Genomic DNA, 55,527 nt, shown 5'->3' on the forward strand with positions numbered 1-55,527 from the left:
GTACATATAAGCAGACAACATGAGAAATATTAAAGCCATATCAGCAGTAACTGCGACACTCTTAATCATTGCCATCATTTATTGGCAGCGGGGGGAATACCACAGCAACTCTACAACACCACAATCAAAGTGGCCGCCACCCAACCATCAAGTACAAATGCGCAACCCGACTGCGACCGATCACAGCGAATGGGCTCTCCGATTGAAATCCAGGGACAGCGCCAATGACCTCGAATCAATTACTACGACTTTCAAGGAGGCGAAGGAATGCTTATTGTACCATACCGCACTCAATGAAATTATCTCTGATTTAAACGATAACCGCCTCGATGACCTTTCAAACGAAACACTAGAAAGCCTAAAACATATCGACGCCACATCCGAAAAATACCTCTTACTTTTCCGGAGAACTCAGTCGCTATGCGCTGACTCTGATCAAAAAACTGTAGCGACCGTGTACACGAATTCCGTAATAAAAGCCGCATTAATGGGATCAAAAGATGCAGAAACATGCTTTGTAATCAGTAATCCAAATCCAACGCGTAACAACATATCGGCCAAAGAAGAAGAAATTTTAAATGAAAGATACTTGAGGTACGCTCCGACTTTCGCACGGAATGCACTAGAACGAGGCGACCCTTATGTCGCAGTAAAATCACTATACCAATACATCGCATCTCCTTCCACGCACCACTCAGGAATGGACACGCTACCATTGGCAGATCCGTATTTGACCTGGCGTGCAGCTCGGCTCGCATCTTTCCGCGTCACTCCGGAACAGCGCACGCGCATAGAGGGCGATCTGACCACGTTCGAGAAAAAGCATCTCCTTCAACAATCCGACATCAAACAAGCAGATGAATGGGCTAAAAACACATTTTATCGATATTTTTCAAAAACCCCTCCCATTGATATTGACTCGCACGCACCATGCTACACATCGCCCGATTTAGCACCTTGATATATAAGCCGTATCCGGAGACTGCTTTGCGTGATGTCCCAATATTCGCTGTTGAGGGTTTACTCACGCCAAAAATAAAAATAGATACCCGTATTCCCAAGTCATTCACTCAAGGGAACAATACCTTGATGATTACCCTGTTTTATTGATCCTCGCCCAATCCAAACCCATCGGCATCACATAGCGCCGGGAACCTGGCGCGGTGCTCCAGCAGCGGGGCAGCTTGCAGCAGCATGGTGGACACCACTTCGGCATCGACTGCTTCGCTGAGTGGGTGGCCGAGAAAATCAATCACCGCGCTATCACCGGAGTAATGCAGGCCGTTGCCGTCGGTGCCTACGCGATTGACGCCCACCACATAGCTCAAATTCTCGATGGCGCGGGCGCGCAGCAATGTTTTCCACGGGTAGGCGCGCACCGCCGGCCAGTTGGCGACATACAGGGCAAGATCGTAATCGGCCTGCCCCGCCTGCCCGGCATCGAACCGATTACGCGAAAACACCGGGAAGCGCAGGTCATAACAGACCTGCAATAAAATCCGCCAGCCTTTCCACGCCACCACCACCCGCGTACTGCCTGCGGCGTAGCGTTCGTGTTCCTTGGCGAAGGAAAACAAATGCCGCTTGTCGTAATGCGTCAATTGGCCATCGGGGGTGGCAAACAACATGCGATTGAACACACCTTCCGGGGTACGCACCTGCACGCTGCCGGTGATGGCGGCTTGCAGCTTGACCGCTTGCTCGCGCAGCCACGCCACGGTGGGCCCGTGCATGTCTTCGGCGTTGCCAATGGCCTCGTTGGAAAACCCGCTGGTGAAGGTTTCCGGCAACACCACCAAATCCGTGGTGCCGTGCAGCGGCGCAATCAAATGGCCGTAGTACTCGCGGTTACCGGCGGGGTCATGCCAGCGGGTATCGCCCTGCACGATGGAGACGCGGAGGTTTTGCATGCGGTGTCCTGAAGTGTCACGCCTTGGGCGGATCGGGGATGAATTTCAACACTTTGCCATTGATGCAATAACGCTTGCCGGTGGGCGGGGGGCCATCATCGAACACATGGCCCAAATGGATCCCGGAACTGGTGCTGCGCACTTCGACACGGTGCATGCCGTGGCTGTTGTCGTCGATGAATTCCAATGCGCCGGCCTTCGGTTCGAAGAAACTGGGCCAGCCGCAGCCGCTATCAAATTTGGCATCGCTGCGAAACAGCGCCACGCCGCTGATCGGATCCACATAGGTGCCCGCGCGGTGCTCGTCCAGATACGGGCCGGTGCCGGGTAGCTCGGTGCCACTGTCGAAGGCGATTTGTTGTTGCTCTTTTGTAAGCAGATGAAAGCCCAACCACTGCCAGAATTTTTTGGCATCACCGGCATAGCCGGTGAAGCGCGAGACTTCGTGCCCGTGTTCGAACAGCACAATCGTCGGCGTGGCCACCAGTGATTTTGCCAATGCCCAGCCGCTGGGTGCTTGCTGCGAGCGCGTCTTCACAAAGGCGACCGGCGCAGACCAATGCGCCAGCACATCGGCCTGAAAGCGTTCGCAATAGGCGCAGTCTTCGGCCTCATACACCACCAACTGCCGCGCAGCATTCAGGGTGCTGGCATCCAATGCGGGCGTGGCTTGCGGGTTGACACCTTTGCCAAAGGCAACCCCTGTGCCGCCTAGCCCGCAATAGCCTTGCGGGTTTTTCAGCAGATAGTCCTGATGGTTTTCCTCGGCGCGGTTGTAGTTGCGTACCGGCAGGATTTCGGTGGTGATGGTGCCAAAACCGGCCTTGCCGAGATTGGCCTGATAGATGTCGCGGCTTTGTTCGGCCAACGCCTTTTGCGCCGCATTGGTGAAGTAGATCGCACTGCGGTAATTGCTGCCCAGATCATTGCCCTGCCCGCCCACCTGGGTGGGGTCGTGGTTTTCCCAGAACGTGGCCAGCAGCGTCATCAAATCCAGCTGCTTGGGGTCATAACGCACCCGCACCACTTCGGCATGGTTGCGGGCGTGGCTGCGGCCACCGCGAATCAGTTGTTCTTCCCGCAGCACATCTTCATAACCGACTTCAGGCGCATCGCCACCGGCATAACCCACTTCCACCTCGGCCACGCCGGGCACCGCACGCAGGCGTTTTTCCGCGCCCCAAAAACAGCCCATCCCGAAATAAATATCCTGCAATTGACGGCTACTCACGGGCATGGCTCCAGTTGGGGGGACGGGCATCGGACGGGCGCTCACCACCCGCCAACCCAAGAACACCGCAGCAGCGGTCAGCAGCAGTGCCAATAGCAGGGCGATGGACTTGTCGGTGGACATGGCTGCCTCCGGTGGCGGGATTACAACTTGGACAAGCGTTCGACCGCAGCGTACACCGTGGCTTCGTTTTTCGCAAAACACAGCCGCAATAACCGTTGGCCGGCAGGCGGATTGGCATAGAACGGCGATAGCGGAATCCCCGTCACACCGTGCGCTTGCGTCAGCCAGCGCGCAAATTCCAAATCGGGCAGGTCGCTCACCGCCGAATAATCCACCAACTGGAAATACCCGCCCGGGACCGGCAGCAGCTTCAATCTTGTCGTGGCCAGCTGCGCACGGAAGCGGTCGCGCTTGTCTTGATAGAACGCGCCCAGCGTTTCGTAATGCTCGGGCTCGGCCTCGATCATTTCGGCAAACGCATGCTGGGCCGGATTGAACGAACAAAACACGTTGTACTGATGCACTTTGCGGAACTCGGCCGACAGCGCAGGCGGCGCAATCGCATAGCCCAACTTCCAGCCAGTGCAGTGGTAGGTCTTGCCGAAGCTCGAGATCACGAAAGCGCGTTGCCGCAATTGCGGGTACAGCAGCGCCGATTCATGCCGCGCACCATCAAACACGATGTGTTCGTACACCTCGTCACTGAGCAAAATAATTTCGGTGCCATCCAATAGCGCGATCAGGGCTTGCATGTCGGCCGCGCTGAACATCGCCCCGGATGGGTTGTGCGGGCTGTTGATCATCAACATGCGGGTGCGCGGGGTGATCGCCGCACGCACTGCGTCCCAATCGGGGGCAAAGGTCTGCGGATTCAACGCCACATGCACGGCGGTGGCCCCAGCCAACTCGATCGCCGGCTCGTAGCAGTCGTAGCACGGATCCAGCACGATGACCTCTTCACCGGCGCGCACTACCGCATGGATGGCGTTGAAGATCGCTTCGGTGGCACCGCTGGTGACGGTGATTTCGGCATCCACATCCGGCATCCAGTCGTAGCAGCGCGCGGTCTTGCTGGCAATTGCCTGCCGCAGCGCAGGGATGCCGGTCATCATCGAATACTGGTTATGCCCCGCCTGCATCGCACGGGTCAGTGCCTCCACCAAGCGCGCCGGTACCGGGAAGTCCGGAAAGCCCTGACCCAGATTGACCGCACCATGCTGCGCCGCCAACTGCGACATCACGGTAAAAATGGTGGTGCCCACCTTGGGCAGTTTGGTCTCAACGCGCATCGCCAGCTCTGAACGGTGTGGGGATGGAAAGTGTACGCAATCGCGCAGGCCAGCTTGGTGACGGCGGCGCCTTTCAGTGGCCGTAGCCGGTTAAAATCGCCCATTCATGCCAACTATCCCCTCGCCATCATTACCTCTGCTTGCCGTGCGCGCGCTTGCGTTCTCGCGTGATGACGTTTTGGTGTTCGGGCCATTGGCGTTTTCCGTCGATGCCAATGAAGCCTTGCTGGTGCAAGGCGGCAATGGTGCCGGCAAGACCACGCTGCTGCGCGTCCTGGCGGGTTTGCTGCGCGCTGATGCAGGGGTGATCGAGATCGAAGGCGTGGCGGCCGACGCAGCCTCGCGTGCCCGGCACATCGCCTATTTGGGGCATCTGCCGGGGCTGAAGGCGGATCTGTCTGCACTGCATAATCTGCATTATCTGTGCGGCCTGCATGGCCATCGCCGCACGCAAACCGCGGAAGCGGCATTGGGAATCACCGGTTTGGCCGGGTATGAAGATGCCGCGGTGCGCACGTTATCAGCGGGCCAGAAAAAACGCCTGGGCCTTGCGCGGCTGTGGCTTTCCCCCGCGCCGTTATGGTTGCTGGATGAGCCCTATGCCAATCTGGATCTGGACGGCATCCATTTGGTCAACCAAATGGTGCAGGCGCATTTGCGCGCAGGTGGTGCCGCGCTGATCACCACCCACGGCGCGTATGCCGCGCCGCCGGTACGCACCCGCCTGCTGGAACTGGGCAAGCACGCCGCATGATGCTGCAAGCCGCCCGCGCCCTGATGGCCCGCGACCTGCACTTGCTGTGGGCGCGGCGTGGCGATGCCCTGCAACCGGCGCTGTTTGCGCTGTTGACGGTGGTGTTGTTTGCCTTGGGCTTGGGGGGGGATGCCAAATCGCTGGCGCCGGTGGCCTCGGCGGTGTTGTGGTTGGCGGTTCTGCTGGCCGGGCTGCTGGCGCTGGATCATTTATTTCGCAGCGACGCCGAAGACGGCTCGCTGGAGCAATGGATGCTGGCCCCGGTGCCGCTGTGGTGGTTGATATTGGTGCGCACCGTGATGCACTGGCTGACCACCGCATTGCCGGTGATTGTGGCGGTGCCCTTGCTGGGTGAGTTATTGCATCTGCCGCATACGCAACTACCGGTACTGCTGGCGTCCTTGCTGCTGGGTACACCCATTCTCAGCCTGCTGGGAGCGGTAGTGGCTGCCCTTACCGTGGGCATGCGGCGTGCCGGCATCCTGGTGGCGCTGCTGGCACTGCCGCTGTATGTGCCGGTCCTGGTATTCGGTGCCGGCGCGGTGGCCGCGCATGCGCAAGGCATGGATGCCAGTGGCGCGCTGCTATTGCTGGGTGCCGGGCTGGTGCTGTCGCTGGTGTTGGCCCCCGTCACCGCCGCAGCGGCGCTACGGATTGCACATCAATGACACGCCATGATCGGACACTGCATGGCGGTAAAGCGCTGCAGGACGCCCCCATTCACACTTGAGACAAGTCAAGGCCAGCTTCACATTCACAGGCAGACAATACGTGTACTGGCCGCAGGGCCAGCCCCCTAACTATGGAGTTCTACCCATGAAGTCCCGTCATCTTTTGCTGGCCGGTGCTGTTGCGTTGGCCCTGGCCGCCTGCGGCAAGTCCGAAGCCCCCACCGACACCACTGCCCCCGCAGCGGCCCCGGCTGCTGCCGAAGCCCCTGCTGCGGCCCCGGCGGAAGCCCCACCTGCGCCTGCAGCAGCACCGGCGGCAGCCAGCAGCAAGCCGGCCGTGGTGGCCGATTGCGCAACCACCGTCGAAGCCAACGACATGATGCAATACAACGCCGATTCGATCACCGTGCCGGCCAGCTGCACCCAGTTCACCATCAACCTCAAGCACACCGGCAAGCTGGCCGCCAATGTGATGGGGCATAACGTGGTGATTGCGAAGGAAGCCGACATGGCCGGCATCGCCGCCGATGGCGCAGCCGACCCGGCCACCCATGTCAAGGCCGGCGATACCCGTGCGATTGCACATTCCAAGGTCATTGGCGGTGGCGAATCCACCTCGGTCAGCTTCGATGTGGCCAAGATCAAGGACGGCGGCCCGTTCAAGTTCTTCTGCAGCTTCCCCGGCCATCTGGCGCTGATGCAGGGCAGCATCCAAGTGCAGTAAGCGGTTTCCGTGGTGAATGGGGATACCAGCCCCAAGGCGGGCTGGTATCCTTGGCAGGATTGCCCGCAGCCGCCGTTGCGCCGCCACTGTCTCAGGCCACGATGTCCCCATTGATCCGCTGGTTCCACCAACTCGGCTCGCCGCCGTACTTTGATCGCTTTGCCGCCCGCTGGACGCCGTGGGCCTATCTGCTGGGCGTGCTGACCATGGCGGTGGGCTTGTATGGCGCCCTCTTGCAGGTGCCTGCCGACTACCAGCAAGGCGATAGCTTCCGCATTCTCTACATTCATGTACCCGCCGCGTGGATGAGCATGGCGGCCTTTGCGCTGATGGCACTGTATTCGGCCATCGCACTGATTTGGCGGATCAAGCTGTGTGAAATTTTGGCGATGGCATGTGCGCCCACCGGTGCGGCCTTCACTCTCATTACCTTGGCGACGGGTTCGATCTGGGGCCGGCCGATGTGGGGCACGTGGTGGGATTGGGATCCGCGGCTGACCACCGAACTGATCCTGCTGTTTTTGTATCTGGGCGTGATCGGCCTGTATGCCGCCATCGACGACCGCCGCAACGCCGCGCGTGCGGCAGGCTTGCTGGCCATCGTTGGGGTTGCGCTGTTGCCGGTGATCCGCTGGTCGGTGGTGTGGTGGAACTCGCTGCATCAAGGCCAAACCATCAGCCTGTTCGGCAAATCGCAGATGGACCCCAGCATGATGTGGCCACTGATCTGGATGATCATCGGCACCAAATTGTGGTTTGTGGGCTCACTGCTGGCCCGCGCCCGTGCCGACAATCTGCGCCGCGAAACCGGCAAGGATTGGGTCGCCAAATTGGCCGCAGGGGGCGCGCGATGAGCTATCGCGAGTACGTCATCGGTGCTTACGCGGTGTTCGCCAGCGTGCTGCTGTGGGACATCCTCATCCCCAAATTGCAAATCCACGCCGCCCTGCGCGCCGCCAAGCTGCGCAATGCACGCAAACCCTCCTCTCCTACTCGCAACCCGGACCTTCCGCTGTCGCGGGACTGACCCACACACCATGCATCCCACTCGTAAACGCCGCTTGATCCTGATTCTTGCCTTGCTTGCTGCCGCAGGTATTGCCACGGCGTTGATCGCCATGGCCCTGCAACGCAATGTGGCCTACCTCTATACGCCGCATGAAATCCTGAACGGCAGCGCCGGCCCCCATGTCAGCAATGGCGATGCGCGTTTCCGCCTGGGCGGGATGGTGGCCAAGGGCTCGTTCAAGCGTGCCGTCGGTTCGATGGAGGCGCATTTCGAGGTGGACGATGGCGATGCGCGCCTGCCGGTGGTCTATACCGGCATCCTGCCCGATCTGTTCCGCGAGAATCAGTCGGTGGTCGCCACCGGCCGCATGCGGGGCAAGGTGTTCGTGGCCGAAGAAGTACTGGCCAAGCACGATGAAACCTATATGCCCAAGGAAGTCGCCGACAAGATGGCGCAGGCGCACAAGAAACATCAGGTGCAGGATGCGCAACCCGCCCCCGCGGCAGGCACACCGTAATGCTGCCTGAGCTTGGCCAGATCACCCTGATCCTGGCGTTCCTGGTTGCGGCACTGCAGGCGCTGCTGCCGCTACTGGGTGCGCAGCGCGGTATCGCGCCGCTGATGGCCATTGCGCGGCCTGCGGCCTACATGCAATTGCTGCTGGTGGGCTTGGCGTTTGCCATCTTGACCCATGCGTTTGTGGTGGGTGATTTCTCGGTGCAATACGTGGCCGAGAACTCCAACTCACTGCTGCCCATGCTGTACCGCTACACCGCAGTCTGGGGCGCGCATGAAGGCTCGCTGCTGCTGTGGGCCTTGGTTCTGGCGCTGTGGACCGCCGCCGTGGCGCGCTTTTCCAGCGCATTGCCGCAGCCCGTGGTGGCGCGTGTGCTGGGCGTGATGGGGATTGTGGCTGCAGGCTTTTTGGCGTTCCTGATTTTCACCAGCAACCCGTTTGCGCGCTTGCTGCCCGCCGCCGGCGAAGGCCGCGACCTCAACCCGCTGCTGCAAGACCCCGGCCTGATCATGCACCCGCCGATGCTGTATGCCGGCTACGTCGGCTTTGCGGTGCCGTTTGCGTTTGCCATTGCCGCACTGCTGGAACGCCGCATCGACGCACAATGGCTGCGTTGGACGCGGCCGTGGACGAATGCGGCCTGGGCCTTTCTCACCTTGGGCATCGCCATTGGTTCGTGGTGGGCGTATTACGAATTGGGCTGGGGCGGTTGGTGGTTCTGGGATCCGGTCGAAAACGCCAGCTTCATGCCATGGCTGGCCGGTGCCGCGCTGCTGCATTCGCAAGCGGTCACCGAAAAACGCGGCAGCTTTGGCGGCTGGACATTGCTGCTGGCAATCACCGCGTTTTCACTGTCGCTGCTGGGCACCTTCCTGGTGCGCTCGGGCGTACTGACCTCGGTACATGCCTTTGCTGCCGACCCCGGGCGCGGCCTGTTCGTGCTGATCTTCCTTGGCATCGTGATTGGCGGCTCGCTGCTGCTGTACGCATTGCGCGCACCCGATACCGAATCCAATGCCAAACCATTCGCCGCCGGCTCGCGGGAAACCCTGCTGCTGCTCAACAATCTGTTGCTGGCCTGCGCCTGCGCGATGGTGCTGCTGGGTACGCTGTATCCGCTACTGGCCGACGCACTGGAGCTGGGCAAGATTTCGGTCGGCCCGCCCTACTTCGCCATCATGTTCATCGTGCTGATGGCCCCGCTGGTGGCGCTGGTCCCGCTGGGCCCCTTGACCCGCTGGCAACGTGAACAGATGAGCTCGCCGCTGCGCCTGCTGGCACCCTGGGCGGCATTGGCCGTGCTGTTGGGGGTGGTGGCGTTCTTTCTGGCCCCGCAAGGGCAATGGAAAGTGGCCGCTGGTGTGCTGGGTGCGGTATGGGTGGCGCTGGGCACGCTACGGTTTGTGTGGTCGCGCCTGCGCGCACCGGGCGGGCGCATGACCCGCGAAATGCTGGGCATGAGCGTGGCCCATCTGGGTATCGCGGTGTTCCTGATCGGCGCGTTATTGGTCGAAGGCCTGAACCTGCAACGCGAGCTGGCAGTCAAAGCCGGTGACACTGTCACACTCGGCGCATACAGCTTCCGCTTCGATGGTATTCGCAGCGTGCAAGGCCCCAATTACGTGTCCGATTACGGCACCGTGCAAGTGCTGCACAACGGCCGTTTCGATGTGGAGCTGCATCCCGAAAAACGCCGCTACCGCGCCGGTGGCCAAGTGATGACCGAGTCGGGCATCGCCCGTGGCGTGTTTGCTGATGCCTATGTGGCCCTCGGTGAATCGCTGGGCAACAACACCTGGGCACTGCGGGTGCATGTCAAGCCATTCGTGCGCTGGATCTGGGCCGGCGCGCTGCTGATGGCGCTCGGCGCTGGCATCACTGCCACCGACAAGCGCTTCCGCACGATTCGCAAGGAGCGCGCATGAAACCCGCCCGTTGGCTGCCGTTGGCGGCGTTCGCCGTGCTTGCCGCGCTGTTGGCGGCAGGCGTGTGGATGAGCCGCAAACCCGACCGCGATGCCCTGCCCTCGACGCTGATCGGCAAACCCGCGCCGGAGTTCGCGCTGCCGGTGCTGCACGACCTCAACTACACGGTGAAATTGTCCGACCTGCGCGGCCAGCCGTTCCTGCTGAACGTGTGGGGCAGTTGGTGCGTGGAATGCCGCGTCGAGCACCCGGTATTGACCCGCTTTGCCGAAACCAAACGTCTGCGCGTGGTGGGCTACAACTGGAAAGACGAACCCGCCGATGCGCTGCGCTGGCTGGAACAATTCGGCAACCCGTACATGGTGGTGCTGTCTGATGTGGAAGGCCGCACCGCACTGAATTGGGGCGTGTATGGCGCGCCGGAAACCTTCTTGGTGGATGGCCACGGCATCGTGCGTTGGAAGCATGTGGGGCCATTGACCGATGCCATCATCCAGACTCAATTGCTGCCGCTGCTGGGCAAGATCGAGGCCGCGCAATGATGCGGATTCTGCTCACCGCATTGCTCTGGCTGGCCACGCTGGCGGTCGCGCTGCCGGTGTTCGCCCAAGCCGGCCAACAAACCGACGCCGCGCCCTTGGTGTTTCGCAATAGTGGCGAAGAAACCCGCTTTCATCAGCTGACCCTGCAACTGCGCTGCGTGATGTGCCAAAACCAATCGCTGGCCGACTCCAACGCGCTGATCGCCCTGCAACTGCGTCACGAAGTCTTGGACTTGATGCGGCAAGGCAAGAGTGATGCGCAGATCAAGGACTACCTGGTGCAACGCTACGGCGAATTCGTGCTGTACAACCCCAGATTCGAAGGCAGCACCTGGCTGTTGTGGGTGGGCCCGGCACTGCTGCTGCTGGTGGGCGCAGGCGCGATCACCGCCATCGTGCGCAAACGCAAACCCGCTACCGGCAACGTGGCCAACGACGATGGGCAGGAATGGTGATGGCCGCACTCATCGTTATTGCCATCGTCCTGGGCCTGATCGTGCTGGCCACCGTGCTGCGCCCGCTGTGGGCCAGCGCACGCGGCGTGGCACTGGGCATTGCGGGCATCAGCCTGCTCTCGGCCGGTTTGCTGTATCAATTGCTCGGCACCCCGCAGGCACTGGATGCCGCCGCCCGGCAAGCCCCGCAAACGCTGGAAGCGGCCATCGAACAACTCAAGACCGCACTGGCGCGCGACCCCAAGCAAGCCGAAGGTTGGGTGTTGCTGGCGCAGGCGTATCAGCGCACCGGCGATACCGGCGGCGCACGCGATGCGTTTGCCAAGGCCGCCGCCTTGTCCGCCGACGATGCCGACCTGCAAACCGATGCCGCGCAAGCCCGCGCCATGGCCGATGCCGCACACAACTTCGATGCACAGGCGTTGGCACTTTTGCACCGCGCCTTGCAGATCAATCCCAAGCATCAGCGCGCGCGTTGGTTCCTCGGCGTGGCGCAGCGCCAGGCCGGCCAGAATGCGCAAGCTGCGGCCACCTGGGCGCCATTGTTGGCGCAAGTGGATGCCAGCACCGCCGCCAGCTTGCGCAAGGAAATCAACGTCGCCCGCAACTTGGCCGGGCAACCGCCACTGCCCGATGCACCACCGGCAGCGGCGGCATCCGTCCTGCTAACCGTGAAGGTGTCACTGGATCCCTCGCTGGCAGCGCGGGTGCGTTTGCAGCCGGATGCAAAAGTATTTGTCATCGCCCGCCAAGTGGGCGGCCCGCCGATGCCGGTCGCCGCACAAAAACACGCCGTCTCCGAACTCCCGTTCAGCGCCAGCCTCAGCGACGCCGACAGCCCCATGCCCACCTTGAAGCTTTCGCAAATGACCGAAGTGGAACTGGTGGCGCGGCTATCGGCCACTGGCGAGGCCATGCCGCAAGCCGGTGACCTGCAAAGCAAACCACTGCGCGTGCACTTGCCGGCCAAGGACGCGGTGGACTTGGTGATCGGCACCCCCTGACTACACGCATAACGGTATGCCGTTTCGGCATCACCGGCAGGACAAGCAAGGAGGAAGATGGGCCATCGCTCAATTTCCTTGTTATCGCCATGGCCGAATTCATCCCGCCCGGCACCCGCTGGGTTGATCTGCCCTCGCCGTTTCCGATCAAGCGCGGCGGCGCGCTACACGGCGCGCGCATGGCGTATGAAACTTGGGGCACGCTGAATGCCGCGCACGATAACGCCATCCTGGTGTTGACCGGGATGTCGCCGGATGCGCACGCGGCGTCCAATACTGGCAACCCCGCACCTGGCTGGTGGGAATGGATGATCGGCCCCGGCAAGCCCATCGACACCCAGCGCTGGTTTGTGCTGTGCGTCAACGCACTGGGCAGTTGCAAAGGCAGCACCGGGCCGGCCAGCATCAACCCCAACACTGGCGCGTCCTATCGCCTCGATTTCCCGGAGCTGTCCATCGAAGACGGTGCCGACGCCGCACTGGCGGTTGTGCGCGAGCTGGGCATCGAGCAACTGGCCTGCGTGCTGGGCAATTCGATGGGCGGCATGACCGCGCTGTCGTTGTTGGCGCGCCACCCCGGCATCGCCCGCAGCCATATCAATATCTGCGGCGCGGCGCGTGCGCTGCCGTTTTCGATTGCGATTCGCTCGTTGCAACGCGAAGCCATTCGCCTCGATCCGCACTGGAACGGCGGCGACTACAGTGAGGACCACTATCCCGAAAACGGGATGCGCATGGCGCGCAAACTGGGCGTGGTGACTTATCGTTCGGCACTGGAATGGGACGGCCGCTTTGGCCGCGTGCGGCTGGACGCCGAGCAGCGCGAGGACGATGAGCCGTTTGGCCTGGAGTTTGAAGTCGAAAGTTATCTGGAAGCCCACGCCCGCCGCTTTGTACGCAAGTACGACCCCAATTGCTATTTGTACTTGAGCCGTTCGATGGATTGGTTTGATCTGGGCGAAGCGCACGGCGGCGACACCTTGCACGGGCTATCCTCGATTGAGGGCGTGCACTCGGCACTGGTGATCGGGGTCAAGACCGACATCCTGTTCCCGATCCAGCAACAAGAAGAAATCGCCGCCGGTTTGCGCAATGCCGGCTGCGAAACCCGCTTTCTGCCCATGCCCTCGCCACAAGGCCATGACGCCTTTCTGGTCGACGCCGCCCGCTTTGGCCCGGCAGTCACCAGCTTCCTGCGCACCCTGCCTGCGACACAAATTTTCACGAACAGGGTGGCATAAACGTAACTCTCCGCTATACTTGCACGCTCCACGCCGAAGTGGCGGAATCGGTAGACGCAGCGGACTCAAAATCCGCCGCCCTTAAAAGCGTGTGGGTTCGAGTCCCACCTTCGGCACCAAAGTTTTGCAATAAAGCCCGCCACGTGCGGGCTTTATTTTTACGCGTCATTGTTGCGTCATCCCAGCGACACCGTGTGGTCACGACCGAGCCCGAGGCTGATCACGTTCAATTGGTGCCTACGCCGCGCATATGCATTACGCATTCGTCACCGAAACCTACCCCCCGGAAATCAACGGCGTTGCACTGACGGTGCAGGGGCTCGAACATGGCCTACGCGAACGCGGGCATAACGTTTCTTTGGTGCGGCCACGTCAACAGGCAGAACACAGTCCGTCGGAACATTGCACGCTGGTGCGTGGCGCCAACCTGCCCCGCTACCCCGGCCTCAAGTTTGGCCTCCCTGCCACGCATCTATTGCGCAACCGCTGGCGGCAATGTCGGCCGGATGCCATCTATGTGGCTACCGAAGGTCCACTGGGGTGGTCGGCTTTGCGTGCCGCTAGGCAATTGCAAATCCCAGCCATCAGCGGGTTCCATACCCGTTTCGACGATTATGTACGCAGCTACGGTGCACCCTGGCTACAGGGCACAGCATTGCGATGGATGCGGCATTTCCACAACAGCGCGCAGGCCACCTTGGTGCCTACGCGTGAACTGCAAGCCTTTCTTGAAGGCCAGCGGTTCAATAATGTGATTCGGTTACCGCGTGCGGTGGATACACAGATGTTTCACCCCAATCTGCGGGATCCACGCCTGCGCGCGCGCTGGGGATTGAAAGACGACGATTTGGCGGTGATTTATGTCGGCCGCATTGCCGCTGAAAAAAACCTGCCATTGGCGGTCCGCGCCTTTCGCCAACTGCAACAGATACGCCCGCAAGCGCGCTTCATCTGGGTTGGGGACGGCCCCGCCCGTGCAGCCTTGCAGCGTGAAAATCCGGACTTCCTTTTTTGCGGCATTCAACGCAACGAAGCACTGGCGCGCCACTTCGCCAGTGGTGATTTATTTTTGTTTCCAAGCCTTAGCGAAACCTTCGGCAACGTGACCCTGGAAGCGCTGGCAAGCGGCATCCCCACGATTGCATTCGATTACGGCGCAGCGCATGAGGCGCTGCAAGACGGTGTGCAGGGCGCCGCGATCGCGTGCAATGACGACGCTGCCTTTATCGCAGCCACAATGCGGCTTGGAAGTGATAACACCAACCTCACCCAAATGCGCCTGGCTTGCCGCGATGCTGTCTCCGGTTTGCAACCGGCGCGGGTGGCTGAAGCGTTTGACCAGATCCTGCAATCGCTGACCATACGGGGTGATCGCCATGTCGCAACCGCGCTCCCATGAACGGCTACTCGCCGTTGAACAATCCTGGTGCCTGCGTGCCAATACCCTATGCAGCCGGCGCTATATGTTGCGCTACTTCACCACCGTCAGCCGCTTAGGCGATGGTGTGTTCTGGTACGGCTTGATGGCCATGTTGGTAGTCGTCAATGGCGCGACCGGCCTGCGTGCCGCGCTGCACTTGGCGGCTATCGGCGTGGTTGCCCTGCTCTTGTACCGATCGCTGAAACGGCACACACGGCGATCACGCCCGTTTGCCAGCGATCTGCGTATTCGTGCCTGGATCGCACCCTTGGATGAGTACAGCTTCCCCTCTGGACACACCCTGCACGCGGTCGCCTTCAGCGTGGTCGCCGTCGCTTATTACCCAAAGCTGGCTTGGTTGCTGATTCCGTTCACCGCAAGCGTTGCGGTTTCACGCGTCGTGTTGGGGCTGCACTACCCCAGCGACGTGCTGGCGGCAACCGGTATCGGCACACTGCTGGCGGTCGCATCGCTGTGCTTGATACAGCTGCTGGGCATGCCGCTTTGACCTGGGCTTGTTGCGCTGGGCACCCTATGCCCACGCAAGCGGCAAGATTGGATCATTGCAGAGCCTTACGTTTGCACGCTTACAATCAAGCCTCATCGTTGGAGGCCCCATGCAACTGGATCTCACTGGAAAACACGCACTGGTCTGCGGCGGCTCGGAAGGCATTGGCCGCGCAACGGCAGTGGAACTGGCTACGCTAGGGGCAGCCGTGACGCTGCTGGCCCGGCGCGAGGGTGCATTGCGCGACACAGTTGCAAGCCTGCCCTGCCCACAGTCGCAAACCCACGGCTACTTGACGGTGGATATGGCCGATACCGATGCCTTGCGCGCACGCGTGGGTGCACTGGCGGCGGCAACACCGGTGCATATTTTGATCAACAATACCGGCGGGCCACCCGGTGGACCGGCGCATACAGCCGATATTGGCGCGTATCAAGACGCCTTCAACAAGCACGTGATTGCCGGGCAGGCCCTCGTGCAAACGTTGCTGCCGGGCATGCGTACCGCCGGTTGGGGACGCATCGTCAATGTGATTTCAACCTCGGTCTATGAGCCCATCCCCAACTTGGGCGTGTCCAATACCATCCGCGGCGCGGTGGCCAGTTGGGCCAAGACGCTCTCGCGTGAATTGGGCGGCGCGGGCATCACCGTCAACAACGTCCTGCCCGGCTACACCCACACCCAACGGTTAGAGCAAATCCTGCGCGACCGCAGCGCGGCATCCGGCAAATCGCAAGAAGACGTCGCCGCCGGCATGCTGGCCACGGTGCCGGTAGCGCGGTTCGCACAAGCCCCGGAAATCGCCGGCGTCATCGCGTTTTTGTGCGCGCCAGTGGCCGCCTACGTCAACGGCCAGTCAATCGCGGTGGACGGTGGACGGATGCAGTCGATTTGAGATGGCATCGGTGTCACTCACCCGCCCGAGTCAAGACCCACGCTTTGCTTCAATCCGCCACGATAGGTACGGCTGCAAGGCAGGCTGCTCCCATCGTTCAAATGAATACGGGCATCACCGGTCTCCAGCGGTTCAATTGAAGCGATACGATCCAGATTGACCATATAGCTGCGATGGATACGGGTAAAGCACGCCGGATCCAGCTTCGCCTCGATACTGGCCAGCGTACTGCGCAACGGGTAGTCGTGGCCGCGCACATGCAGGTTCACGTAATTGCCGGAGGCTTGCAGCCACTCGATATCGTTGGCCGCGATCAGGAATTCGCGACCCAGCTTGCGCACCAAAAACCGCTCCGGCCGATCCACTGGTTCCACCGGTGTGCCTTCATCGGGGGCATCCAGCACACTGGCCTCTCCTTGCAGTCGGCGCAGGATGAAGCGGTAGCCCTCGATGGTCAGCACCACGCCGGCATAAGAGCGCACATCCTTCAGGTATTCGTAGCCAAACTCCCGCCACCACGAACCAAAATCGTAGTGGTCGCCGATACTGGCATAGGCCAGCTTGCGCAGCGCCACCATTCCCAGCACATGCAGGATCGACCACAGCAGGCTGCCCACAAGGTGAATGGGGAGTACCCGTCGCCAAGTATCCAGATGCAGCGGGAAGCGCCGGGTAAACCACACCACCGCCGGCACCAATACCAACCCGACCACGGCGGAGCTGGTTTCCCAGACGACTGGCTGCCATGCCTTGAACCCCAATTGCGCGCGTTCAACATCCATCGTCACGGTGATGCTGTTGGTCAATGCACTGACGAGGTACTGGACAACCCAATAGCCAACCTCAACGCCGCGTCGCCACGGTTGATAGCGCTGGTAGAACGGTGGCGGCGAAGTCTGCATCTGCGCATTGTAGGTGGTACTGGAAACCCGCCCATCCCGACTCGTCACCGCGTTCCGCGGTTCGTCCCAAACCCGCGTCGCACGGTCACTTCTGGATAGCCGGAGCGCGCGTGGGTGCCGATGCTGGCAACCTTCTGGGAAGCGGAATCCACCGCATGCAACGCCGTCACGATATCGACGCCCTGCGCGTCATTGCCTTCAGCTTGCTGATCCTGTACCACGCGGCGATGGTCTATGTGGCCGGCTGGGACTTCCACATCAAAAGCAGCTACCAAGCCGAATGGTTGCAGTACCCAATGATCGCGCTCAACCGCTGGCGGATGCCTCTTTTGTTCATGATTTCCGGAATTGCGATTGGGCTTGCTGGGATTGAAGGGCGCCGCTGGCGCTTCGCCGGAGCACGCAGCTTGCGCCTGCTGATGCCGCTGGTGTTCGGCATGTTGCTGGTGGTACCGCCACAGACCCACGTCCAGGTCAGCGCGCAATACGGCTATACCGGCACTCTCTTGCACTTCTACCCGCTTTACCTGACCCATGGGCTTTGCCGCGCCGGCCAATGCATGCTGACGCCCACTTGGAATCATCTCTGGTATCTGGCCTATTTGCTGCCCTACACCTTGCTGTTGCTGCTCGCCACACCACTGCTGCAGCAGGCCAGACGTTGGCTGCTGCCGTCGCCACGCACCCTCGCAGGGCTGGTGATCTTGCCTATCGTGTGGCTATTGAGCGTTCGGCTGTGGCTGGCACCGCAGTTCCCGGAAACCCATGCGCTGTTCGACGATTGGGCGGTGCATGCGGAATCGCTGCCCTTGTTCCTGCTGGGCTACCTGTTGGCGACGCATGTGTGGTTTTGGGACGCAGTGCAGCGGCTACGCTGGATCACCTTGGCGCTGGCACTGTTCGCCATCGGGGTGGAACTTGGCCTGCGCTGGATCAGCCACTACCCACCCTCCGGCCCCATTCCCGATTGGGCCATGCTGCTGCCGTGGTATTTGATCGAACGTATCGCCCGCGTGATCTACACCTGGATCGCGCTGCTCACCCTGTTCGGCTGGGCGCGCGCCCTCCTCAACCGCCCCTTCCACTGGCTCCCCTATTGCACGGAAGCCGTGTTTTCCTGGTACATCCTGCACCAGACCTTGATCGTGGTGCTGGCCTATTGGTTGATTCCGATGCGGCTGGGTGCCGGCATCGAAGCATCGCTGGTGATCTTCGGCACGCTGGCCGGCTGCCTTGTGCTGCACGAGTGCCTGATTCGTCGCGTGCAATGGCTGCGCCCGCTGTTTGGGCTCAAGCGGGAGAGGACGCGGCTGCCGCTTCCCGATGCACCACCTGCAATTGGATAGCCTCACCGCCACGCCAGTCATCGGGCACGATGCGATACGCGATGCGTGCTTTTCGTGCCGGCTCCACGCCGTCCCAGCCGTTGAACTGGATGGCGTTGAAGCGTTGCCCATGCAGCCCAAGCTCCAGCTTGAGGTGACGTTCTTTCAAAACACGCCAATGCAATACTTCGAACGCATCATCGAACAGCGGCTCCGGATAACCCTGCCCCCAGTGGCCGCCATCGCGCAGGGCATGTGCTGTGCTGATGTGAAATTCATCGGCGCGCAGACCACCGTCACTGCGCAACACATCCACCAACAAATCTTCACTTAGCAGCTCGGCGCTGACCGCGACAAACGCACTGCGAAAGGCTTCGAATTGCTCCCGCGCAAGGCTCATGCCGGCCGCCATCGCGTGACCGCCAAAGCGGGCGATCAAGCCCGGGTGGCGGGCATCCACCAGCGCCAGTGCATCGCGAACATGAAAGCCCGGGATCGAACGCGCCGAGCCACGCAGCATGGGGCTATCGGGTTCAGCGGGGGCGAAGGCAATCGCCGGACGATGCAGGCGTTCTTTGAGTTTCGATGCTACCAGTCCGACCACGCCGGGGTGCCAGTCGGGGTCGAATAAACACGCGGCATACCGGGTGTCGATGCCATCCAAACTGGCCTCTGCCATGTCTTGCATGTCGGTTTGCAGGGCGCGGCGTTCTTCGTTGATGCCCTGCAAGATGGCGGCAAGCCCGCGCGCTTGGCCAGCATCATCGGTCAACAAACATTCGATGCCGATGCCCATGTCTTCCAAGCGACCCGCGGCATTGATGCGCGGGCCGATGGCAAACCCGATATCGGTGGTGGACAGCGTGCCGGCCTTGCGCCCGGAGACCTCCAGCAAGGCCTGCAAACCGGCGCAGCCTTGCCCTGCCCGCAGCCGGCGCAGCCCCGCGCCGACCAAGGCTCGATTGTTGGCATCCAGTGGCACCATATCGGCCACCGTGCCCACCGCCACCAGATCCAGCAACGTCGCAAGATCGGCCTGTACACCCAAACGCGCACGCAGCGCCAGCAACACATAAAACATCACGCCCACGCCTGCCAGTGCCTTGCTGGCGAAGCTGCAGCCGGGTTGATTGGGATTGACGATGGCATCCGCCGGCGGCAGTACTGGCCCTGGCAAGTGGTGATCGGTGACGAGGATGTTCCAGCCGTGCGCTTTCGCCGCGTGGATGCCGGCGTGACAGGCGATGCCGTGATCCACCGTCACCAACAGATCCGGCTGCAACTCCGCAAGTTCTTCCACCAACGCCGGGGTCAGCCCGTAGCCATGCACGATGCGATTGGGCACCGCATGCGAGAGCCGGCGTACGCCCAACATCCGCAAGCCGCGTACCGCCACCGCAGTGGCGGTGGCGCCGTCGCAATCAAAATCCCCGACCACCAGGATATGCGCGTCATTTCCAATGGCGGTCTGCAGCAAATCCAATGCCGCGTCGATGCCTTTCAAACCTTCGGGCGGCAACAAATCCGCCAAGCGCGGCAGCGCGCTGCGCGCATCACTGCCGCGTGCGGCATGCACGCGGCGCAACACCTCCGGCCAATGCGTGGGCCACTCGCCGCTTGCGGCCTGCGGCGGGCGGCGCACAATGCGGCGCAGCACATTCATGCCGTAAGCCTGGTCAATGGCCTGCGCCAGAACCGCCAGCGTTGCCCGCGTGTCAGCGTGAAGAGGGTGCCATCGGCAAAATCAAACTGTGCATCCTCCGCGCAAGCCGGCAGCAACCACTCCTGCAGCAAGCGACCTACATCGCGCTGATGGCGCAGGTCCACCAGTGCATTCGCGGTGGACGGTTGAACATCGGCAAGCGGCATGCACGCCAGTGTGCCCAGCAGCGCAGCGCCCTGCACGACGGGATCATCGGAAAACACGGTCACCGCAGTGCTTGCAAGACTGTCGGGCAATACCCCTCCCCCCCAGAACCACAGCGCATTGATCGCTACCCGGCCGTGCTCCAATCGTGTGGCGTTGTGCGGATGGTTGTGCAGCGCAATCTGCACCTCGCTTTCCAACACGCGCCAGCGACGCGCATCCGGTCCTTCTGCGCGATGTTGAAACACATCATCACCCAATGCCGCATCGGGCGATGCAAATTCCGGCACCGCACTGCCGCGCGGCAAACGCAGATACCAGCGCTGCGGATGCGGCGCATCCAGCACAAATCCGGCATCGCCAAACAATGGCCGCAAGGCCGGCAGCAACGCATCCACGTCGGTCTGTTCGATACCCAGATTGCGACCGATGCCCAGCAATCGCGCACCGTTGATATCAGGACGAATATGCGCAGGATCTGCGCGCAACCACTGCGCAGCACGGGCGTCGTCCTCGCCGGCATCCAGAAGCCGCGTCAACGCCGCCTGCGGCCAACGTGCGGGCAATGGCCGCAGATGCCGCATCAATTGCGCAACTTCACCTGCCTCACGCCGACTGCGGTTGGCGCACGCCAATGCCCTGCCTAATGCATCCGGCAAGGCTTGTCCGGCAAACCGCGAAAGTGCGGGCAACAGCAGCGTCAGGCGTGCCACGACTCAGCCCAAATACTTGACCGACACAACCTCGTATTCGCGGGTGCCGCCGGGGGCTTCGATGGTGATGGCATCGCCTTCGAGTTTGCCGATCAGCGCACGCGCCACCGGCGAGGAAATCGCGATGAGGCCCTGCTTGATGTCGGCTTCGAGATCACCCACGATCTGGTAGGTTCTTTCTTCATCGGTATCGCAATCGACCAACACCACGGTCGCACCGAAGACGATTTTATCGCCGGCCGCCAACTGCGCGATATCGATGACCTGCGCATGCGACAACTCGGATTCGAGGTGTTTGATGCGGCCTTCGATAAAGCCTTGCTGTTCGCGTGCGGCGTGGTACTCGGCGTTTTCCTTGAGGTCGCCATGCGCACGCGCTTCGGCAATCGCTTCAATGATGGCCGGGCGCTTGATCGACTTCAGTTCATCCAGTTCGGCACGCAAACGTTGCGCGCCTTTGGCGGTAATGGGTGCACGGCTCATGCCAGCTCCTTGTGCAGTTCTTGCAGCGAGAGCACGTCGCCCTTGCCGCGGTGGTCCAATGAATGTAGCAGTGCGTTGGCACCGGCTACGGTGGTGGAATAGGTGACGCGCGCTTGCAGCGCCTCGCGCCGGATCGAGAACGAGTCGGCAATCGCCGCACGGCCTTCGGTCGTGTTCACGATGTAGCAAATTTCGCCATTCTTGATCAGGTCGACGATATGCGGACGGCCTTCGGCCACTTTGTTGACCTGCTCACAGACCACACCATGGGTCTTCAAAAACTCGGCAGTACCGCTGGTCGCGACAATACTGAAACCGCGTTCCAGCATGTACCTGGCCACCGGCAACACCCGCACCTTGTCCGGATCACGCACCGAAATGAACGCCTTGCCCGGCTGCGGGGCCTTGATATTGGCCGCTTCCTCGGCACGCGCGAATGCAGCTTCAAAGCTGCGACCCACGCCCATCACCTCACCGGTGGAACGCATTTCCGGGCCGAGGATCGGATCCACGTTCTGGAACTTGGCAAACGGGAATACGGCTTCTTTGACCGAATAATAATTCGGGATGATTTCGCGGGTCGCGCCTTGTTCGGCCAACGTCATCCCGGCCATGCAACGCGCTGAAATCTTGGCCAGTGGTTGGCCAATCGCCTTGGACACAAACGGCACCGTGCGGCTGGCACGCGGGTTCACTTCCAGCAGATAAATCGTGTCGGCTTCGCTGCCTTCGGCCACACCCACTTGCACCGCGAACTGGGTATTCATCAAGCCCACCACATGCAGTGCCTTGGCCAGCGCCACCACTTGCTCGCGCAGGCGTTCTTGGGTGCGTGCAGACAAGGAATACGGCGGTAACGAGCACGACGAATCGCCGGAATGCACACCGGCTTCTTCGATGTGCTCCATCACCCCGCCGACCAGCACATTGCCGTCGCGGTCGGCAATCACGTCGATATCCACTTCCACCGCATTGTCGAGGAAGCGGTCCAGCAACACCGGCGAATCGTGGCTGACCTTCACCGCCTCACGCATGTAGCGCGACAAATCCGCGTCGGCATGCACCACTTCCATCGCACGGCCACCCAGCACATAACTGGGGCGCACCACCAACGGATAGCCAATCTCACGCGCCTGCACCAGGGCTTCTTCGGCGCTGCGCACGGTGCGGTTGGGTGGCTGCTTCAGACCCAGTGCTTCCACCAGTTTCTGGAAGCGCTCGCGGTCTTCCGCCAGATCGATGGAATCGGGCGAGGTGCCAATGATCGGCACGCCATTGGCTTCCAGCGCCTTGGCCAGTTTCAGCGGGGTTTGCCCGCCGTACTGCACGATCACGCCATAGGGCTTTTCCAGCTCCACGATTTCCAGCACGTCTTCCAGCGTCAGTGGCTCGAAGTACAGACGGTCGGAGGTGTCGTAATCGGTGGATACGGTTTCCGGGTTGCAGTTGACCATGATGGTCTCGAACCCGTCTTCACGCAGCGCCAGCGCGGCGTGCACGCAGCAGTAGTCGAACTCGATGCCCTGGCCGATGCGGTTGGGGCCGCCACCCAGCACCATGATCTTTTTGCGATCACTGGGGTTGGCCTCGCACTCGTCCTCGTAAGTCGAATACAGATAGGCGGTGCTGGTGGCAAATTCGCCGGCGCAGCTATCCACCCGCTTGTACACCGGGCGCACCGCGAAGGCTTTGCGCAGCGCGCGCACCGCGGTTTCGTTGGTGCCGGCCAGTTGCGCAATGCGCGCATCGGAGAAGCCCATCCGCTTGAGGCCGCGCAGGCGCTTGGCATCCAGCCCATCCAGGCCGCGATGCACCACGTCGATTTCGGCATCGATCAATTCTTCGACCTGATCGAGGAACCACGGGTCAACGAATGACAGCGCGTGCACATCTTCCACGCTCATGCCGGCGCGAAACGCATCGGCGATGTGGAAGATGCGTTCCGGGCCCGGCTCTTTCAGCTCGCGGCGCAGCGTGCGCAGATCATCTTCGTTGACCAGATCCAGCCCGGTGGGATCCAGCCCGATCTTGCCGATTTCCAAACCACGCAGCGCTTTTTGCAGCGACTCCTGGAAACTGCGACCGATCGCCATCACTTCGCCCACCGACTTCATCTGGGTGGTCAGGCGCGCATCGGCGGCAGGGAATTTCTCAAAGGCAAAACGCGGAATCTTGGTGACGACATAGTCGATGGATGGCTCGAACGAAGCCGGGGTCAGGCCGCCGGTGATTTCATTCTTCAGCTCATCCAGGGTGTAGCCCACAGCGAGCTTGGCGGCCACCTTGGCAATCGGGAAGCCGGTGGCTTTCGAGGCCAATGCGGATGAGCGCGACACCCGCGGATTCATCTCGATGACCACCACGCGGCCATCGTTGGCATTGATGCCGAACTGCACATTGCTGCCACCGGTATCCACACCGATTTTCCGCAACACCGCAATCGAGGCATCGCGCAGGCGCTGGTATTCCTTGTCGGTCAGGGTTTGCGCAGGTGCAACGGTAATGCTGTCGCCAGTGTGCACGCCCATCGCGTCGAAATTTTCAATGCTGCACACGATGATGCAGTTGTCGGCGGTGTCGCGCACCACCTCCATTTCAAACTCTTTCCAGCCCAGCACGGATTCTTCGATCAGCACTTCACCCGTAGGCGAAAGCTCCAGGCCGCGCTTGGTGATCTCCTCGAATTCTTCCTTGTTGTAGGCAATGCCGCCACCGGTGCCACCCAAAGTGAAGCTGGGCCGGATGATGGTGGGAAAGCCTACTTGCGCTTGAATCTCCAGCGCCTGCGCAAAGCTGCGCGCCACTTCCGATTTCGGGCTGGACAGGCCGATTTCGGACATCGCCTGCTTGAACAGCTCGCGGTCTTCGGCCATGCGGATGGCTTCGCGCTTGGCACCGATCAACTCGACGTTGTACTTCTCCAGCACACCGTTGTCGGCCAAATCCAGCGCGCAGTTCAGCGCGGTTTGCCCGCCCATGGTGGGCAGGATGGCGTCGGGTTTTTCCTTGGCGATGATCTTTTCGACCGTCTGCCAATTGATCGGCTCGATATACACCGCGTCGGCCATGTCCGGGTCGGTCATGATGGTGGCCGGGTTGCTGTTGACCAGCACCACCCGATAGCCCTCATCACGCAGCGCCTTGCACGCCTGCGCGCCGGAGTAATCGAACTCGCAGGCCTGGCCAATGACAATCGGGCCAGCACCGATGATGAGGATGGTTTTCAAATCGCTGCGCTTAGGCATTTTTGGTGTTCTCAGATTGCTTGTCCAACATCAGGGCAACGAACTTGTCGAACAGCGGGGCCACGTCCTGCGGACCGGGGCTGGCTTCGGGATGGCCTTGGAAGCTGAAGGCCGGGGCATCGGTCAGTGCGATGCCTTGATTGGTGCCATCGAACAGCGAGCGATGGGTGACCCGCGCACGCGCCGGCAGTGTGGCCTCATCGATACAGAAGCCGTGATTTTGCGAGGTGATCATCACCCGTCCACTGTCGAGGTCTTGCACCGGGTGGTTGGCACCGTGATGGCCATGCGCCATCTTCACGGTCTGCGCACCGATCGCCAGGCCCAAGAGCTGGTGGCCCAGGCAGATGCCATACAGCGGGATTTTGACGTTCAGGAATTCGCGGATGGCGGCAATCGCGTAATCACATGGCGCCGGGTCGCCGGGGCCGTTGGACAAAAACACGCCATCGGGTTGCATCGCCAATACGTCCGACGCCGGCGTCTGTGCGGGCACCACATGCACATCGCAGCCGCGCTCGGCCAGCATGCGCAGGATGTTGCGCTTGGTGCCAAAATCGTAGGCGACCACTTTGCACTTGGGTTCAGCGCGAACGAACGTATTGCTGTCGAGATCCAGCTGGCCCTCGCTCCAGCGATAGCCTGCGGTGGTGCTGACCACCTTGGCCAAATCCATGTCTTTCAAACCGGGGAATTTGCGCGCCGCTTCGATGGCGTGCTCGGCATCTAATACCTCGTCATGACGCGAGCCTGCCAGCAGCGCCGCGTTTTGCGAACCGCGCTCGCGCAGGATGCGGGTCAATTTGCGGGTATCAATCCCGGCAATCGCCACAATGCCGCGCACCTGCAGCCACTCGGGTAGCGAGGTTTGGCTGCGCCAGTTGCTGGGCCGGCGCGGCACGTCGCGCACGATCAGGCCCGCGGCCCAAACCTTGCTGGCCTCGTCATCGTGCTCGGTGCAACCGGTGTTGCCGATATGCGGATAGGTCAGCGTGACCAGTTGTTGCGCGTAGGAGGGGTCGGTCAGGATTTCCTGATACCCGGTCATGGCGGTGTTGAACACCGCTTCGCCCACGGACAAACCGGGCGCGCCCACGGAAATGCCCTCAAAGACGGTGCCGTCTTCAAGTGCCAAGAGTGCAGGATTCTTCAAGTGCGTCGCCTTGCGTCAGGTTGCAAGAAAGCGCCGAAGCGGGGCTGCCGGTTCGGAGCGGAGGGGGGTTAGGCGAGGGCGGATTGTACCGGCAAGCGAGCTTTTCCGCCAGCGCAATACTGAACACGGCGCTCGGCTCATCGTCTTGCAATCGCGCTAAAATATTCGATCCCGCAACACGGATCCACGGACACCACCATGCCTTTCGTTGTCACCGAAAACTGCATCAAGTGCAAGCACACCGACTGTGTGGAAGTGTGTCCGGTGGATTGTTTCCACGAAGGCCCGAATTTTCTGGTGATCGACCCCGACGAATGCATTGATTGCACGCTGTGTGAGCCGGAATGCCCCGTTGGCGCGATCTATCCCGAAGAAGACGTGCCCGCAGGCCAAGAGCTGTTCGTTGCGCTCAATGCTGAGCTGGCGAAGGAATGGCCGGTACTGACGGTGCGCAAAGACCCACCGCCAGATCATGCGGACTGGGATGGCAAGCCCAATAAGCTACCGTTGCTGGAGCGCTGATCAGAGCGCGCCATCGATACAAAAAAGGCACCTCCCGGCGCCTTTTTTGTGAGCTCCGAGCCGCAAACAACTTACGGGGCAATGACCGCCTTCAGTGCGGCAATCAGCTTGCCGGCAGCATCACCCGAAGGCGGCAGGCCGCGCGGATCCACCGCCGCCACATACAGCTTGTCACCGGCCTTGGTGACCCGCACCAGGAACTTGCTGTCCAGATAATCAACATCGTAGGTGCCCAGAATCTCGGCTTTGCTGGCGATGCGCACACCGCTGGTGGCGGCCAACACTTCGCCTACCTTGGCGAACACGGCATCGCGCTCACCGGCAACCGCAAAACCAGTGGGGTTGGCCACGGGCTGCGCTGTGGCGCTGGCGGTAGTGCCGGGTGTGACGTTAGGCAGCGCCATGGCACGTTCCGCCGACGGCTTATCCAGACCTGGCGGCACTTCCAACGGCCGTAGTTCCGCACTTTGGGTGTACAGGTCATTTTTTTTCTTGAACCAGTGGCAACCGGACAAACTGGTCACCAGCAACACTGCAACCAACGGGGCGGCGGCCTTGGACATGCGGGAAGTACGGTGCATCTGGTTCTCCTGTCAGGCCGCGATGTTGCGGCTGCATTCTTCAAGTTGGGCAATGGTCGCATGCAGACGGTTAGCCTGCGCGACATGAGCAGATGATAGCGGTTGCAGCGGCAAACGCAGGCCGTGGCCGATGCCGTTCAGCGTCAGCAAGGCTTTGACCGGGATCGGATTCGATTCGAGCCCAAGAAAGTGATAAAGCTCGGCTAAACGGTCATCCAGCGCGCGTGCGCCAGCCGCATCGCCCGCCTGCGCCAGCGCGCATAAGCGCACAAAGCTGCCTGGCACCACGTTGGAGGCCACCGACACCACACCATCGGCCCCTGCCAGCATGGCGCGTAACGCAGTCGGGTCATCACCACTGAGCACGACAAAGCCGTCACGCCGCAGCGGCAACAGGGCCTCCATGCGCTCCGCATCGGCGCGCGCTTCCTTGATCCCGATGATATTGGGATGCAGCGACAGCTCGCCGGTGGTTTCGGCTGTCATGTCACAGCCGGTGCGGCCGGGCACGTTATACAGCAGAACGGGAAGCCCACCTCCGTCCGCTACCGCCCGAAAATGCGCCAGTAATCCAGCCTGGCTGGGCCGCACATACGGCGGCACCACCACCAAGGCGGCATCCGCCCCAAGTGCCGCCACACGCTGATTGAAGCGAATGGTTTTGGCGGTGCTGGACTGCCCGGTGCCGGCCAACACCGGCAGACGACCGGCGCAATAGGTCACTGCACTGCGCAACAACGCATCGTATTCGTCATCGAACAAAGTCGCCGCTTCACCGGTCGAACCTGCCACCACAATGGCGTGGGTGCCGGCGTCCAGTTGCGCCTGCAATAATCGTTCCCATGCGGGAAAATCAATGTCACCGGCCACCGTGAACGGGGTCGCCAGCGCGGTAATGCTGCCGGTAAGTTGCAAAGGACTGACTCGACTTGGGGCGCAACGGAGCCGCTACGCGTGTGGGGGGAAGCACGATTAACTGGATGATCTTACTTGCGGCTGTAAACCGCCGGCAAGTATGCTGGCCGCCATGCCCTCATGTGCTGACGGCATTTTCCTTGAATTTTCCGGAATATCGCTTTGAGCAAAACTGCCGCCCGGCCCGCCCCGCAAGAAAACCACCTGTTGATCACGGCGTACACCACGCATCCGCAGACCCCGCTATTGGCGGTAACGCGCCGTATTGCCGATTCCGGCTGCAACTTGGTGGATACCCGGCTGGCCACAGTGGGGCGCGATGTCTCGGTCACCGCACTGGTAATCGGCTCGTGGGATGCGGTGGCAAAGCTCGAGACCATGCTGACCAAGCTGGAGCGCGAGGAGGGCCTGAAATTGATGTGGTATCGCACCGGCCCCAAGCCGATGCAGTCCAATCTGCTGCCGTATGTGGTGGAAGTGATCGCCGCCGACAAGCCCGGCATCCTGTTCCAATTGGCCGACTTCTTCGACCACCAGGGCATCACCATCGAAAGCCTGAACTGCGCCCGCTACCGCGCAATGCAGACCGGTGCCGACATGTTTTCGGCCCAGCTCACCATCGGTATTCCGGCGGAAACGCATATTGCTTCACTGCGCGATGATTTTCTTGAGTTCTGCGATCACTTAAACCTTGACGCGATCATGGATCCCATGAAGTATTGAGGTCGATGATCACCATCGGCGACCGTATCCCCAACTTGCCGCTGACACTGTCCAGCGGCTCCCACGCCACGTTGGCCGAATACGCTGGCCACTGGTTGGTGTTGTATTTCTACCCGAAAGACGCCACCCCCGGCTGCACCACCGAGGGGTTGGACTTCAATGCCCTGCTGCCCGAGTTCAAGCGCGCAGGCGCCAAGGTGTTGGGGGTGTCGAAGGATTCGCTCAAATCGCATCAGAATTTCTGCACCAGGCAGGGCTTCGCGTTCGAGCTGGTCAGCGATAGCGATGGTGCGCTGTGCGATGCCTTCGGCGTGGTGCAGTTGAAGAAGCTGTATGGCCGTGAATACATGGGCATCGTGCGCAGCACCTTTCTGATCGACCCTGCCGGTGTCATCCGCCAGCAATGGCAGCCGGTGAAAATCGCCGGTCATGCGCAAGCCGTGCTTGACGCACTGAAGGCCGAACAAACCAAGTGATCACCCCTGTTTTCATCCCTCGTCACTGCCCCGCAAAGCGGGACGCGGTGAGCCACTGTTTATTGCCCGCAGGAGCCCACGCATGACCCATGGCAAGCGCATCTATGTGCTCGACACCAATGTGCTGATGCATGACCCTACCGCACTGTTCAAGTTCGAGGAACACGATGTCTATCTGCCAATGCAGGTGATGGAGGAGCTGGATAACGGCAAGAAGGGCACCAGCGAAGCCAGCCGCAACGCGCGCCAAGTCAGCCGCTTCCTCAACGAATTGATCGAAGCCCACGGCAGCACCGATGTCAGCCAAGGCATCGCACTGGCACGCCCGCAAGGCCTGCAATTGCGCGGCGCGGCCAGCGCCGGCCGGCTGCTGTTCCAAACCAGTGATTTCAATGCCGGCAAGCGTTTTGGCACGGTGATCCCGGACAACAATATCCTCGGCGCGATCCTGGTGTTGAAGGAGTCCGACCCCGGCGCACCGGTGGTGTTCGTGTCCAAGGACATCAATCTGCGGATCAAAGCCTCGATTGCCGGCATCGTCAGCGAAGATTACGAAAACGACCGGGCGCTGGATGATTTCAGCCTGCTCTACACCGGCGCCACCGTGCTGCCCGAAGACTTCTGGCAGCGCCACGGCAAAGAACTGAAATCGTGGACCGACAAGGGCCGCACCTACTACGAAATCGCCCGCAGCGAAGAAGATGACTGGCATCCCAACCAGTTCGTGTACCTGCCCGGCGATGAACAGTCTGAGATGAAAGTCACCAAGGTGGATGGCGACAACGTGGTCTTGCAGATCGTCGATGATTTCCGCCACAGCCAGCATTCGGTGTGGGGCATCGTGGCGCGCAACCGCGAACAGAATTTTGCGCTGAACGCATTGATGGACCCGGAGATTGATTTTGTCAGCCTGCTGGGTACCGCCGGCACCGGCAAGACGCTGTTGGCGCTGGCCGCAGGTCTTGCGCAAACCATGGACCAGCAACGCTATCGCGAAATCATCATGACCCGTGCCACCGTCAGCGTGGGCGAGGACATCGGCTTTTTGCCCGGCACCGAAGAAGAAAAAATGACCCCGTGGATGGGCGCGCTCACCGACAATCTGGAAGTGCTCACCCACAATCAGGAAGGCGGCAGTTGGGGGCGCGCCGCCACCAATGATCTGCTGGCATCGCGCATCAAGATCCGCTCGATGAACTTCATGCGTGGGCGCACTTTTCTTTCGCGTTATCTGATTTTGGACGAGGCGCAAAACCTCACCCCCAAACAGATGAAGACGCTGGTGACCCGCGCCGGCCCCGGCACCAAGATCGTGTGTTTGGGCAACGTCGAACAGATCGACACGCCCTACCTCACCGAAACCACCTCGGGCCTGACTTACGCGGTGGACCGCTTCAAGCACTGGGCGCACAGCGCACACGTCACGCTGCGGCGCGGTGAACGCTCGCGGTTGGCCGATTACGCCTCCGAGGTGCTGTAGCCGGCACCCCGCGCTGCGTGCACGTGGCGCAGCGCGGTGGCGAGGTCGCCGAAATAGACGGCGGGTCCGTCGCGGCGGACGATCTCCGCACGCACCAGCTTGCGCAATACGCGCAGGTTGGCGCCACTCAGCAGCACCTGCACGCCGCGGCGACGCAAATTCTCGATGGTCGATTCCAGCCGCTTGAGGCCGGTAGCATCCACCAGCGGCACCCGCTCCAACCGCAGCAGCACCCAGCGCGGCGGCTCCCGCGACCACGCCAGCGCGCGCTCCAGCGAATCGACCGAGCCGAAGAAGAACGGCCCCTCGATGGCATACACCAGCACGTCCTTCGGCAGCGCCTCCAGCCCGGCCTCGGCCAGCTCGTGGCGCAGGTTGGCCTGGCCGTGTTCCACCACCGCCACCGACGCGCTCATCCGCCGCAGAAACTGGAACATCGCCAGAATCACGCCGATGTTCACCGCCACCACCAGATCCGTGACGATGGTGAGGGTGAAGGTGATCAGCAGGATCGCGACATCCGCGCGCGGCGCCTGCCGGACCATGCGCAGGAAGCGGCGCGCCTCGCTCATGTTCCACGCCACCAGAAACAGGATCGCGGCCAGCGCCGCCAACGGCACCTTGCCGGCATAGGGTGCCAGCACCAGCAGGATCAGCAGCAGGGTGATGCCGTGGACCACGCCGGCCAGCGGCGAGGTGCCGCCGTTCTTGATGTTGGTGGCGGTGCGGGCGATCGCACCGGTGGCGGCGATGCCGCCGAACAGCGGTGACAGGATGTTGGCCACGCCCTGCCCGATCAGCTCCTGGTTGGAATCATGGCGGGTACCGGCCATGCCGTCGGCGACCACCGCCGACAGCAGCGACTCGATCGCCCCGAGCATGGCGATGGTAAAGGCCGACGGCAGCAGCTCCACCAGCCGGTCGAAGCCCGCCGCGGGCAACTGCAGCGCCGGCAGCGCACGCGGGATCGCGCCGAAGGTGGACTCGATGGTGGCCACGCCCTGCAGGTTGAAGCCCATCACCACGGCGGTGGCCACGACCATCGCCAGCAGCGGCCCGGGCACGCGCGTCAACCCGGGAATGCGCGAGCCCCAGACCGCCAGCGCAAGGCTGAGCAGGGCCAGCAGGGAAGTCGCCGGATGCAGGTGGTCGAACGACTGCAGCAGATGCCAGGTCTTCAGGTAGAACGGTCCGTTGCCGGGTGCCGGCAGGCCGAAGAAGTACTGCCACTGGCCGACCCAGATGATCACCGCGATGCCGGCGGTGAAACCGACGATCACCGGGTCGGGGATGAACCGGATCACCGCACCCAGCCGCGCCAGCCCCATCGCCACCAGGATCACCCCGGCCATCAGGGTCGCCAGCAGCAGCCCGCTGACCCCGAACTTCGCCACCACTCCGGCCAGAATCACGATGAACGCGCCGGTCGGCCCGGCGATCTGGATGCGTGACCCACCAAACAGCGATACCGTGATGCCGGCGATGATCGCCGTGTACAGCCCCTGCTCCGGCTTGACTCCGGACGCAATGGCGAACGCCATCGCCAGCGGCAGCGCCACTACCCCGACGATTACCCCGGCGGTAATGTTGGGCAGCCAGTGGGCACGGCGCAACAATCCGGCGCGCGCGGCTTCGACCAGCGCGATCATGCCGCCGCCTCCGCCTTGAAGCGCACACCGCGGCCGCCACCGCTGCTGGCGGCGCGCTCGCCGATCAGCTCGATCCCCGCAACGTCCAGCGCGGCCACCACCTTGACCAGCGAATCGACCACGCCGCGCACCTGCCCCTGGCTGAGTTCCATGCGCTGGATGGTGGGCAGGGATAGCCCGGCCATCTGTGCCAGCGCCTTCTGGTCGATGCCAAGCAGCGCACGTGCGGCGCGCATCTGGGCTGAAGTGATCACGGCTCTGCTCCGTCCTGATGGGGTGGGATATAAAACAATATAAATGATGTTTATAACATCAATATGCTTGTATTTTACCCCTACTCGCGGCAGGAATCCTGCTATCACCATCACGAAAAAAAACCCACCACAGCCACCGGTACGGGGGCATGGGGCGGGGTCATCGTGGAGCGCTGCCGCAGTAGCGGCGACCGTTGCCAGTCAATGCGCGGCGAACGTCAGGCGCGTGCAAATACCAGCGCGGCATTGGTGCCGCCAAAGCCGAAGCTGTTGGACATCACCACGTCGAGCTTGGCATCGCGGCTTTCGCGCACGATCGGGAAGCCCTCGGCACCGGAATCGAGCTGGTCGATATTGGCGGAGCCGGCGATGAAGCCGTCGCGCAGCATCAGCAGGCTGTAAATCGCTTCGTGCACGCTGGCCGCGCCGAGCGAGTGGCCGGAAAGTGCTTTGGTCGACGAAATCGGCGGTACCGCATTACCGAATACTTCGCGCACGGCTTTCAGCTCGACGATGTCGCCCAGTGGCGTGGAGGTGCCGTGGGTGTTGAGGTAATCCACCGGGCGATTTACACCTTCCAGCGCCATCTGCATGCAGCGCACCGCGCCTTCACCGCTGGGGGCGACCATGTCGGCGCCGTCCGAGGTGACGCCGTAGCCGACCAATTCGGCCAGGATGCTGGCACCGCGCGCGACCGCGTGATCCCACGCTTCCAATACCAGCATGCCGCCGCCGCTGCCGATGACGAAGCCATCGCGGGCCACGTCATACGGGCGCGAGGCGTGCTCCGGTGCGTCGTTGCGGCCGGACGACAACGCACCCATCGCATCGAACATTACCGTCATCGTCCAGTCCAAATCTTCGCCGCCACCGGCAAACATGATGTCTTGCGCACCGTGGCGGATCAGGTCGGCCGCAGCGCCAATGCAATGTGCGGACGTTGCGCAGGCGGCGCTGATCGAATAACTCAGGCCTTTGATTTTGAATGCCGTGGCAAGATTGGCCGACACCGTGGAGCACATCGTGCGCGGCACCATGTACGGGCCGACCTTGCGCACGCCACGCTCGCGCAGGATATCGGCAGTTTCCACTTGCCAGCGGCTGGAACCACCGCCGGAGCCGGCAATCAGGCCGGTGCGCGGGTGACTGACCAGGTCTTCACTCAGGTCGGCTTGGGCGATGGCATCACGCATGGCCACATAGCTGTACGCCGCCGCATCGCTCATGAAGCGTTTGAGTTTGCGGTCGATAACCGCATCCAAATCCAACTCGACCGCGCCACCGACTTGGCTACGCAGACCGCGTTCCACCGAATCTTGCAGTGTGCGGATGCCGGAACGGCCCTCGCGCAGTGAACGCGAGACGGTATCCAGATCATTGCCGAGGCAGGAGGTGATGCCCATTCCGGTAATCGCAATACGCCGCATGTCAGGTACCCTCCGTCGCGTTGAACAGCCCTACGCGCAAATCCTTGGCCACGTAAATTTCCTGGCCATCGACCAAGGTACGTGCATCGGCCTGCGCCATCACCAACTTGCGGTTGATCACGCGGGTGACGTCGATTTCGTAGGTGACCACTTTGGCCGTGGGCAGTACTTGTCCACTGAACTTCACTTCACCACAGCCCAAGGCACGGCCACGCCCGGGGGCACCCAGCCAAGTGAGATAGAAGCCCACCAATTGCCACATGGCATCCAACCCCAAGCAGCCGGGCATCACCGGGTCGCCAAGGAAATGGCACTGGAAGAACCAAAGATCCGGGTGGATGTCGAGTTCAGCCCGCACAAAGCCCTTGCCGTGGCTGCCGCCGTTGTCATTGATCTCGACAATACGGTCAAACATCAGCATCGGGTCGGACGGCAAACGTGCGGTGCTGTTGGGGAACAACTCACCGCGAGCGCTGGCGAGCAACTGCTCGCGGGTAAATGATGAAGCACGGGTCATGGACTGGCCCAGCAGGAAATAGGAGAGTGTAAACGCAGCCCCCAGACCATACCTAGAGGTATTGCTCGGCTGCCATCCAAATAACGAAGTGTTTACGGTTTGTCCGGGTAAAACAAAAACGGATATCAAATGGAAACCATTGAATACGTGTGCACTGCAACATTCGGCCTGAAACCGTATTAAGCTCGAAGCACTTCACATTTTCCGGAACGCTTCCGTGACGCAAGCCACGCCCGCCTCACTGTTGACCATTTTTGGTGCCACCGGCGATCTCTCCCGCCGCATGTTGCTGCCTTCGCTGTATAGCTTGCAAGCCGAACGCTTGCTGCCCGATGACATGCGCATTTTGGGCACCGCGCGCAGTGATCTGGATCGTGAAGGCTTTACCCAATTAGTGGCCGACAGCATCCGGGATCGCATCCCCGCGACTGAACACAATGAGGCTGCCCTGCGCGGCCTGCTGGAGCGTCTGGATTACTGCGCGGCCAGTGCCGATGACGATGCCTCGATGGCGGCGTTGGCAACCCGAGTAAACACCCTGCGCAACGGCGATGTGCTCTATCACATGAGCACCGCGCCGAAGTTCTATGGTCCGGCCTGCCAGGCACTGGCCGCGCACGGAGCCGCGGGCGCAGGCACCCGGGTGATGCTGGAAAAACCGATCGGCAAGGATTTGGCCAGCGCCATCGCCATCAACGATGCCGTGGCCAAGGCGTTTGATGAGGAGCGCATCTTTCGCACCGACCATTACCTTGGCAAGGAAGGCGTGCAGAACCTCATTGCGCTGCGCTTCGGCAATTCCCTGTTCGAACCGCTGTGGAGCGCGCGGCATATCGAACAAGTGCAGATCACGGTGGGTGAAACCGTGGGCGTGGAAGGCCGCGGCGACTACTACGACGAATCGGGCGCCGTGCGCGACATGCTGCAAAACCATCTGCTGCAACTACTCTGCCTGGTGGCGATGGAGCCCCCTGCACGCTTTGACCCCACGGCGGTGCGCAACGAAAAGATCAAGGTGCTGCGCTCATTGCGCACGATTGATGGCCGCAACGTGGCCACCGAATCGGTGATCGGCCAGTACACCGGCGGCGCCAGTGAAGGCAAAGTGGTGCCCGGCTATGCCGAAGAATTGGGCCGCGCCAGCCGCACCGAAACCTTCGTTGCCCTGCGTGCGCACGTGGACAATTGGCGCTGGTCGGGCGTGCCGTTTTATCTGCGCACCGGCAAGCGCCTGCCCTCGCGCAGCACCGAAATCTACATCCAGTTTCGCAAGGTGCCGTATTCGATTTTTGGCGGCCCGGCTGGTGCCGATATGCAGCCCAATGGCTTGCTGATCAAGCTGCAACCGGAAGAGCGTATTGAGCTGGATTTGATGAGCAAGACCCCGGGACTGGATCGCAATGGCTTGCGCCTGTCGCAAGTCGCACTGGATCTGGATATGCACGAAGAATTCTCCAACGCCCGCAAGCGCATCGCTTACGAACGCCTGTATCTGGATGCCATCGAAGGCAACGGCACCTTGTTTGTGCGACGCGACGAAACCGAAGCCGCGTGGCAGTGGGTGGATGCCATTGCCAGCGGTTGGCGCGAGGCCGGCATGGTACCCAAGCCCTACCCGGCCGGCACATGGGGGCCCAGTGCCACGGTGTCACTGGTGGACCGGCTTGGTCACGGCTGGCGCGAATAAGGGCAGCACGATGGCGTGGATTGAGCATGAGTACCCTGATCCGCAGGCCCTGGTGGCCGGTGTGTCAGCCGTGTTTGAAGCCACCTGCCGCAGCGCAATCGCTGCGCACGGGTCTGCGTTGCTGTGCTTGGCCGGCGGTCGCACACCGCTACCGATCTATGCGCATCTGGCGCATGCCAGGCTGCGCGGCACACTCACCGCCATTCCCGGCGATGAACGCTGCGTGCCACACACGCACGCAGCCTGCAATCTGCGCAATCTGCGCGAGGCGTTCGCCACCGATGCGTCACTCCAAGTGCAGCCACTCACCACCACCGATGGCGATGTGGATGCCTCACTCGGACTGGCACGCACATGGCTGGCTGCACATCCGCAAGACTTCGATGCGGTCTTGTTGGGGATGGGCGGTGATGGCCACTTCGCCTCGTTGTTCCCGGGCGCAGCGAATGTGACCGATGGCTTGGCACTGGACAGCGGCATGGACGCCATCGCCACCACCCCGAATCCACTGCCCCCCGAAGCACCGTTTGCGCGCATCAGCCTGACCTTGCCGCGCCTGCTGCGCGCTGCTGCCATCCATTTAGTTGTCACCGGCGCAGACAAGCGCCGCGTGTTGCGTGAAGCGCAACAACAATCGCACAGCCCCTATCCCATCGCGGCGCTGCTGCACGGCAATGCCGCCACCCCCATCCACATCCACTGGAGCCCTTGAATGCCGACCGTTGCGCTGCATCCTGTCGTTGAACGTGTCACCGCCCGCATCACCGAACGCAGCCGGGTATTGCGCAACGACTATCTGGCACGCATGGATGCGGCACGCCAGGCCGGCCCGTATCGCTACAAACTGTCCTGCGGCAATCAAGCGCATGGATTTGCCGCCAGTGGCGATGACAAGCCGGCGCTGCGCTACGGCCAGGGCGGCAATTTGGGCATTGTGACGGCCTACAACGACATGCTGAGCGCGCATCAGCCGATGGAGCACTACCCCGCGTTGATCCGCATGGCGGCGCGCAACATGGGCGGCAGCGCGCAGGTGGCCGGCGGCGTGCCGGCGATGTGCGACGGTGTCACCCAGGGCCGCGCCGGAATGGAGTTGTCGCTGTTCTCGCGGGATGTGATTGCAATGGCCACCGCGGTCGCACTGTCGCATGACACGTTTGATGCCGCCTTGATGCTGGGCGTGTGCGACAAGATCGTGCCGGGGCTGTTGATCGGCGCGCTCAGTTTCGGCCATCTTCCAGTGATCTTCGTACCCGCAGGGCCGATGCCATCGGGCATCCCCAACAAGCAAAAAGCCGAGGTGCGCCAACGCTATGCGCTGGGGCAGGCATCGCAAGACGAATTGATGGACGCCGAAGCGGCGTCGTACCACGCACCCGGTACCTGCACCTTTTACGGCACCGCCAATTCCAATCAAATGTTGATGGAAGTAATGGGTCTGCATCTGCCCGGCACCGCTTTCGTCCCGCCGAATACGCCGCTGCGCAGCGCGCTGACCGTGGCTGCGGCCGAACAAGCCCTACGCAGCACCGCGCTGGGGGATGCGTATCGTCCGTTGGCGCACGTCGTGAGTGAAAAAGCCATCGTCAACGCGATGGTGGGCTTGGCGGCAACCGGCGGCTCCACCAACCACGCGCTGCACCTGGTCGCCGTGGCGCGTGCGGCCGGCATCGTGATGGATTGGGGTGACCTGGACGAGCTGTCGAAAGCCACACCGCTGCTGGCACGCGTGTACCCCAATGGGTCAGCTGATGTGAACCACTTCGAAGCCGCTGGTGGCATTGGCTTTGTGATCCGCGAACTGCTGGATGCCGGCCTGCTGCACGCAGATGTGCTCTGCGTGCACGGCGGCAACTTGCGCCAGCAAACGCAGCAACCTTATTTGGATGATCTGCAACTGTGCTGGCGCGATGCCCCCGCGCAATCGCAAGACAGCGAGATCGTGCGTGGAATGGCCAACCCGTTTGATAGCGAAGGCGGCTTGCGTTGCCTGCAAGGCAATTTGGGGCGCGCAATAGTGAAAGTTTCTGCGGTGGCGCTGCCATACCGCAAGCACGAAGCGCCGGTGCGTATCTTTGACTCACAGGATGCGCTGATTGCCGCATTCAAAGCCGGGCAATTGGACAAGAGCGAGCACTTCCACGGCGACTTCATTGCTGTCGTGCGCGGTCAAGGGCCGCGTGCCAATGGCATGCCCGAGTTGCACAAACTCACGCCCACACTGGCCGCATTGCAAGACCGTGGCCAGCGCGTGGCCCTGCTCACTGATGGCCGCATGTCCGGCGCATCGGGCAAGGTATTGGCAGCCATCCATGTGACGCCGGAAGCGGTGGCCGGCGGTGCATTGGCCAAGTTGCGCGAAGGCGATCTTGTGCGCATTGATGCCGAAGCCGGCACGATGGATGCGTTGGTGGATGCCGTCGAATGGGCCGCACGCAGCGCCGCGCCGTTGGATTCAAGCGGCAACCAATATGGCATGGGCCGTGAATTATTCGGCCTGATGCGCGGCCATGCCGGTTCGGCTGAACATGGCGCCAGCGCGCTGTTGGGTGCAGTTGAATGAGTACGTCCGCACTGGCACTGGTGGGCGATATTGGCGGCACCAATGCACGCTTTGCCTTGGTCGACTTGTCCGCACCCGGCATTGAACTGCGCGAATCCAAGTCATTGGCCAATGCCGATTTCGCCAGCCTGCAACACGCCATCGAACATTACCTAGCGGGCGTATCCGCGCAGCCGCGCCGCGCCGCACTGGCAGTGGCCTGCCCGGTGGGCAGCGATGAGATCCGCCTGACCAATCGTGCATGGTCGTTCTCACAGCGCGAGTTGCAAGCCACGCTGGGGCTTTCCGAATTGCGCATGCTCAACGACTTCGGCGCGGTGGCGTGGGCCATCCCCGCCCTGCAAGCCGATGACCTGGTGACCCTGCACGGCACCTTCGAAACCCCATTGCAAGGGCCCATCAGCGTGCTGGGTCCCGGCACCGGGCTGGGCGTGGCGCTGCTGGTGGGCTCACCGCAATGCGGCTGGCAGGTGGTGGAAACCGAAGGCGGGCATGTCGGGTTTGCCCCGATTGGTGATGAAGAGCGTGCCATTTCGGCATGGCTCACCGCACAGCACGGACGCACCTCCACCGAGCGCCTGTTATGCGGCAAAGGCTTGTCTGAAATTGATGCCGTGCTGCGCAGTGCAGGCGCTGAAACCAGCCTGGAAATGCCACCACTGCGTGACCCCGCCGACGTGGTGCAAACCGCGCTGGAAGGCCACGACATCCCCGCACGACAAGCATTGGCGCGATTCTGTGCGGTATTGGGCAGTGTTGCCGGCGACTGCGCCTTGATCCACGGCGCACGCAGCGTGGTGATTGCCGGCGGCATCATGCCGCGCTTCATTCCCTTCCTGCGCAGTAGCGCCTTCCGCGAACGCTTCCTTGCCAAGGGCCGCATGGCCGCCCTGTTGGAATCGGTGCCCATCCACGTCATCACCCATCCCCACCCCGGCCTGTTGGGTGCTGCTTGTGCGCTACGCGCCACGGAGTCCTGAAGCATGTTCGATACCATCCGTCACAACCAATTGGTCGATACCGTGTTTGCCCGCGCACCGGTGGTACCGGTGATTACGATTGAACACTTGGGCGATGCCCTGCCGCTGTGTCGGGCGTTGGCCGATAACGGCCTGCCGGTGCTGGAAGTGACCCTGCGCACCGCCTGCGCACTGGACGCGATTGCCCTGCTGGTGCGCGAATTGCCACAGGCCTGCGTCGGGGCTGGCACCGTATTGAATGCGCGTGATCTGGATGCCGTCAGCAAGGCCGGGGCTGCGTTTGCCATCTCCCCCGGGGTCACCGATACGCTTTACAACGCTGCCAAAGACTGCGCCACGCCACTGATTCCCGGGATTGCCACCGCCGGTGAATTGATGCGCGGACTGGAACACGGCTGGCAGCGTTTCAAATTCTTCCCCGCCGAAGCCAGCGGCGGCGTGGCCGCACTCAAGGGGTTTGCCGGCCCACTGCCGATGGCGCGCTTTTGCCCCACCGGCGGGATTGATATGCACAAGGCACCGTCGTATTTGGCGCTGCCCAATGTGGCCTGCGTGGGCGGCTCATGGATGCTGCCAAACGATGCCATCCAAGCGCGCGATTGGGCGCGGATTGGGCAGTTGGCGCAGGCGGCATCGCAACTGGCGCGATAACGCCGCAGGCGGTGTGCACGGCCGCGGGCAATCTGCCTCAGGCGGTGCGTGTCCCCGCATGCTCACGCGCATTGGCCAAGCGGGTGATGGCTGCGTTGTGTGCGATCAAGTCAGCGCATTCGGCGACAAAAATACCCATCTGGCCAACCTTGAATTCCACCCACGCCAGCGGCAATTCGGGCAGCAGCTTGACCAACGCACGCTCGGATTCACCCACTTCGCAGATCAGCAGCCCGTCTTCGGTCAGGTGCAGTGGGGCGTCGCGCAGAATCTTCAAGGCAAGGTCCAGGCCGTCGTCGCCGGCGCGCAGGCCCAGTTCGGGCTCGTGTGCGTATTCGCGCGGCAGGGCGTCGGTTTCGTCATTGGTGACATACGGTGGATTGGTGACGATCAAGTCGTAGCGTTGCCCACCCAGCCCGGCAAACAAATCAGACTTCACAAAGCGCACATTTTCAACCTGCAGGCGCTGCTCGTTTTCGCGTGACAGCGCCAGCGCATCGTCGCTGATGTCCACGCCGTCCACATGCCAGTCCGGGTTGTAGTGCGCCATCGCGATGGCAATACAGCCAGAGCCGGTGCACAGATCCAGTGCGCGGCGCACTTCGCGGTCGCCCAGCCACGGCTGAAAACCAGCTTCGATCAGTTCGGCAATCGGCGAACGCGGCACCAGCGCGCGCGGGTCAGATTTGAAGCTGAGGCCAGCAAACCAAGCCTCACCGGTCAGGTAGCAGGCGGGAATGCGCTCTTCAATGCGGCGCAGGAACAGCCCCAGCACATCCTCTTTCTCGGCTTCCGTTACCCGTGCATTGCCATACGCCGGTGGCAGATCGTGCGGCAGGTGCAACGCGTGCAAGGTGAGCTGAGTGGCTTCATCCAGTGCGTTGTCGTAGCTGTGACCGAAGGTCAACCCGGCCGCGTTGAAGCGGCTGGCGCCATAGCGGATCAGGTCGATGATGGTTTGCAATTCAAGGGACATGGCGGCCACGCGCGGACAAGACCGTTAATTATAGCGGGGGTGCGCAGGTATCATGGGGGCCCGACCGTTTCCGAAATCCCCATGGCCAAACGCCCTGCCCTGCTATTGAGTCTGGCCGCACTGGCGGCTGCCGTTGGCGTGTGGGCCGCACAACGGTATTTCCCGGCCACCCCAGCACAACCAATGCCTGCATTGCCCGCAACGCAGGCCATTACGCTATTCCCGACTCCCCGCGAAGTGCCGGCGTTTACGCTGCAACAGGCCGACGGCAAGCCGCTCGCAGCCACCCAACTGCAAGGCCACTGGACGCTGGTATTCCTTGGCTTCACCCATTGCCCGGACGTGTGCCCCACCACGTTGGCGCAATTGGCCGGCGCGCAGAAGCAATGGGCCACTCTGCCCGCAACCACGCGTCCGCGCCTGCTGTTTGTCTCCGCCGACCCCGAACGCGACACTCCGCAGCTGGTAGCGCAATACGCCCACGCCTTCCACCCGGACACCCTCGCCGCCACCGCGCCGCTGCCGCAGTTGCAAGCGTTTGCTCGCTCGCTGTCATTGGTGTTCATGAAAGTACCCGGTGCCAGCGGTGCCGCCGACGATTACAGCATCGACCATAGCGCCGCCTTGGTACTGCTGGATCCGCAGGTGCGGATGGCTGGCGTGGTGCAACCGCCGCTGGATGTGAAGGGCATTGCTGCCGACCTTGCCACGCTGACCAAGACCGTAAAATGACTCCACTGACCGCCCTGACCTACGTCCTGCCACATCGCCTGCTGTCGTCACTGGCACGCAAATTGGCGTATTCGACGAATCATTCGATCAAGCAATGGCTCATCGACACGGTCACCCGCAAGTTCGGTGTGGACCTGAGCGAAGCCGCGGAGCCCGACCCCACCGCGTACCCCAGCTTCAACGCCTTCTTCACCCGCGCGCTGAAGCCCGGTGCGCGCACGCCCGACGCCGACCCGCGCGCCCTGCTGATGCCGGCCGACGGCCATATCAGCCAGTGCGGCCCGATCGTGGACGGCCGCATCTTCCAGGCCAAGGGCCAGGGCTTCACCGCCGCCGAACTGCTGGGAAGCGAGGCCGATGCCGCACCCTTCCGCGCTGGCCTGTTTGCCACTGTCTATCTGTCACCACGCGACTACCACCGCGTGCATATGCCGTGGCGCGGCACCCTGCGTGAAACCGTGCACGTGCCGGGACGGCTGTTCTCGGTGGGTACCGCCGCCGTGGCCGGCGTGCCGCGCCTGTTCGCCCGCAACGAGCGCCTGGTCTGCCACTTCGACACCGACTTCGGCCCCATGGTGCAGGTGATGGTGGGCGCGCTGCTGGTCTCCGGCGTGGAAACCGTGTGGAGCGGCGTGGAAATCCCCGCCTACGGCGACGCCATCACCCGCAAGGACTATCGTGGCAAAGGCATCACGCTGGAGCGCTTCGCGGAAATGGCCCGCTTCAACTACGGCAGCACCGTCATCGTGCTGCTGCCCAAGGGCGTGGCCGCTCTGGAACCCTTGCTGGGTGCAGAAAGCCCGGTGCAATTGGGGCAGCGGTTGGGGCTGCGTGGCTAAGGCTGCCTGATACGGCACCGCTTAGAGACGCACCACCCAAGGCAGCACCGCCAACGCAATACCCAGCACAAACAGCAGCACCGCATTGCTCAGAAAATAAGGAATGACCATCAGCGCCACGCCGCTCACCAGCGGCAGCGGTGCCCGCTGTTTGCGCCCGTACAGCACGTAACCAACGCCAACCGCGCCAAACAGCACACCTGCCAACAGGATTGACGTGCTCATGTTGCCTCCATCTACGCCATCACGCCCAAGGAGTGCGCACACGCCATCACCATATTGATGAGACCGCGGGTCTGAGCTGACATCGCCATCACCTGCGCTTACCCGGCTTGGCGGGTTTGGCATCCTTTGCTTGCTTCATCTTTGGCTCAGGCATCAACGCGGCTGTTTCCAGCAGCAATTCACGCAAGCGGTCACCATCGTCCAGCAGTTCGTCGGCCACCGGGTAGTCTTTGGCACCGGGGTATGGCGGCGCTGTTGGTAGGTTGGCGGCCAAGTGCGTGACGGCATCGGAAGGCTTGATGAAAAGGCTGTTATCGCAGGCAAAGGCCACCACTTTCTCGTCCACGTACAGAGCGTATTCCCCGAACATGCGGCGGTGGGTCAGGCGGGCGCCCAAGCCTGCCTGCTCGTGCACATAGGCGATGAAATCGGTGTCGGTGGCCATGGCGTCATAGCATCCCAGTTTCAAGTTTCCTCAATCAACCCCATCACCGGACCCAGCAGGCTCAGCCCTTGCAGCCCTCCAGCTTCAAACTCTGCCCCGGCTTCAGCGCGTACCTGGGTTTCCTCAATTTGTTGGCCTGCGCCAAATCACCCAGATCGCAATCAAACTTGCGCACAATTTCACTCATGGTGTCGCCGCGCTTGACCTTGTAGTGCCTGGCTTTGACGGGCTTGGCGGGTTTGCGTTCCGGCACCGCCGCCGCTGCGGAAGGTGCAGGCGTGGCCACTGCCACTTGCGGGCTACCCGCAGGTGTGGGCTCGCCCACCCGCACTAATGCAGATTGCACATTGCTGGCCATCAGCTGCTTGGCCAAGGCCATGCGCTGGCCGTGTGCGCAGTTGAAACGGTACAGCCAGCTGATGCGGAACGTCGCGTTCAAGCTTGTTCCGGCCGGCAGCATGTCGTCTGCGGCCCAGCGCGGGTTGAGATTGCGCAGTGCACGCAGGTAGCCATCGCGCGAGCCCCAATTGCCCAGGCAAATCGTCAACTCATACAGCGATGCCGGCTGCGCCAAGGTAATCGTGGACGGGCGGCTACTGACGCTGGGCCAGCGGATGCCGTATTCCTTCGGATGCAAGAACAACCATGCTGCGGCAATCACCATCGGCACGTAGTCCTTGGTTTCAGCCGGGAACTGGTTGTACACATCGGGATCCCAGAAGCTGCGCCCGCCGGTATCACGAAACACCCGCAGGGCGCGGCCTTCGCCACCGTTGTAGCCAGCCAGTGAGAGTTCGATGCTGTTATTGAGCTGGGCCATGCGTTCGCTGAGATACTGCGCCGCCGCGTCGGCGGAGGCTTTGGGGTCGTAGCGGGTATCGAACCCACTGCCATCATTGCCCAGCCCAAAGCGCCGCCCGGTAGCCGGCATGAACTGCAGCGGCCCCACCGCGCCCGCGCGCGAGCCCACATGCACCTTGCCATTGGATTCCTTGGCCATGATCCCGAACAACAGCGCCTCCGGCAGGCCATGTTGCTTGAACGCCGGGGCCATCTGCGCCTGCATGTAGCGATAGTTTTCGTAGCTGTCCATCAATGATGGCCGCATGTCGGTCAACCAGCGTCGAATACCTGCCTGTACCGCGGGGTTGAACTGCACCATCTTGACGAAGCGCTGGCCATCCTCGCTGAGCAAGGACGCGGCATTGGCGGTATCGGGCACGTTGGCAGCAGTGAAATCGCGCTCATCCAACGGGTCTTCATCGGCAGCGGGCATGCCATCGTCAAACTGCGGGGTCGCTTTGAGCAGGCGCTCGTAGGTGGTCAGCATGGTGTCCACGGCGCAGCCGCGCTGCTTGGTGCACGCATCCACTACCGCTTTCATTTCCGCCAGCGCACTGGTGGTTGCGGTGGCCGCGGCGTCCTCGTCCTCGGCCAACATGGCATCGCGATAATGCTTTTCTGCCGCATCCATGCGCTGCTGCAATTGCACCACAGCGGCCGCATCCGCTTTTTTGGTATCGGCCGAGTGTGCCGGGGTGAACACTGCCGCCAACAGTGACAACGACAGCGCAACAACGAGGTGCTTCAAGCGAGGATTCATCAGACCAGCAACATGCAACACGGGGCAGCAGGTTAGCCGCCGCAGATAGGTGCCGCAACCTTCGCAGTCATCGTTCGCTCAGCATCGCTATAGAATCCAAGCTTGCCCCCACCCTGCGGATCACCATGAACCCTATCTTCGTTGGCAAGGCTGTCACCACCCCAAACAGCGGCAATGTCGTGTTGTTGCCGCAGTACGGCAACCGCCATGGCCTTGTGGCCGGCGCCACCGGTACCGGCAAGACTGTCACCTTGATGACGTTGGCGGAAGGCTTTTCGCGCTTGGGCGTGCCGGTGTTTCTGGCCGATGTGAAGGGCGACGTCGCAGGCTTGGCGATGCCCGGAAGCAGCAGCGAAAAATTGCAATCGCGCATTGCACAACTCGGCATCACCGACTACAAGAACGAAGCCGCACCCGTGGTGTTCTGGGACTTGTGGGGCAAGGCCGGGCACCCGGTGCGCACCACCGTGAGCGAAATGGGCCCCACGTTGCTGGGCCGCATCCTGGAACTCAATGACACCCAAAGCGGGGTGCTGGATATCTTGTTCAAACTGGCCGATGACCGTGGCTTGCTGCTGCTGGATCTGGCTGATTTCCGCGCCCTGCTGAATTTGATTGCCGAAGAACGCCAGGACATCAGCACCTCGTATGGCCTGGTCAGCACGCAATCCATCGGCGCCATTCAGCGTGCGCTGCTGCGCTTGGAACAAGAAGGCGCGCAAATGTTCTTTGGCGAGCCGGCGCTGGAACTGGCCGACATCATGCGGGTCAATTACGACGGTCGCGGCGTGGTCAATATTCTGGCTGCCGATCAATTGATCCTGAAGCCCAAGCTGTATTCCAGCTTCCTGCTGTGGCTGCTGTCGGAACTGTTTGAAACCCTGCCGGAAGTGGGTGACCTGGATAAGCCCAAGCTGGTGTTTGTGTTCGATGAGGCGCATTTGCTGTTCAACGATGCCCCACCCGCACTGCAGCAGCGCATCGAACAAGTGGTCCGGTTGATTCGCTCCAAAGGCGTGGGCGTGTATTTCTGCTCGCAATTTCCGGATGACATCCCCGCCAATGTCCTGGGTCAGCTGGGCAACCGCGTTCAACACGCCTTGCGTGCGTTTACCCCGCGTGATCAGAAGGCCGTGAAAACCGCCGCTGAAACCTTTGTCAGCAACCCCGATCTGGATGTTGCCAACACCATTGGCCAACTGGGTGTGGGCGAGGCCCTCACTTCGATGTTGATGGACAAGGGTGTGCCAATGCCGGTCGAGAAAACCTTGATCGCCCCCCCGCGCTGCCGGATGGGTGCAATTACCGATGCCGAACGTGCGCAAGTGCGCGCAGGCAGCCCGGTGGGTGGCAAGTACGACACCTTGATCGACCGCGAATCCGCCTCGGAATTGCTGGCCAGGAAAGCCCAGGCCAAGGCCGAACAAGCACAAGCCCCGCAAGCGCAGACCCGCGAACAGGACCAGGCCAGTGCCAGCCACGGCTTTGGCGATGCAGTGAAAGATGCGCTGTTTGGCACCAACCGCCGGCAGGGCATGATCGAGTCCATGGCCAAGCAAACCGCCCGCACCGTGGGCAGCCAAGTAGGCCGGCAGATCATGCGCGGGCTGCTGGGCGGCATTTTTGGCGGCAAGCGCTGACCCCGCTGCCGCGCACTCCCAATTCACCCCTCATCGACAGAACTTCTCAATGAAATCCTTCGTCATCGTGAGTGCAATGCTCACAGCCATCACCCTGACCGCCTGCAAGCCACAGACACCGGCACCGGCAGCGCCCGTCAGCACCGCCACTGCTCCCGCTGCGCAAGCACCGGCAACGATCACGGGCACATTTTCAGGCACTCTGCCCTGCGCCGATTGTGCTGGTATCGACAGTACCTTGGTGCTGACGGCCGATGGCAAATACCACTTGACCGATGCCTATCAGGATAAAGATCACAGCAGTTTTGTTTCCGAAGGTGAGTATTCACTGGAAAGCAGCGGCAAGACCTTGCACCTGCGGCCAAGCAACAAGGACGAGTACGACGGGTATTACGCCATCGTGTCGCCCACGCAGCTCACCATGCTCGACCGCGAAGGCAAAGCGATCGAGGGCCAACTGAACCACACCCTCACCCGCAAGTAAGCGCATGGGCCGCTGGCGTCCGCCTGCCGAAAAAAGTACGGCACTGATCACCCGCGCAGGCCATGACCGGCTGAAAGCGGAGCTGGATGAACTCTGGCGCATCAAACGCCCCGAGGTGGTGAAAGCCTTGGCGGCGGCGGCGGCAGAAGGCGATCGCTCTGAAAATGCCGAATACACCTATCGCAAGAAACAGCTGGGTGAAATCGACCGCCGTGTGCGCTACCTCAGCAAACGGCTGCCTGATTTGAAGATCGTGGACACGGTACCTTCCGACCGCCAAGCAGTGTTTTTTGGTGCGCAGGTGGAACTGGAGAACATCGCCTCGGGTGACACCGTGCACTATCGCATCGTGGGCCCGGATGAAACCGATGCCAAGCGCGGCTGGATCAGTATCGACGCCCCCTTGGCACGCGTGCTGCTGAAAAAGCGCATGGATGATGAAATCGAAGTGCAGCTCCCCGGCGGCACGATGCGCTTCGCCATCATCGCGGTTAGCTATCAGGAGGCGTGATCGGCATCAGGTCCGCAGTCTTCAGACACGCAAGCCATCAAACTCCGGATGCCGGCGCATCCATACATCGGCATAGGAACACTGCGGCTCCACCTGCAAGCCGTGGTCACGGGCGTATTCCAACGCCGCTTTCACCAGGGCCGCTGCAATTCCGCGCCCACCAATCTCGCTAGGCACGATGGTGTGGGTGATGACGATACGGCCATCGCCCATTGCGTATTCCACATAGGCATGATGGCCATCGGTTTGGGTGATAAAACGATGCGCCGCGTTGTCGTGCGTGACAGCCGTCATGACAGACTCCTGAACATTTGCATCATCCCAACAAGCTGCGGCTGAAATGCCCCAGGATGGCCGGCTGCAGCAGCACCGTGAACAACACACCGTAGGCCGCACCCCACAAATGCGCGCTGTGATTGACGTTGCCGCCGCCACGGCGATCCATCCAGATGCTGTAGCCCACATACAACACGGCAAACAAAAACGCCGGGATCGGCACCGGGATCGGGAAAATAATGAGTTTGGTCCACGGGTCGAACAAAATTGCCGCAAACAGCACCGCCGACACCCCACCCGATGCGCCCAGGCTTCGGTAGTTGGGGTCGCGCTGGTGTTTGATGAAGGTGGGCAGGATCGACACCACGATGGCCGACAGATAAAACAACACAAACCCCAGCGGCGTGATCCATGCCGAAAACACCCGCTCTACCGCACTGCCAAACGACCAGAACGTAATCATGTTGAATAGCAGGTGTGTCCAGTCCGCATGCACGAAACCGTAGGTCAGCAGGCGATCGTATTGGCGGTTGCGCTGTACCGCCGGCGGCCACAGGATCAAGCGCGCCAGCAAGTGCTGATCACTGAAGCTGCGCCAACTGACCAATACGGTGATGGCGATGATGATGTAAGTGAACACGGCTCAAGCCATCCGGTAGTTATCTTGCATGGGATACGTGCGGGCGTAGGCCGCAAATGCCAAGGCCGCGACAAATGCAAACAGGGCGAAGAAAAACATCAGAAATGCGTTTTCGCTATAACCGCTGCTGGCGATCCGTGCGGTTACCGTTTCATTGCGCACCGCCACGTTGGTCAGCAGTACCCACAGGCTACCGAAGGTGCTGGTCAGGTACCAAAATGCCATGATCACGCCTTTCATCCCGGCGGTGGCCTGGCTGTAAGCAAATTCCAGTGCCGTGGCCGACACCAGCACTTCCCCAAACGTCAACAACAGATACGGCCAAGTCTGCCATGCCAAGGACGTGGGCACGCCATTGTCAATCTGCAGTTGCAACAACCCGGCGATCACCCATGCGATGCCGGCAAACATGATGCCCCAGCCCATCCGCCGCAACGGCGTTGGCTGATAGCCCAAACGACGCAGTACCGGGTACAACACGATGTTGTTGAACGGGATCAACAGCATGATCAGCAGCGGATTCAGAGCCTGCATCTGGCCTGCCTCCTGCACCAGCCAACTGGGCCACCACCACAGCGCGTGCGGGATGCTCATCGCCTTGCCTTGAATCACCCAAGTGCTGGCTTTCTGGTCGAACAACGACCAAAACGGCGTGGTCAGCGCAAACACGATCAAGATGCGCAACACCGCACGCACGCCATCCACCGCTGCATCCGGGTGCAAACCGCGCGCACGCTCCAGTTGCATTGACACCCCGATGCCGCCAAATGCGATCAGCGTACCCAGCGCCAGGCACGCCGTAATCACGAAATGAAATGCCTGCGGCCAAAATGCCGGCGCGACACCAAAGCCAACCTGCAGCGCCCAACATGACAACATTGCCATCGCCAGCAGCGCGCCCGCACTGGCAACCAGCAGCCCCCATCGCCGCTTCCCCGGCAACTGCGCCAGCAGTGCAGTGCGGGCCACATGGAAAAACGCATCCGGGTCTGTACCGTGGCTTGGCGGCACCCGCACGTACTGGCCACGCCCCAACCAAAACAGGATGGTGGCAATGAACATCAGCACGCCAGGAATACCGAACGCGACGGCTGGCCCAAGGTTGCGCAGCAACAACGGCATCAATAAGGACGCAAAAAAGCTGCCGAAATTGATCGTCCAGTAGAAGCCATCGAACACCAGTTTCGCCAAATGCTTGTTGGCACTGGTGAACTGGTCACCACAAAAACTCACCACTAGCGGTTTGATCCCACCGCTGCCCAACGCGATCAAAAACAAGCCGGTATAGAATCCGCTGCGATCGCTCTCGAACAATGCAAGGCAGGCATGGCCAGTGCAGTAAATCAGTGAGAACCACAGCACCGTGTTGTACTTGCCGAAGAAGCGGTCAGCCAGCCAGCCGCCCAACAGCGGGAAGAAATACACCCCAATCACGAAGCTGTGGAACACATCCTTGGCCACACCTTGCCGTTCGGTTTCCGGCACATACGCCAAGATCACGCTGGAGACGAGGAACTGCACCAAGATGTTGCGCATGCCGTAGAAGCTGAAGCGCTCGCAAGCTTCATTGCCGATGATGTATGGAATCTGCCGCGGCAGCCGCGCCACCTCGCTCAAGCCCATTCGGTCAGCCCCTCGGCGGCATACAACTTGGCAAACGACGGCCGCGCTTTCATGCGCGCCGCCAGTGCGGCCAACTGCGGGAAGTCAGTGGCCGGGGTTGGCGTATTGCGTGCCCACCGCATCAGCATGACCAGATAGAAATCCGGCACGCTGGGCGCATCTCCCAACAGGTACGGCCCGTGCGCCGTCAGGTGGGCATCCAGACGCTGCCAATGTGCCGCCACACGCTGCGCGACATGCGCATGCACGGCATCGCGATTGTCCTCACCCGCCACTTCACCCGGATACCACCACTGCCGCAGTAGCGGCTGCACTTCGTTGGCCAGATCGAACATCCATTGCAGGAAATCCATCCGCAATGGGTTATCCACACGCGGCGCAAGCCCGTGCTGCGGATGGCGTTCGGCCAGCCAAAGCGCCAATGCTGCGGCCTCATGCTGCGGCTTGCCATCCACGACAAGTGTGGGCACCACGCCGTTCGGATTGAGCGCCAAATACTCGGGAGATTTCTGCGCGCGGCTTGCAAAATCGACCAACCGCAACTCGTAGGGCATGTCGAATTCAAGCATCAGCCAATGCACCAGAAAACTGGCTGAACCGGGGGCGTAATACAGCAAGGTCGTCATCGCAGCATCCACATCCAATCCGGGAGATGCCCCATTCTCACACATGCCCATGCCAGCGCAGCGTGACTTTGGGCAGTCCTGCGCAACGGTCACCGTGGACTACCATCCCTGCACCGTTCAGGAGACTCCCCCATGCGTCACAGCATTCTTGCATTGGCCCTGCTAACCGCCGTGCCAACCATTGCGATGGCCGCCAAACCCAATCTTGGCACCGTGGCCGAACGCAGCGGTTACCAGCAGACCGGTCGCTATGATGAGGTCATTGCCCTGTGTGCCGCCTTCCAACAGGTATTTCCGCAATCAGCACGCTGCTTTGACTTCGGCACCAGCCCGCAGGGCCGGCCAATGAAGGCGCTGGCGGTGTCCACCAGTGGCGCACTGACGGCTGACGATGCCCGTGCCAAGGGCGTGCCGGTGGTGTTGGCGCAGGGCGGCATCCATGCCGGTGAAATCGACGGCAAGGACGCTGGCTTCGGGCTGCTGCGCGATCTGTTGCAGGGCAAGGTTGGCAAGGGTCTGCTGGACAAGCAGGTGTTGCTGTTCGTGCCGGTATTCAATGTCGATGGCCACGAAAACTTCAAAGCATGGAACCGCCCCAACCAGCGCGGGCCGGCGGAAATGGGGTTCCGGGTGACCGCCCAGCGCTACAACCTCAACCGTGATTATGTGAAAGCCGACGCCCCGGAAATGCAGGCGATGCTGGCGCTGGTCAATGCCTGGGATCCGCTGGCCACATTGGATTTGCATGTCACGGATGGCGCCAAATTCCGCCACGACATTTCCGTCACCGGCGACCCGGTCAACGTGGGCGATACCGCCCTGCGCGAAGCCGGCAAGGCGCTCAAGGCCGGCATCATTGCCAAGCTCAAAACCCAGGGCTCGCTGCCGGTGGATTTCTACCCCAGCTTTGCCGACTATGACGACCCCGCCAGCGGCTTTGTGGAAACCGCCTACACCCCGCGCTTTTCCAGCGGCTATTTCCCGCTGCGCAACCGGCTGGTGATGCTGATCGAAACCCACTCGTGGAAGACCTACCCCGAGCGCGTGCACAGCACATATAACGCCGTGCTGGATACACTGGAACTGGTGGCGCAACACGGCAGCCAGTGGCGGCAGTTGGAGCTCGATGCCGACACGCGCGCCGCGCAACTGGCCGGAAAACCCGTCCCGCTGGATTACAAAACCACCGAGGAAAAACGCATCATCGACTTCCTTGGCTATGCCTACAAGCGCATGCCATCCACGGTTTCCGGCACCGACATGGTGGTGTATGACGAGCGCACCCCGCAGCTGTGGATGCTGCCGCTGCGTGACACCATCGTTCCCGGCATTACCGTCATCGCGCCCAAGGCCGGTTATCTGGTGCCTGCCGAATACGCCGCACAAGTCGGCGCTGCGCTGCGTTTGCACGGCATTGAATTCCGCACACTTGCAACACCGCAGGCCAACGCCGAGGTGGAGTCCTTTATCGCCGACAGTGTGAAGTTTGCAGCCGCGCCTAGCGAAGGCCACCAGCGCACCACACTCACCGGCAACTGGAAGCCTGCATCCGCCAACCTGGTGGCGGGGGCGCTATTTGTGCCCATCGCGCAAGCCAAGGCACGCCTGGTCATGGCCATTCTTGAGCCACAAGCCCCCGACTCCATCGCCGCATGGGGCGGCTTCAACAACAGTTTTGAGCGCAAGGAATACATGGAAAGCTACGTGGCCGAAGAACAGGCGCGGCTGATGCTGGCCAAAGATTCCGCGCTGCAGGCCGAATTTGACAAGAAGTTGAAAGACGATCCCGAATTCGCCAAGAACCCGATGGCGCGTCTGGATTTTTTCGCGCGTCGGCACCCGGCGTGGGACCTGGGCTATAACCGCTATCCGGTGCTGCGTACGGGCACGGCTTATTGAGGATTCAACAGTTCTCGTACTTCCAGTTGCGGCGCTTGCCTTCGGCCATCCATCCCACCGCCTGCGTCACTCGCTTGCTGCGAGTTTCCTCACGCTTGGCTTCAGCGATCCATTCGATGTATTCGCGTTTGCAGCTTGGTGGAAATGCCTCGAATGTCGCCTGCGCGGCCTTGTTCTTCTTCAATGCAGCCAACAATGATTCTGGCATTTCCGCCTGCGGCTTCGATGAAGACCTACGCGGCGGCGACTTCACGCCATCTTCGTTGAGCTTCATCGCCTTGCGAATCTGCATCAGCAAGGTTCGCTTCGATGGCAGGTCATCCACTGAGGTCAGTTTGCCAAAGCTGCCCATGCCGTCGTGTGGCTCGCCTTCACCCACTACCAGCGCATGCTTCCAGAAGCCGAACGAAGCGTGCTGCTTGAACGCCGCCATCCCGCACAGGATGCTGCCCGCATACATGAAGGTCGGCATGCCCCATTTGATCGTTTCCTCGGCATCCGGGCAGGCATCGTGCAACAACCCGCGTACATGCGTGAGAATGGGTTGCGCGAACGGTGCGGCGCGTGCGATGTAAGCGTCGATACGTGGGTCATGGGGCATGGCAGTTGCACACAAATGGACTTGCGCGCATTCTGCGCCGGTGTCAACCACGAAAACAGGGGGCGACATGGCCACTGCCGAACGTCGCAGCACGATCACCCCGCTCAGTCGCACGCTGCGGCGTGAGCTCAACGAAGCGCAAATCGACACCTTGGTCGGCTTGGAACGTTTTGGCTGGGAACTCAAATTCATCCGCAAACCTCTGTTCAAAGCGTCCGTCCCGGTGATCTTCGATGGCGATCGCAAAGTGTTTGCCACCTTGGAGCCGGATGGTCGCTTGAATGAGCATCCGCCCTTTCATATCCGCCCATTCTGAGCCTGGATTCCTGCATGCGTAAGCCACTGACGTGGGGTCTGCTGTTATTGGTGCTGGCTGGTGTTTGGTGGATGCAAGATCGCTCCGCGCAGGTGGGGAGTGCACGCACGCCAACGGTGTCGACTGCGAACGGTGCCCGCACGGTTGCCGCACAGACTACCGCAGCATCGCGGGGTGGACCTGCTGCAAGACTCACTACCAGCTCTGCTGCAAGTGCACTCCCGGATTTTCTGCCTGCCGAAGCCTTGCGCAGCATCACGCTGATTCAACGCGGCGGCCCGTTCCCACACCACCAGGATGGCGGTGTATTCGGCAATTTTGAAAGTCACTTGCCGCGCCAACCGCGTGGCTGGTATCACGAATACACGGTGGAAACCCCGGGTGCGCGCAATCGCGGCACGCGCCGCATCATCACCGGTGGTACGCCGCCGCGTGAGTGGTATTACACCGATGATCACTACGCCAGCTTCCGTCGCTTCGACGTTCATTGAGGCACACCATGCACGACGACGAAGCCTTCAGTTTGGACCTGCATGACGCCAATCAGGCTGGTGTCTATTTCGTCACCGAGGACGATCTGGGCACGCTCGCCGACTCCACGCATGACGCCCGGTTATTGCTGCGCACCATCGACTTACGCGACTGCACCGACAAAGACGCGCTGCTGCTGCACTTGGCCAATGCCCTGGAGTTTCCCGCCGATCAAGGCCGCAATTGGGATGCCCTGTCCGACCAGTTGCGTGACCTGTCCTGGCTGCCGGCTGCGGGCGGCTACAGTGTGCTGCTGTCGCATACCGAAGACCTGCGTGATGCCGACGAAGCCAGCTTCGACATCTTGCTGGACATCCTTGATACCGCCGTACTGGATTGGCAACAACGGCATATTCCGTTCTGGGTATTTTTTGCGCTTCCCGAGGCCGAGTTCCCACCGCAAGAATGACCCACGCGCTAGCATACGCGGATGGATGCCACGAACTCTGCAGATTTGCGCTTCGCCACCTTGCATGACATCCCCGCACTGGTTGCGCTGGTGACCTCCGCCTATCGCGGCGATGCCAGTCGCGCCGGCTGGACTACCGAAGCCGATCTGCTGGAAGGCGAGCGCATCGACCCTGCCGTCTTGCGGCATGACCTTGAGCGAGCACGCAGCAAGATCGTGGTGTTGGAACAGGCCGGCAACCTGCTTGCCTGCGCACATGTGGCCGAGGATGACGGCGCAGGCTACTTTGGCATGTTTGCGGTCGCCCCCACCTTGCAAGGCGGCGGCATTGGCAAGCGCCTGTTGGCCGAATGCGAGCGCATCGTCCAACAGGACTGGCAACTCCCCGTCATGCGCATGACGGTGATTGACGTGCGCGATGCACTGATCGCGTTTTACCAGCGCCGCGGCTACCACCGTACTGGCGTATTCAAGCCTTTTCCATATGGCGATGCACGCTTCGGTCATCCCAAGCGGGACGACCTGCGCTTTGAAGTCCTCGAAAAATCCTTGCTTGAAACCTCGCTGCCCGTGGAAACCACTGCATGAGCGACATTTGGACCTTCGTCTGCACCACTGCCGAGCTGCTGCCCGGCGAAATGAAAGTGGCATTCGATGACATCACCGGGACACCCATCGCCGTGTTCAATCTGGATGGCATGCTGTACGCGCTGGAAGACCAGTGCACACATGAGGATTTCGAGCTGTCGGCCGGCCATTTCGACGCCGGCAGCGGCGAAGTGGAATGCGTGCTGCATGGCGCAAAGTTCGATGTTCGCGATGGCAAAGCACTGTGCGCGCCCGCCTATGAGCCAGTGGCGAAGTTCCCGGTCAAGGTCGAAAACGGCCAAGTGCTGGTGCGTGACGATCGCTGATTTGCTTTGTCCACCCTTCTTATTGC

Annotated in this window: 60 protein-coding genes and 1 tRNA gene; 37 read left to right on the forward strand and 24 right to left on the reverse strand. The window is 61.6% G+C overall.

All coding sequences use genetic code 11. From position 1 onward, the window contains the following. Positions 1–19: 19 nt before the first annotated feature. A complete protein-coding gene (locus tag QWB57_RS11475) occupies positions 20–961 on the forward strand; it encodes a hypothetical protein (protein WP_288969641.1) in 942 nt (313 codons plus the stop codon). A gap of 142 nt (positions 962–1,103) precedes the next feature. Here QWB57_RS11475 and QWB57_RS11480 read toward each other — a convergent pair whose 3' ends face one another. The 3 genes from QWB57_RS11480 to QWB57_RS11490 are packed head-to-tail and all read right to left on the reverse strand — an operon-like array spanning position 1,104 to position 4,433. Next, a complete protein-coding gene (locus QWB57_RS11480) occupies positions 1,104–1,910 on the reverse strand; it encodes an amidohydrolase (protein ID WP_288969642.1) in 807 nt (268 codons plus the stop codon). Positions 1,911–1,926: 16 nt separating this feature from the next. Then, positions 1,927–3,264, reverse strand: coding sequence for a peptide-methionine (S)-S-oxide reductase MsrA (gene msrA / locus QWB57_RS11485; protein WP_223626722.1), 1,338 nt, complete (start codon positions 3,262–3,264; stop codon positions 1,927–1,929). Between the two features lie 20 nt (positions 3,265–3,284). After that, positions 3,285–4,433, reverse strand: coding sequence for a pyridoxal phosphate-dependent aminotransferase (locus QWB57_RS11490; protein WP_288969644.1), 1,149 nt, complete (start codon positions 4,431–4,433; stop codon positions 3,285–3,287). Between the two features lie 106 nt (positions 4,434–4,539). Between QWB57_RS11490 and ccmA the strand changes: the two genes are divergently transcribed. The 15 genes from ccmA (at position 4,540) to QWB57_RS11565 (ending at position 16,098) form a co-directional block, all read left to right on the forward strand. After that, positions 4,540–5,187: a heme ABC exporter ATP-binding protein CcmA gene (gene ccmA / locus QWB57_RS11495; protein ID WP_288969645.1), complete on the forward strand. Its 648-nt coding sequence runs from the start codon at positions 4,540–4,542 to the stop codon at positions 5,185–5,187. After that, positions 5,184–5,855, forward strand: a complete 672-nt coding sequence (gene ccmB, locus QWB57_RS11500) for a heme exporter protein CcmB (RefSeq protein ID WP_223626717.1) — start codon at positions 5,184–5,186, stop codon at positions 5,853–5,855. Before ccmA ends, ccmB begins: the two co-directional genes overlap by 4 nt. Before the next feature lie 148 nt (positions 5,856–6,003). After that, positions 6,004–6,582 (forward strand): azurin, encoded by a 579-nt coding sequence (gene azu, locus QWB57_RS11505; protein ID WP_223626716.1) that lies wholly within the window; start codon positions 6,004–6,006, stop codon positions 6,580–6,582. Between the two features lie 101 nt (positions 6,583–6,683). Beyond that, on the forward strand, positions 6,684–7,436 hold the full coding sequence (locus QWB57_RS11510) for a heme ABC transporter permease (RefSeq protein WP_223626715.1): 753 nt from the start codon (positions 6,684–6,686) through the stop codon (positions 7,434–7,436). Next, on the forward strand, positions 7,433–7,609 hold the full coding sequence (locus QWB57_RS11515) for a heme exporter protein CcmD (RefSeq protein ID WP_223626714.1): 177 nt from the start codon (positions 7,433–7,435) through the stop codon (positions 7,607–7,609). The genes QWB57_RS11510 and QWB57_RS11515 overlap by 4 nt, the downstream gene beginning before the upstream one ends. Before the next feature lie 10 nt (positions 7,610–7,619). Next, a complete protein-coding gene (gene ccmE, locus QWB57_RS11520) occupies positions 7,620–8,108 on the forward strand; it encodes a cytochrome c maturation protein CcmE (RefSeq protein ID WP_288969647.1) in 489 nt (162 codons plus the stop codon). Continuing rightward, positions 8,108–10,033 carry a heme lyase CcmF/NrfE family subunit gene (locus QWB57_RS11525; RefSeq protein ID WP_223626712.1) on the forward strand — a complete coding sequence of 642 codons (1,926 nt, stop codon included), beginning with the start codon at positions 8,108–8,110 and terminating at the stop codon, positions 10,031–10,033. The genes ccmE and QWB57_RS11525 overlap by 1 nt, the downstream gene beginning before the upstream one ends. After that, positions 10,030–10,575 carry a DsbE family thiol:disulfide interchange protein gene (locus QWB57_RS11530; protein ID WP_223626711.1) on the forward strand — a complete coding sequence of 182 codons (546 nt, stop codon included), beginning with the start codon at positions 10,030–10,032 and terminating at the stop codon, positions 10,573–10,575. Before QWB57_RS11525 ends, QWB57_RS11530 begins: the two co-directional genes overlap by 4 nt. Further along, complete coding sequence (locus QWB57_RS11535) at positions 10,572–11,030, forward strand: cytochrome c-type biogenesis protein (protein WP_223626710.1); 459 nt, start codon at positions 10,572–10,574, stop codon at positions 11,028–11,030. The genes QWB57_RS11530 and QWB57_RS11535 overlap by 4 nt, the downstream gene beginning before the upstream one ends. Continuing rightward, a complete protein-coding gene (locus QWB57_RS11540) occupies positions 11,030–12,034 on the forward strand; it encodes a tetratricopeptide repeat protein (protein ID WP_324454198.1) in 1,005 nt (334 codons plus the stop codon). The genes QWB57_RS11535 and QWB57_RS11540 overlap by 1 nt, the downstream gene beginning before the upstream one ends. Before the next feature lie 89 nt (positions 12,035–12,123). Further along, positions 12,124–13,275, forward strand: a complete 1,152-nt coding sequence (locus QWB57_RS11545; RefSeq protein WP_223626708.1) for a homoserine O-acetyltransferase — start codon at positions 12,124–12,126, stop codon at positions 13,273–13,275. 32 nt (positions 13,276–13,307) lie between these two features. Then, positions 13,308–13,394 (forward strand) — tRNA-Leu (locus tag QWB57_RS11550). Between the two features lie 131 nt (positions 13,395–13,525). Further along, positions 13,526–14,674, forward strand: coding sequence for a glycosyltransferase family 1 protein (locus tag QWB57_RS11555; protein ID WP_223626707.1), 1,149 nt, complete (start codon positions 13,526–13,528; stop codon positions 14,672–14,674). Then, positions 14,652–15,203 carry a phosphatase PAP2 family protein gene (locus QWB57_RS11560; protein ID WP_223626706.1) on the forward strand — a complete coding sequence of 184 codons (552 nt, stop codon included), beginning with the start codon at positions 14,652–14,654 and terminating at the stop codon, positions 15,201–15,203. Before QWB57_RS11555 ends, QWB57_RS11560 begins: the two co-directional genes overlap by 23 nt. Before the next feature lie 109 nt (positions 15,204–15,312). Beyond that, on the forward strand, positions 15,313–16,098 hold the full coding sequence (locus QWB57_RS11565) for an SDR family oxidoreductase (protein WP_288969651.1): 786 nt from the start codon (positions 15,313–15,315) through the stop codon (positions 16,096–16,098). Positions 16,099–16,115: 17 nt separating this feature from the next. On the opposite strand, the gene QWB57_RS11570 is transcribed toward QWB57_RS11565, so the two are convergent. Beyond that, positions 16,116–17,000 (reverse strand): LytTR family DNA-binding domain-containing protein, encoded by an 885-nt coding sequence (locus QWB57_RS11570; RefSeq protein WP_223626704.1) that lies wholly within the window; start codon positions 16,998–17,000, stop codon positions 16,116–16,118. A 155-nt stretch (positions 17,001–17,155) separates the two neighbouring features. On the opposite strand from QWB57_RS11570, the gene QWB57_RS11575 reads away from it, so the two are divergent. After that, complete coding sequence (locus QWB57_RS11575) at positions 17,156–18,346, forward strand: acyltransferase (RefSeq protein ID WP_288969652.1); 1,191 nt, start codon at positions 17,156–17,158, stop codon at positions 18,344–18,346. Here QWB57_RS11575 and recJ read toward each other — a convergent pair. From recJ to carA, 5 genes are read right to left on the reverse strand one after another with little or no spacing between them, the layout of a single operon-like run. Next, the gene (gene recJ / locus QWB57_RS11580) at positions 18,291–19,988 is read right to left on the reverse strand and encodes a single-stranded-DNA-specific exonuclease RecJ (RefSeq protein WP_288969653.1); all 1,698 of its coding nucleotides are present in this window, start codon (positions 19,986–19,988) and stop codon (positions 18,291–18,293) included. The two genes, QWB57_RS11575 and recJ, sit on opposite strands and share 56 nt — an antisense overlap. After that, positions 19,985–20,905, reverse strand: coding sequence for a phosphoglycerate mutase (locus QWB57_RS11585; RefSeq protein ID WP_223626699.1), 921 nt, complete (start codon positions 20,903–20,905; stop codon positions 19,985–19,987). The genes recJ and QWB57_RS11585 overlap by 4 nt, the downstream gene beginning before the upstream one ends. 3 nt (positions 20,906–20,908) lie before the next feature. Beyond that, complete coding sequence (gene greA / locus QWB57_RS11590) at positions 20,909–21,373, reverse strand: transcription elongation factor GreA (RefSeq protein ID WP_223627731.1); 465 nt, start codon at positions 21,371–21,373, stop codon at positions 20,909–20,911. A gap of 11 nt (positions 21,374–21,384) precedes the next feature. Next, positions 21,385–24,633, reverse strand: a complete 3,249-nt coding sequence (gene carB / locus QWB57_RS11595; protein WP_223626697.1) for a carbamoyl-phosphate synthase large subunit — start codon at positions 24,631–24,633, stop codon at positions 21,385–21,387. Continuing rightward, on the reverse strand, positions 24,626–25,786 hold the full coding sequence (gene carA / locus QWB57_RS11600) for a glutamine-hydrolyzing carbamoyl-phosphate synthase small subunit (RefSeq protein WP_223626694.1): 1,161 nt from the start codon (positions 25,784–25,786) through the stop codon (positions 24,626–24,628). The genes carB and carA overlap by 8 nt, the downstream gene beginning before the upstream one ends. Positions 25,787–25,984: 198 nt before the next feature. Between carA and fdxA the strand changes: the two genes are divergently transcribed. Beyond that, positions 25,985–26,308: a ferredoxin FdxA gene (gene fdxA, locus QWB57_RS11605; protein ID WP_223626692.1), complete on the forward strand. Its 324-nt coding sequence runs from the start codon at positions 25,985–25,987 to the stop codon at positions 26,306–26,308. A 71-nt stretch (positions 26,309–26,379) separates the two neighbouring features. On the opposite strand, the gene QWB57_RS11610 is transcribed toward fdxA, so the two are convergent. Both QWB57_RS11610 and dapA read right to left on the reverse strand, forming a co-directional pair. Next, positions 26,380–26,889 carry a hypothetical protein gene (locus tag QWB57_RS11610; protein ID WP_223626690.1) on the reverse strand — a complete coding sequence of 170 codons (510 nt, stop codon included), beginning with the start codon at positions 26,887–26,889 and terminating at the stop codon, positions 26,380–26,382. Between the two features lie 12 nt (positions 26,890–26,901). Beyond that, positions 26,902–27,804, reverse strand: coding sequence for a 4-hydroxy-tetrahydrodipicolinate synthase (dapA, locus tag QWB57_RS11615; protein ID WP_223626688.1), 903 nt, complete (start codon positions 27,802–27,804; stop codon positions 26,902–26,904). A gap of 162 nt (positions 27,805–27,966) precedes the next feature. Between dapA and QWB57_RS11620 the strand changes: the two genes are divergently transcribed. From QWB57_RS11620 to QWB57_RS11630, 3 genes are all read left to right on the forward strand, one after another. Next, positions 27,967–28,527, forward strand: a complete 561-nt coding sequence (locus tag QWB57_RS11620; protein WP_223626685.1) for a glycine cleavage system protein R — start codon at positions 27,967–27,969, stop codon at positions 28,525–28,527. A gap of 5 nt (positions 28,528–28,532) precedes the next feature. Continuing rightward, a complete protein-coding gene (locus tag QWB57_RS11625; protein WP_223626683.1) occupies positions 28,533–29,003 on the forward strand; it encodes a peroxiredoxin in 471 nt (156 codons plus the stop codon). Between the two features lie 82 nt (positions 29,004–29,085). After that, positions 29,086–30,483, forward strand: a complete 1,398-nt coding sequence (locus tag QWB57_RS11630) for a PhoH family protein (RefSeq protein ID WP_223626682.1) — start codon at positions 29,086–29,088, stop codon at positions 30,481–30,483. Here QWB57_RS11630 and QWB57_RS11635 read toward each other — a convergent pair. The 4 genes from QWB57_RS11635 to fabA all read right to left on the reverse strand — a co-directional run bounded on the left by QWB57_RS11635 (position 30,462) and on the right by fabA (position 34,330). After that, a complete protein-coding gene (locus QWB57_RS11635) occupies positions 30,462–32,132 on the reverse strand; it encodes a SulP family inorganic anion transporter (protein ID WP_223626679.1) in 1,671 nt (556 codons plus the stop codon). The two genes, QWB57_RS11630 and QWB57_RS11635, sit on opposite strands and share 22 nt — an antisense overlap. Continuing rightward, entirely contained in the window at positions 32,129–32,386 is a 258-nt protein-coding gene (locus tag QWB57_RS11640) for a helix-turn-helix transcriptional regulator (RefSeq protein WP_223626676.1), read from the reverse strand. The genes QWB57_RS11635 and QWB57_RS11640 overlap by 4 nt, the downstream gene beginning before the upstream one ends. 218 nt (positions 32,387–32,604) lie before the next feature. Beyond that, entirely contained in the window at positions 32,605–33,813 is a 1,209-nt protein-coding gene (gene fabB, locus QWB57_RS11645; protein ID WP_223626674.1) for a beta-ketoacyl-ACP synthase I, read from the reverse strand. A gap of 1 nt (position 33,814) precedes the next feature. Further along, positions 33,815–34,330 carry a 3-hydroxyacyl-[acyl-carrier-protein] dehydratase FabA gene (gene fabA, locus QWB57_RS11650; RefSeq protein WP_223626671.1) on the reverse strand — a complete coding sequence of 172 codons (516 nt, stop codon included), beginning with the start codon at positions 34,328–34,330 and terminating at the stop codon, positions 33,815–33,817. Positions 34,331–34,547: 217 nt separating this feature from the next. On the opposite strand from fabA, the gene zwf reads away from it, so the two are divergent. From zwf to QWB57_RS11675, 5 genes are read left to right on the forward strand one after another with little or no spacing between them, the layout of a single operon-like run. Continuing rightward, on the forward strand, positions 34,548–36,017 hold the full coding sequence (gene zwf, locus QWB57_RS11655; protein ID WP_223626669.1) for a glucose-6-phosphate dehydrogenase: 1,470 nt from the start codon (positions 34,548–34,550) through the stop codon (positions 36,015–36,017). A gap of 10 nt (positions 36,018–36,027) precedes the next feature. After that, positions 36,028–36,729 carry a 6-phosphogluconolactonase gene (gene pgl, locus QWB57_RS11660; RefSeq protein WP_223626667.1) on the forward strand — a complete coding sequence of 234 codons (702 nt, stop codon included), beginning with the start codon at positions 36,028–36,030 and terminating at the stop codon, positions 36,727–36,729. Beyond that, positions 36,730–38,580, forward strand: coding sequence for a phosphogluconate dehydratase (gene edd / locus QWB57_RS11665; RefSeq protein ID WP_288969657.1), 1,851 nt, complete (start codon positions 36,730–36,732; stop codon positions 38,578–38,580). Continuing rightward, positions 38,577–39,560 carry a glucokinase gene (gene glk / locus QWB57_RS11670; RefSeq protein ID WP_223626662.1) on the forward strand — a complete coding sequence of 328 codons (984 nt, stop codon included), beginning with the start codon at positions 38,577–38,579 and terminating at the stop codon, positions 39,558–39,560. The genes edd and glk overlap by 4 nt, the downstream gene beginning before the upstream one ends. A gap of 3 nt (positions 39,561–39,563) precedes the next feature. Continuing rightward, positions 39,564–40,211 carry a bifunctional 4-hydroxy-2-oxoglutarate aldolase/2-dehydro-3-deoxy-phosphogluconate aldolase gene (locus QWB57_RS11675; RefSeq protein WP_223626660.1) on the forward strand — a complete coding sequence of 216 codons (648 nt, stop codon included), beginning with the start codon at positions 39,564–39,566 and terminating at the stop codon, positions 40,209–40,211. 37 nt (positions 40,212–40,248) lie between these two features. Here the strand turns inward: QWB57_RS11675 and prmB are convergent, their stop codons facing one another. Further along, positions 40,249–41,187 (reverse strand): 50S ribosomal protein L3 N(5)-glutamine methyltransferase, encoded by a 939-nt coding sequence (gene prmB / locus QWB57_RS11680; protein WP_223626657.1) that lies wholly within the window; start codon positions 41,185–41,187, stop codon positions 40,249–40,251. Between the two features lie 81 nt (positions 41,188–41,268). Between prmB and QWB57_RS11685 the strand changes: the two genes are divergently transcribed. Together QWB57_RS11685 and asd are read left to right on the forward strand one after the other, a co-directional pair. After that, positions 41,269–41,919 carry an SCO family protein gene (locus QWB57_RS11685; protein WP_223626655.1) on the forward strand — a complete coding sequence of 217 codons (651 nt, stop codon included), beginning with the start codon at positions 41,269–41,271 and terminating at the stop codon, positions 41,917–41,919. Beyond that, positions 41,916–42,758 carry an archaetidylserine decarboxylase gene (gene asd, locus QWB57_RS11690; protein WP_288969660.1) on the forward strand — a complete coding sequence of 281 codons (843 nt, stop codon included), beginning with the start codon at positions 41,916–41,918 and terminating at the stop codon, positions 42,756–42,758. The genes QWB57_RS11685 and asd overlap by 4 nt, the downstream gene beginning before the upstream one ends. Positions 42,759–42,779: 21 nt before the next feature. On the opposite strand, the gene QWB57_RS11695 is transcribed toward asd, so the two are convergent. The 3 genes from QWB57_RS11695 to QWB57_RS11705 all read right to left on the reverse strand — a co-directional run bounded on the left by QWB57_RS11695 (position 42,780) and on the right by QWB57_RS11705 (position 45,031). Beyond that, positions 42,780–42,983 (reverse strand): hypothetical protein, encoded by a 204-nt coding sequence (locus tag QWB57_RS11695; protein WP_223626651.1) that lies wholly within the window; start codon positions 42,981–42,983, stop codon positions 42,780–42,782. Positions 42,984–43,071: 88 nt separating this feature from the next. Continuing rightward, positions 43,072–43,428 carry a TfoX/Sxy family protein gene (locus tag QWB57_RS11700; protein WP_288969661.1) on the reverse strand — a complete coding sequence of 119 codons (357 nt, stop codon included), beginning with the start codon at positions 43,426–43,428 and terminating at the stop codon, positions 43,072–43,074. A gap of 61 nt (positions 43,429–43,489) precedes the next feature. Beyond that, complete coding sequence (locus QWB57_RS11705; RefSeq protein WP_288969663.1) at positions 43,490–45,031, reverse strand: transglycosylase SLT domain-containing protein; 1,542 nt, start codon at positions 45,029–45,031, stop codon at positions 43,490–43,492. A 125-nt stretch (positions 45,032–45,156) separates the two neighbouring features. Between QWB57_RS11705 and QWB57_RS11710 the strand changes: the two genes are divergently transcribed. The 3 genes from QWB57_RS11710 to greB are packed head-to-tail and all read left to right on the forward strand — an operon-like array spanning position 45,157 to position 47,666. Beyond that, complete coding sequence (locus QWB57_RS11710) at positions 45,157–46,671, forward strand: helicase HerA-like domain-containing protein (protein WP_223626645.1); 1,515 nt, start codon at positions 45,157–45,159, stop codon at positions 46,669–46,671. 49 nt (positions 46,672–46,720) lie between these two features. Then, on the forward strand, positions 46,721–47,155 hold the full coding sequence (locus QWB57_RS11715) for a copper resistance protein NlpE (RefSeq protein WP_288969664.1): 435 nt from the start codon (positions 46,721–46,723) through the stop codon (positions 47,153–47,155). Positions 47,156–47,159: 4 nt separating this feature from the next. Then, a complete protein-coding gene (greB, locus tag QWB57_RS11720) occupies positions 47,160–47,666 on the forward strand; it encodes a transcription elongation factor GreB (protein ID WP_288969665.1) in 507 nt (168 codons plus the stop codon). A gap of 21 nt (positions 47,667–47,687) precedes the next feature. On the opposite strand, the gene QWB57_RS11725 is transcribed toward greB, so the two are convergent. Genes QWB57_RS11725 through QWB57_RS11740 form a run of 4 tightly spaced genes read right to left on the reverse strand, consistent with a single transcriptional unit; the run spans position 47,688 to position 50,831 of the window. Beyond that, complete coding sequence (locus tag QWB57_RS11725; protein ID WP_223626637.1) at positions 47,688–47,960, reverse strand: GNAT family N-acetyltransferase; 273 nt, start codon at positions 47,958–47,960, stop codon at positions 47,688–47,690. Positions 47,961–47,982: 22 nt separating this feature from the next. Continuing rightward, the gene (locus tag QWB57_RS11730) at positions 47,983–48,582 is read right to left on the reverse strand and encodes a rhomboid family intramembrane serine protease (protein ID WP_223626635.1); all 600 of its coding nucleotides are present in this window, start codon (positions 48,580–48,582) and stop codon (positions 47,983–47,985) included. A gap of 3 nt (positions 48,583–48,585) precedes the next feature. Continuing rightward, complete coding sequence (locus QWB57_RS11735) at positions 48,586–50,205, reverse strand: MFS transporter (RefSeq protein WP_288969666.1); 1,620 nt, start codon at positions 50,203–50,205, stop codon at positions 48,586–48,588. Next, a complete protein-coding gene (locus QWB57_RS11740; RefSeq protein ID WP_223626631.1) occupies positions 50,196–50,831 on the reverse strand; it encodes a glutathione S-transferase family protein in 636 nt (211 codons plus the stop codon). The genes QWB57_RS11735 and QWB57_RS11740 overlap by 10 nt, the downstream gene beginning before the upstream one ends. Before the next feature lie 132 nt (positions 50,832–50,963). Here QWB57_RS11740 and QWB57_RS11745 point away from each other — a divergent pair, with 132 nt between their 5' ends. Beyond that, positions 50,964–52,730 carry a M14 family metallopeptidase gene (locus QWB57_RS11745; protein WP_223626629.1) on the forward strand — a complete coding sequence of 589 codons (1,767 nt, stop codon included), beginning with the start codon at positions 50,964–50,966 and terminating at the stop codon, positions 52,728–52,730. Between the two features lie 4 nt (positions 52,731–52,734). Here QWB57_RS11745 and QWB57_RS11750 read toward each other — a convergent pair whose 3' ends face one another. Further along, positions 52,735–53,331, reverse strand: coding sequence for a YdeI/OmpD-associated family protein (locus tag QWB57_RS11750; protein ID WP_223626627.1), 597 nt, complete (start codon positions 53,329–53,331; stop codon positions 52,735–52,737). 67 nt (positions 53,332–53,398) lie between these two features. On the opposite strand from QWB57_RS11750, the gene QWB57_RS11755 reads away from it, so the two are divergent. Genes QWB57_RS11755 through QWB57_RS11775 form a run of 5 tightly spaced genes read left to right on the forward strand, consistent with a single transcriptional unit; the run spans position 53,399 to position 55,501 of the window. Next, positions 53,399–53,647 (forward strand): hypothetical protein, encoded by a 249-nt coding sequence (locus tag QWB57_RS11755; protein WP_223626625.1) that lies wholly within the window; start codon positions 53,399–53,401, stop codon positions 53,645–53,647. A 14-nt stretch (positions 53,648–53,661) separates the two neighbouring features. Beyond that, positions 53,662–54,138: a ribonuclease domain-containing protein gene (locus QWB57_RS11760; protein ID WP_288969668.1), complete on the forward strand. Its 477-nt coding sequence runs from the start codon at positions 53,662–53,664 to the stop codon at positions 54,136–54,138. Between the two features lie 8 nt (positions 54,139–54,146). Then, complete coding sequence (locus tag QWB57_RS11765) at positions 54,147–54,587, forward strand: barstar family protein (RefSeq protein WP_288969669.1); 441 nt, start codon at positions 54,147–54,149, stop codon at positions 54,585–54,587. Positions 54,588–54,608: 21 nt separating this feature from the next. Next, positions 54,609–55,175 carry a GNAT family N-acetyltransferase gene (locus QWB57_RS11770; protein ID WP_288969671.1) on the forward strand — a complete coding sequence of 189 codons (567 nt, stop codon included), beginning with the start codon at positions 54,609–54,611 and terminating at the stop codon, positions 55,173–55,175. Continuing rightward, positions 55,172–55,501 (forward strand): non-heme iron oxygenase ferredoxin subunit, encoded by a 330-nt coding sequence (locus QWB57_RS11775; RefSeq protein WP_223626616.1) that lies wholly within the window; start codon positions 55,172–55,174, stop codon positions 55,499–55,501. Before QWB57_RS11770 ends, QWB57_RS11775 begins: the two co-directional genes overlap by 4 nt. Positions 55,502–55,527 lie beyond the last annotated feature (26 nt).

The sequence above is a fragment of the uncultured Thermomonas sp. genome (genome assembly GCF_937872235.1).
Classification (GTDB): domain Bacteria; phylum Pseudomonadota; class Gammaproteobacteria; order Xanthomonadales; family Xanthomonadaceae; genus Thermomonas; species Thermomonas beijingensis.

Excerpts from the sequence above, each read along its gene's own strand:
- QWB57_RS11475 (WP_288969641.1), top strand. The coding sequence starts at position 20 with ATGAGAAATATTAAAGCCATATCAGCAGTAACTGCGACACTCTTAATC.
- QWB57_RS11480 (WP_288969642.1), bottom strand. The coding sequence starts at position 1,910 with ATGCAAAACCTCCGCGTCTCCATCGTGCAGGGCGATACCCGCTGGCAT.
- msrA (WP_223626722.1), bottom strand. The coding sequence starts at position 3,264 with ATGTCCACCGACAAGTCCATCGCCCTGCTATTGGCACTGCTGCTGACC.
- QWB57_RS11490 (WP_288969644.1), bottom strand. The coding sequence starts at position 4,433 with ATGCGCGTTGAGACCAAACTGCCCAAGGTGGGCACCACCATTTTTACC.
- ccmA (WP_288969645.1), top strand. The coding sequence starts at position 4,540 with ATGCCAACTATCCCCTCGCCATCATTACCTCTGCTTGCCGTGCGCGCG.
- ccmB (WP_223626717.1), top strand. The coding sequence starts at position 5,184 with ATGATGCTGCAAGCCGCCCGCGCCCTGATGGCCCGCGACCTGCACTTG.
- azu (WP_223626716.1), top strand. The coding sequence starts at position 6,004 with ATGAAGTCCCGTCATCTTTTGCTGGCCGGTGCTGTTGCGTTGGCCCTG.
- QWB57_RS11510 (WP_223626715.1), top strand. The coding sequence starts at position 6,684 with ATGTCCCCATTGATCCGCTGGTTCCACCAACTCGGCTCGCCGCCGTAC.
- QWB57_RS11515 (WP_223626714.1), top strand. The coding sequence starts at position 7,433 with ATGAGCTATCGCGAGTACGTCATCGGTGCTTACGCGGTGTTCGCCAGC.
- ccmE (WP_288969647.1), top strand. The coding sequence starts at position 7,620 with ATGCATCCCACTCGTAAACGCCGCTTGATCCTGATTCTTGCCTTGCTT.
- QWB57_RS11525 (WP_223626712.1), top strand. The coding sequence starts at position 8,108 with ATGCTGCCTGAGCTTGGCCAGATCACCCTGATCCTGGCGTTCCTGGTT.
- QWB57_RS11530 (WP_223626711.1), top strand. The coding sequence starts at position 10,030 with ATGAAACCCGCCCGTTGGCTGCCGTTGGCGGCGTTCGCCGTGCTTGCC.
- QWB57_RS11535 (WP_223626710.1), top strand. The coding sequence starts at position 10,572 with ATGATGCGGATTCTGCTCACCGCATTGCTCTGGCTGGCCACGCTGGCG.
- QWB57_RS11540 (WP_324454198.1), top strand. The coding sequence starts at position 11,030 with ATGGCCGCACTCATCGTTATTGCCATCGTCCTGGGCCTGATCGTGCTG.
- QWB57_RS11545 (WP_223626708.1), top strand. The coding sequence starts at position 12,124 with ATGGCCGAATTCATCCCGCCCGGCACCCGCTGGGTTGATCTGCCCTCG.
- QWB57_RS11555 (WP_223626707.1), top strand. The coding sequence starts at position 13,526 with ATGCATTACGCATTCGTCACCGAAACCTACCCCCCGGAAATCAACGGC.
- QWB57_RS11560 (WP_223626706.1), top strand. The coding sequence starts at position 14,652 with ATGTCGCAACCGCGCTCCCATGAACGGCTACTCGCCGTTGAACAATCC.
- QWB57_RS11565 (WP_288969651.1), top strand. The coding sequence starts at position 15,313 with ATGCAACTGGATCTCACTGGAAAACACGCACTGGTCTGCGGCGGCTCG.
- QWB57_RS11570 (WP_223626704.1), bottom strand. The coding sequence starts at position 17,000 with ATGCAGACTTCGCCGCCACCGTTCTACCAGCGCTATCAACCGTGGCGA.
- QWB57_RS11575 (WP_288969652.1), top strand. The coding sequence starts at position 17,156 with ATGCAACGCCGTCACGATATCGACGCCCTGCGCGTCATTGCCTTCAGC.
- recJ (WP_288969653.1), bottom strand. The coding sequence starts at position 19,988 with ATGAATGTGCTGCGCCGCATTGTGCGCCGCCCGCCGCAGGCCGCAAGC.
- carB (WP_223626697.1), bottom strand. The coding sequence starts at position 24,633 with ATGCCTAAGCGCAGCGATTTGAAAACCATCCTCATCATCGGTGCTGGC.
- fdxA (WP_223626692.1), top strand. The coding sequence starts at position 25,985 with ATGCCTTTCGTTGTCACCGAAAACTGCATCAAGTGCAAGCACACCGAC.
- QWB57_RS11610 (WP_223626690.1), bottom strand. The coding sequence starts at position 26,889 with ATGCACCGTACTTCCCGCATGTCCAAGGCCGCCGCCCCGTTGGTTGCA.
- QWB57_RS11625 (WP_223626683.1), top strand. The coding sequence starts at position 28,533 with ATGATCACCATCGGCGACCGTATCCCCAACTTGCCGCTGACACTGTCC.
- QWB57_RS11630 (WP_223626682.1), top strand. The coding sequence starts at position 29,086 with ATGACCCATGGCAAGCGCATCTATGTGCTCGACACCAATGTGCTGATG.
- QWB57_RS11635 (WP_223626679.1), bottom strand. The coding sequence starts at position 32,132 with ATGATCGCGCTGGTCGAAGCCGCGCGCGCCGGATTGTTGCGCCGTGCC.
- fabB (WP_223626674.1), bottom strand. The coding sequence starts at position 33,813 with ATGCGGCGTATTGCGATTACCGGAATGGGCATCACCTCCTGCCTCGGC.
- fabA (WP_223626671.1), bottom strand. The coding sequence starts at position 34,330 with ATGACCCGTGCTTCATCATTTACCCGCGAGCAGTTGCTCGCCAGCGCT.
- pgl (WP_223626667.1), top strand. The coding sequence starts at position 36,028 with ATGGCGTGGATTGAGCATGAGTACCCTGATCCGCAGGCCCTGGTGGCC.
- edd (WP_288969657.1), top strand. The coding sequence starts at position 36,730 with ATGCCGACCGTTGCGCTGCATCCTGTCGTTGAACGTGTCACCGCCCGC.
- glk (WP_223626662.1), top strand. The coding sequence starts at position 38,577 with ATGAGTACGTCCGCACTGGCACTGGTGGGCGATATTGGCGGCACCAAT.
- QWB57_RS11675 (WP_223626660.1), top strand. The coding sequence starts at position 39,564 with ATGTTCGATACCATCCGTCACAACCAATTGGTCGATACCGTGTTTGCC.
- prmB (WP_223626657.1), bottom strand. The coding sequence starts at position 41,187 with ATGTCCCTTGAATTGCAAACCATCATCGACCTGATCCGCTATGGCGCC.
- QWB57_RS11685 (WP_223626655.1), top strand. The coding sequence starts at position 41,269 with ATGGCCAAACGCCCTGCCCTGCTATTGAGTCTGGCCGCACTGGCGGCT.
- asd (WP_288969660.1), top strand. The coding sequence starts at position 41,916 with ATGACTCCACTGACCGCCCTGACCTACGTCCTGCCACATCGCCTGCTG.
- QWB57_RS11695 (WP_223626651.1), bottom strand. The coding sequence starts at position 42,983 with ATGAGCACGTCAATCCTGTTGGCAGGTGTGCTGTTTGGCGCGGTTGGC.
- QWB57_RS11700 (WP_288969661.1), bottom strand. The coding sequence starts at position 43,428 with ATGGCCACCGACACCGATTTCATCGCCTATGTGCACGAGCAGGCAGGC.
- QWB57_RS11705 (WP_288969663.1), bottom strand. The coding sequence starts at position 45,031 with ATGAATCCTCGCTTGAAGCACCTCGTTGTTGCGCTGTCGTTGTCACTG.
- QWB57_RS11710 (WP_223626645.1), top strand. The coding sequence starts at position 45,157 with ATGAACCCTATCTTCGTTGGCAAGGCTGTCACCACCCCAAACAGCGGC.
- QWB57_RS11715 (WP_288969664.1), top strand. The coding sequence starts at position 46,721 with ATGAAATCCTTCGTCATCGTGAGTGCAATGCTCACAGCCATCACCCTG.
- greB (WP_288969665.1), top strand. The coding sequence starts at position 47,160 with ATGGGCCGCTGGCGTCCGCCTGCCGAAAAAAGTACGGCACTGATCACC.
- QWB57_RS11725 (WP_223626637.1), bottom strand. The coding sequence starts at position 47,960 with ATGACGGCTGTCACGCACGACAACGCGGCGCATCGTTTTATCACCCAA.
- QWB57_RS11735 (WP_288969666.1), bottom strand. The coding sequence starts at position 50,205 with ATGGGCTTGAGCGAGGTGGCGCGGCTGCCGCGGCAGATTCCATACATC.
- QWB57_RS11740 (WP_223626631.1), bottom strand. The coding sequence starts at position 50,831 with ATGACGACCTTGCTGTATTACGCCCCCGGTTCAGCCAGTTTTCTGGTG.
- QWB57_RS11745 (WP_223626629.1), top strand. The coding sequence starts at position 50,964 with ATGCGTCACAGCATTCTTGCATTGGCCCTGCTAACCGCCGTGCCAACC.
- QWB57_RS11750 (WP_223626627.1), bottom strand. The coding sequence starts at position 53,331 with ATGCCCCATGACCCACGTATCGACGCTTACATCGCACGCGCCGCACCG.
- QWB57_RS11755 (WP_223626625.1), top strand. The coding sequence starts at position 53,399 with ATGGCCACTGCCGAACGTCGCAGCACGATCACCCCGCTCAGTCGCACG.
- QWB57_RS11760 (WP_288969668.1), top strand. The coding sequence starts at position 53,662 with ATGCGTAAGCCACTGACGTGGGGTCTGCTGTTATTGGTGCTGGCTGGT.
- QWB57_RS11765 (WP_288969669.1), top strand. The coding sequence starts at position 54,147 with ATGCACGACGACGAAGCCTTCAGTTTGGACCTGCATGACGCCAATCAG.
- QWB57_RS11770 (WP_288969671.1), top strand. The coding sequence starts at position 54,609 with ATGGATGCCACGAACTCTGCAGATTTGCGCTTCGCCACCTTGCATGAC.
- QWB57_RS11775 (WP_223626616.1), top strand. The coding sequence starts at position 55,172 with ATGAGCGACATTTGGACCTTCGTCTGCACCACTGCCGAGCTGCTGCCC.